Origin of the sequence: Kitasatospora sp. NPDC088351 (genome assembly GCF_040685575.1) — a bacterium.
In the GTDB taxonomy this organism is placed as follows: Bacteria; Actinomycetota; Actinomycetes; order Streptomycetales; family Streptomycetaceae; genus Kitasatospora.
This window is the reverse complement of record NZ_JBFBIL010000015.1, coordinates 59713-117383: the sequence shown is the minus strand read 5'-3', so window position 1 is coordinate 117383 and position 57671 is coordinate 59713. Positions and strand designations below refer to the sequence as shown.

General features: G+C 71.7%; 47 protein-coding genes, 2 tRNA genes and 1 pseudogene (1 of these 50 running past the window's edge). 41 read left to right on the top strand and 9 right to left on the bottom strand.

Going from position 1 to position 57671, the window contains the following annotated elements; translation table 11 throughout:
* Both acnA and AB0P06_RS14430 read left to right on the top strand, forming a co-directional pair.
* On the top strand, positions 1 to 1967 hold the 3' portion of the coding sequence (gene acnA / locus AB0P06_RS14435; protein WP_363607572.1) for an aconitate hydratase AcnA. 691 nt of this gene lie to the left of the window's left edge; 1967 of the gene's 2658 nt are visible here — the last part of the coding sequence; its start codon lies beyond the left edge, outside the window; it ends in the stop codon at positions 1965 to 1967.
* A gap of 176 nt (positions 1968 to 2143) precedes the next feature.
* Positions 2144 to 3445, top strand: coding sequence for a glycoside hydrolase family 18 protein (locus AB0P06_RS14430; RefSeq protein ID WP_363607571.1), 1302 nt, complete (start codon positions 2144 to 2146; stop codon positions 3443 to 3445).
* Between the two features lie 85 nt (positions 3446 to 3530).
* Here the strand turns inward: AB0P06_RS14430 and pepN are convergent, their stop codons facing one another.
* Complete coding sequence (gene pepN, locus AB0P06_RS14425; RefSeq protein WP_363607570.1) at positions 3531 to 6095, bottom strand: aminopeptidase N; 2565 nt, start codon at positions 6093 to 6095, stop codon at positions 3531 to 3533.
* Between the two features lie 221 nt (positions 6096 to 6316).
* Between pepN and AB0P06_RS14420 the strand changes: the two genes are divergently transcribed.
* A complete protein-coding gene (locus tag AB0P06_RS14420; RefSeq protein WP_363607569.1) occupies positions 6317 to 6949 on the top strand; it encodes a DsbA family protein in 633 nt (210 codons plus the stop codon).
* 70 nt (positions 6950 to 7019) lie between these two features.
* Here the strand turns inward: AB0P06_RS14420 and AB0P06_RS14415 are convergent, their stop codons facing one another.
* On the bottom strand, positions 7020 to 8429 hold the full coding sequence (locus AB0P06_RS14415; RefSeq protein WP_363607568.1) for an amino acid permease: 1410 nt from the start codon (positions 8427 to 8429) through the stop codon (positions 7020 to 7022).
* A gap of 289 nt (positions 8430 to 8718) precedes the next feature.
* Between AB0P06_RS14415 and AB0P06_RS14410 the strand changes: the two genes are divergently transcribed.
* From AB0P06_RS14410 to AB0P06_RS14395, 4 genes are all read left to right on the top strand, one after another.
* Complete coding sequence (locus tag AB0P06_RS14410; protein ID WP_363607567.1) at positions 8719 to 9318, top strand: biotin transporter BioY; 600 nt, start codon at positions 8719 to 8721, stop codon at positions 9316 to 9318.
* A 47-nt stretch (positions 9319 to 9365) separates the two neighbouring features.
* Complete coding sequence (locus AB0P06_RS14405) at positions 9366 to 9851, top strand: ribose-5-phosphate isomerase (protein ID WP_363607566.1); 486 nt, start codon at positions 9366 to 9368, stop codon at positions 9849 to 9851.
* Positions 9852 to 10311: 460 nt separating this feature from the next.
* Positions 10312 to 11466: a PP2C family protein-serine/threonine phosphatase gene (locus AB0P06_RS14400; RefSeq protein WP_363607565.1), complete on the top strand. Its 1155-nt coding sequence runs from the start codon at positions 10312 to 10314 to the stop codon at positions 11464 to 11466.
* A 492-nt stretch (positions 11467 to 11958) separates the two neighbouring features.
* A complete protein-coding gene (locus tag AB0P06_RS14395) occupies positions 11959 to 12153 on the top strand; it encodes a hypothetical protein (RefSeq protein WP_363607564.1) in 195 nt (64 codons plus the stop codon).
* A gap of 50 nt (positions 12154 to 12203) precedes the next feature.
* On the opposite strand, the gene AB0P06_RS14390 is transcribed toward AB0P06_RS14395, so the two are convergent.
* Positions 12204 to 13001 (bottom strand): DUF6348 family protein, encoded by a 798-nt coding sequence (locus tag AB0P06_RS14390; RefSeq protein WP_363607563.1) that lies wholly within the window; start codon positions 12999 to 13001, stop codon positions 12204 to 12206.
* A 186-nt stretch (positions 13002 to 13187) separates the two neighbouring features.
* On the opposite strand from AB0P06_RS14390, the gene AB0P06_RS14385 reads away from it, so the two are divergent.
* A complete protein-coding gene (locus AB0P06_RS14385; protein WP_363607562.1) occupies positions 13188 to 13802 on the top strand; it encodes a hypothetical protein in 615 nt (204 codons plus the stop codon).
* A 92-nt stretch (positions 13803 to 13894) separates the two neighbouring features.
* Here the strand turns inward: AB0P06_RS14385 and AB0P06_RS14380 are convergent.
* Positions 13895 to 13968: transfer RNA gene (locus tag AB0P06_RS14380), tRNA-Gly, on the bottom strand.
* Between the two features lie 145 nt (positions 13969 to 14113).
* Between AB0P06_RS14380 and AB0P06_RS14375 the strand changes: the two genes are divergently transcribed.
* From AB0P06_RS14375 to AB0P06_RS14340, 8 genes are all read left to right on the top strand, one after another.
* Positions 14114 to 14187: transfer RNA gene (locus tag AB0P06_RS14375), tRNA-Pro, on the top strand.
* Between the two features lie 109 nt (positions 14188 to 14296).
* On the top strand, positions 14297 to 15751 hold the full coding sequence (locus tag AB0P06_RS14370) for an MDR family MFS transporter (RefSeq protein ID WP_363607561.1): 1455 nt from the start codon (positions 14297 to 14299) through the stop codon (positions 15749 to 15751).
* A gap of 255 nt (positions 15752 to 16006) precedes the next feature.
* The gene (tig, locus tag AB0P06_RS14365) at positions 16007 to 17419 is read left to right on the top strand and encodes a trigger factor (RefSeq protein ID WP_363607560.1); all 1413 of its coding nucleotides are present in this window, start codon (positions 16007 to 16009) and stop codon (positions 17417 to 17419) included.
* Between the two features lie 281 nt (positions 17420 to 17700).
* Positions 17701 to 18306 (top strand): ATP-dependent Clp protease proteolytic subunit, encoded by a 606-nt coding sequence (locus AB0P06_RS14360; protein ID WP_148645913.1) that lies wholly within the window; start codon positions 17701 to 17703, stop codon positions 18304 to 18306.
* A 56-nt stretch (positions 18307 to 18362) separates the two neighbouring features.
* A complete protein-coding gene (locus AB0P06_RS14355) occupies positions 18363 to 19025 on the top strand; it encodes an ATP-dependent Clp protease proteolytic subunit (RefSeq protein WP_363607559.1) in 663 nt (220 codons plus the stop codon).
* Between the two features lie 281 nt (positions 19026 to 19306).
* Positions 19307 to 20596: an ATP-dependent Clp protease ATP-binding subunit ClpX gene (clpX, locus tag AB0P06_RS14350; RefSeq protein WP_063347569.1), complete on the top strand. Its 1290-nt coding sequence runs from the start codon at positions 19307 to 19309 to the stop codon at positions 20594 to 20596.
* 171 nt (positions 20597 to 20767) lie between these two features.
* Positions 20768 to 23407, top strand: coding sequence for a valine--tRNA ligase (locus AB0P06_RS14345; RefSeq protein WP_363607558.1), 2640 nt, complete (start codon positions 20768 to 20770; stop codon positions 23405 to 23407).
* Between the two features lie 266 nt (positions 23408 to 23673).
* Complete coding sequence (locus AB0P06_RS14340; protein ID WP_363607557.1) at positions 23674 to 24195, top strand: hypothetical protein; 522 nt, start codon at positions 23674 to 23676, stop codon at positions 24193 to 24195.
* Between the two features lie 32 nt (positions 24196 to 24227).
* On the opposite strand, the gene AB0P06_RS14335 is transcribed toward AB0P06_RS14340, so the two are convergent.
* The 3 genes from AB0P06_RS14335 to AB0P06_RS14325 all read right to left on the bottom strand — a co-directional run bounded on the left by AB0P06_RS14335 (position 24228) and on the right by AB0P06_RS14325 (position 28524).
* Positions 24228 to 25751, bottom strand: coding sequence for a glycosyl hydrolase family 18 protein (locus AB0P06_RS14335; RefSeq protein ID WP_363607556.1), 1524 nt, complete (start codon positions 25749 to 25751; stop codon positions 24228 to 24230).
* A 168-nt stretch (positions 25752 to 25919) separates the two neighbouring features.
* On the bottom strand, positions 25920 to 27065 hold the full coding sequence (wecB, locus tag AB0P06_RS14330) for a UDP-N-acetylglucosamine 2-epimerase (non-hydrolyzing) (RefSeq protein ID WP_363607555.1): 1146 nt from the start codon (positions 27063 to 27065) through the stop codon (positions 25920 to 25922).
* A gap of 25 nt (positions 27066 to 27090) precedes the next feature.
* Positions 27091 to 28524 (bottom strand): glycosyltransferase, encoded by a 1434-nt coding sequence (locus AB0P06_RS14325; protein WP_363607554.1) that lies wholly within the window; start codon positions 28522 to 28524, stop codon positions 27091 to 27093.
* Between the two features lie 174 nt (positions 28525 to 28698).
* Here AB0P06_RS14325 and AB0P06_RS14320 point away from each other — a divergent pair, with 174 nt between their 5' ends.
* From AB0P06_RS14320 to rodA, 8 genes are all read left to right on the top strand, one after another.
* Positions 28699 to 30090 (top strand): folylpolyglutamate synthase/dihydrofolate synthase family protein, encoded by a 1392-nt coding sequence (locus AB0P06_RS14320; RefSeq protein WP_363607553.1) that lies wholly within the window; start codon positions 28699 to 28701, stop codon positions 30088 to 30090.
* 1 nt (position 30091) lies between these two features.
* Positions 30092 to 30436 carry a DUF4233 domain-containing protein gene (locus AB0P06_RS14315; RefSeq protein ID WP_363607552.1) on the top strand — a complete coding sequence of 115 codons (345 nt, stop codon included), beginning with the start codon at positions 30092 to 30094 and terminating at the stop codon, positions 30434 to 30436.
* Positions 30437 to 30539: 103 nt separating this feature from the next.
* Positions 30540 to 30953, top strand: a complete 414-nt coding sequence (gene ndk / locus AB0P06_RS14310; protein WP_363607551.1) for a nucleoside-diphosphate kinase — start codon at positions 30540 to 30542, stop codon at positions 30951 to 30953.
* A gap of 294 nt (positions 30954 to 31247) precedes the next feature.
* Positions 31248 to 32273, top strand: coding sequence for a rod shape-determining protein (locus tag AB0P06_RS14305; RefSeq protein ID WP_030256393.1), 1026 nt, complete (start codon positions 31248 to 31250; stop codon positions 32271 to 32273).
* Between the two features lie 98 nt (positions 32274 to 32371).
* On the top strand, positions 32372 to 33313 hold the full coding sequence (mreC, locus tag AB0P06_RS14300; RefSeq protein ID WP_363607550.1) for a rod shape-determining protein MreC: 942 nt from the start codon (positions 32372 to 32374) through the stop codon (positions 33311 to 33313).
* Positions 33314 to 33316: 3 nt separating this feature from the next.
* Positions 33317 to 33958: a rod shape-determining protein MreD gene (gene mreD, locus AB0P06_RS14295; protein ID WP_363607549.1), complete on the top strand. Its 642-nt coding sequence runs from the start codon at positions 33317 to 33319 to the stop codon at positions 33956 to 33958.
* A gap of 49 nt (positions 33959 to 34007) precedes the next feature.
* Entirely contained in the window at positions 34008 to 36263 is a 2256-nt protein-coding gene (gene mrdA / locus AB0P06_RS14290) for a penicillin-binding protein 2 (RefSeq protein ID WP_363607548.1), read from the top strand.
* The gene (rodA, locus tag AB0P06_RS14285) at positions 36260 to 37459 is read left to right on the top strand and encodes a rod shape-determining protein RodA (RefSeq protein ID WP_363607547.1); all 1200 of its coding nucleotides are present in this window, start codon (positions 36260 to 36262) and stop codon (positions 37457 to 37459) included. Before mrdA ends, rodA begins: the two co-directional genes overlap by 4 nt.
* A 122-nt stretch (positions 37460 to 37581) precedes the next feature.
* Here rodA and AB0P06_RS14280 read toward each other — a convergent pair whose 3' ends face one another.
* On the bottom strand, positions 37582 to 38892 hold the full coding sequence (locus tag AB0P06_RS14280) for a M14 family zinc carboxypeptidase (protein WP_363607546.1): 1311 nt from the start codon (positions 38890 to 38892) through the stop codon (positions 37582 to 37584).
* 419 nt (positions 38893 to 39311) lie between these two features.
* Between AB0P06_RS14280 and AB0P06_RS14275 the strand changes: the two genes are divergently transcribed.
* The 13 genes from AB0P06_RS14275 to AB0P06_RS14215 all read left to right on the top strand — a co-directional run bounded on the left by AB0P06_RS14275 (position 39312) and on the right by AB0P06_RS14215 (position 54733).
* The gene (locus tag AB0P06_RS14275; protein WP_363607545.1) at positions 39312 to 41237 is read left to right on the top strand and encodes a TIGR03960 family B12-binding radical SAM protein; all 1926 of its coding nucleotides are present in this window, start codon (positions 39312 to 39314) and stop codon (positions 41235 to 41237) included.
* A 151-nt stretch (positions 41238 to 41388) separates the two neighbouring features.
* Positions 41389 to 41607 carry a type II toxin-antitoxin system VapB family antitoxin gene (locus AB0P06_RS14270; RefSeq protein ID WP_363607544.1) on the top strand — a complete coding sequence of 73 codons (219 nt, stop codon included), beginning with the start codon at positions 41389 to 41391 and terminating at the stop codon, positions 41605 to 41607.
* Positions 41608 to 42033, top strand: coding sequence for a PIN domain nuclease (locus tag AB0P06_RS14265; protein ID WP_363607543.1), 426 nt, complete (start codon positions 41608 to 41610; stop codon positions 42031 to 42033).
* 173 nt (positions 42034 to 42206) lie between these two features.
* Complete coding sequence (locus tag AB0P06_RS14260; RefSeq protein ID WP_363607542.1) at positions 42207 to 43007, top strand: TIGR03936 family radical SAM-associated protein; 801 nt, start codon at positions 42207 to 42209, stop codon at positions 43005 to 43007.
* A 397-nt stretch (positions 43008 to 43404) separates the two neighbouring features.
* Positions 43405 to 47007 carry an Rne/Rng family ribonuclease gene (locus tag AB0P06_RS14255; protein ID WP_363607541.1) on the top strand — a complete coding sequence of 1201 codons (3603 nt, stop codon included), beginning with the start codon at positions 43405 to 43407 and terminating at the stop codon, positions 47005 to 47007.
* 223 nt (positions 47008 to 47230) lie between these two features.
* Positions 47231 to 47548 carry a 50S ribosomal protein L21 gene (rplU, locus tag AB0P06_RS14250; RefSeq protein WP_030058249.1) on the top strand — a complete coding sequence of 106 codons (318 nt, stop codon included), beginning with the start codon at positions 47231 to 47233 and terminating at the stop codon, positions 47546 to 47548.
* A gap of 12 nt (positions 47549 to 47560) precedes the next feature.
* Positions 47561 to 47818, top strand: a complete 258-nt coding sequence (gene rpmA / locus AB0P06_RS14245) for a 50S ribosomal protein L27 (protein ID WP_209416555.1) — start codon at positions 47561 to 47563, stop codon at positions 47816 to 47818.
* A 106-nt stretch (positions 47819 to 47924) separates the two neighbouring features.
* Positions 47925 to 49403, top strand: coding sequence for a GTPase ObgE (gene obgE / locus AB0P06_RS14240; RefSeq protein ID WP_363607540.1), 1479 nt, complete (start codon positions 47925 to 47927; stop codon positions 49401 to 49403).
* 263 nt (positions 49404 to 49666) lie between these two features.
* The gene (proB, locus tag AB0P06_RS14235) at positions 49667 to 50803 is read left to right on the top strand and encodes a glutamate 5-kinase (protein ID WP_363607539.1); all 1137 of its coding nucleotides are present in this window, start codon (positions 49667 to 49669) and stop codon (positions 50801 to 50803) included.
* A 132-nt stretch (positions 50804 to 50935) separates the two neighbouring features.
* Positions 50936 to 51463 carry a hypothetical protein gene (locus tag AB0P06_RS14230; RefSeq protein WP_363607538.1) on the top strand — a complete coding sequence of 176 codons (528 nt, stop codon included), beginning with the start codon at positions 50936 to 50938 and terminating at the stop codon, positions 51461 to 51463.
* 77 nt (positions 51464 to 51540) lie between these two features.
* Positions 51541 to 52863 (top strand): glutamate-5-semialdehyde dehydrogenase, encoded by a 1323-nt coding sequence (locus AB0P06_RS14225; protein WP_363607537.1) that lies wholly within the window; start codon positions 51541 to 51543, stop codon positions 52861 to 52863.
* Between the two features lie 89 nt (positions 52864 to 52952).
* Positions 52953 to 53537 carry a hypothetical protein gene (locus tag AB0P06_RS14220; RefSeq protein WP_363607536.1) on the top strand — a complete coding sequence of 195 codons (585 nt, stop codon included), beginning with the start codon at positions 52953 to 52955 and terminating at the stop codon, positions 53535 to 53537.
* Positions 53538 to 53671: 134 nt separating this feature from the next.
* Positions 53672 to 54733, top strand: coding sequence for a hypothetical protein (locus tag AB0P06_RS14215; RefSeq protein ID WP_363607535.1), 1062 nt, complete (start codon positions 53672 to 53674; stop codon positions 54731 to 54733).
* A gap of 71 nt (positions 54734 to 54804) precedes the next feature.
* Here AB0P06_RS14215 and AB0P06_RS14210 read toward each other — a convergent pair whose 3' ends face one another.
* Positions 54805 to 55869 carry a M48 family metallopeptidase gene (locus AB0P06_RS14210; protein ID WP_363607534.1) on the bottom strand — a complete coding sequence of 355 codons (1065 nt, stop codon included), beginning with the start codon at positions 55867 to 55869 and terminating at the stop codon, positions 54805 to 54807.
* A 246-nt stretch (positions 55870 to 56115) separates the two neighbouring features.
* Here AB0P06_RS14210 and AB0P06_RS14205 point away from each other — a divergent pair, with 246 nt between their 5' ends.
* The 4 genes and pseudogenes from AB0P06_RS14205 to AB0P06_RS14190 form a co-directional block, all read left to right on the top strand.
* Complete coding sequence (locus tag AB0P06_RS14205; protein WP_363607533.1) at positions 56116 to 56262, top strand: hypothetical protein; 147 nt, start codon at positions 56116 to 56118, stop codon at positions 56260 to 56262.
* Between the two features lie 150 nt (positions 56263 to 56412).
* Entirely contained in the window at positions 56413 to 56571 is a 159-nt protein-coding gene (locus tag AB0P06_RS14200) for a hypothetical protein (RefSeq protein WP_363607532.1), read from the top strand.
* Between the two features lie 134 nt (positions 56572 to 56705).
* Entirely contained in the window at positions 56706 to 57338 is a 633-nt protein-coding gene (nadD, locus tag AB0P06_RS14195; protein WP_363607531.1) for a nicotinate-nucleotide adenylyltransferase, read from the top strand.
* A gap of 45 nt (positions 57339 to 57383) precedes the next feature.
* Positions 57384 to 57671: pseudogene (locus AB0P06_RS14190) on the top strand (hypothetical protein); the annotation flags it as partial.

Sequence of the window (57671 nt, the reverse complement as noted above, 5' to 3'; positions counted from 1 at the left end):
AGCCGGTCTCCATGCTGATCCCGCGCGTGGTCGGCTTCAAGCTCAACGGCCAGCTGCCGGCCGGCACCACCGCCACCGACCTGGTGCTCACCATCACCGAGATGCTGCGCAAGCACGGTGTGGTCGGCAAGTTCGTCGAGTTCTACGGCGAGGGCGTCTCGGCGATCCCGCTGGCCAACCGCGCCACCATCGGCAACATGTCGCCGGAGTTCGGCTCGACCTGTGCGATCTTCCCGATCGACGCCGAGACCATCAGCTACCTGAAGCTCACCGGCCGCGACGAGCAGCAGCTCGCCCTGGTCGAGGCGTACGCCAAGGAGCAGGGCCTCTGGCACGACCCGTCGGTCGAGCCGGTCTACTCCGAGTACCTCGAGCTGGACGTCTCCACCGTCGTCCCGTCGATCTCCGGCCCGAAGCGCCCGCAGGACCGCGTGATCCTGGCCGAGGCCGCCGAGAAGTTCGCCGAGGCGCTGCCGGCCTACTCCGCCGAGGCCTCGAAGCCGACCACCGTCACCGCCCCCGACGGCTCGACGTACGAGATCGACAACGGCGCGGTCGTGATCGCCTCGATCACCTCCTGCACCAACACCTCCAACCCCTCCGTCATGCTGGGCGCCGCCCTGCTGGCGAAGAAGGCCGTGGAGAAGGGCCTGCGGGTCCAGCCCTGGGTCAAGACCACCCTGGCGCCCGGCTCCAAGGTCGTCATGGACTACTACGAGAAGGCCGGCCTCCTCCCGTACATGGAGAAGCTGGGCTTCAACCTGGTCGGCTACGGCTGCGTCACCTGCATCGGCAACTCGGGCCCGCTGCCCGAGGAGGTCTCGGCCGCCGTCAACGAGGCCGACCTGGCGGTCGTCTCGGTGCTCTCCGGCAACCGCAACTTCGAGGGCCGGATCAACCCGGACGTCAAGATGAACTACCTGGCCTCGCCGCCGCTGGTGGTCGCCTACGCCCTCGCCGGCAACATGAACATCGACATCGCCAAGGACGCCCTGGGTCAGGACGCCGACGGCAACGATGTCTTCCTCGCCGACATCTGGCCGTCCGAGAAGGAGGTCGCCGACGTCGTCGCGGGCTCCATCGACGAGGCCATGTTCGACAAGGGCTACCAGGACGTCTTCGCGGGCGACCACCGCTGGCAGTCGCTGCCCGTCCCGACCGGCAACACCTTCGAGTGGGACGCCGAGTCCACCTACGTCCGCAAGCCCCCGTACTTCGAGGGCATGGCCAAGACCCCGAGCCCGGTGACCGACATCGCCGGCGCCCGCGTCCTGGCCAAGCTGGGCGACTCGGTCACCACCGACCACATCTCCCCGGCCGGCAACATCAAGCCGGGCACCCCGGCGGCGCAGTACCTGACCGCCAACGGTGTGGAGAAGCGCGACTTCAACTCGTACGGCTCGCGCCGTGGCAACCACGAGGTGATGATCCGCGGCACCTTCGCCAACATCCGTCTGCGCAACCAGATCGCGCCGGGCACCGAGGGCGGCTACACCCGCGACTTCACCCAGGCCGACGGCCCGGTGTCGTTCATCTACGACGCCGCGCAGAACTACCAGGCCGCCGGCACCCCGCTGGTCGTCCTGGCCGGCAAGGAGTACGGCTCCGGCTCGTCCCGTGACTGGGCCGCCAAGGGCACCGCGCTGCTGGGCGTCAAGGCCGTCATCGCCGAGTCGTACGAGCGCATCCACCGCTCGAACCTGATCGGCATGGGCGTCCTGCCGCTGCAGTTCCCGGAGGGCGAGAACGCCGACTCCCTCGGCCTGACCGGCGAGGAGACCTTCTCCTTCACCGGTGTGACCGAGCTCAACGAGGGCCGCACCCCGGCGACCGTCAAGGTCAAGGCGGTCGGCGCGGCCGCGACCATCGAGTTCGACGCGGTCGTCCGCATCGACACCCCCGGTGAGGCGGACTACTACCGCAACGGCGGCATCCTGCAGTACGTGCTGCGCAGCCTGATCGGCTGACAGTCGGGGCGGCGGGGCTGATCCCCCGTCGGTAAAGAGACAGTCAAGAGGCCGGATCGCGTCACTGTGGTCCGGCCTCTTGTGCGTCTCGATCAAATGGACTAAACCTCTGTGTCAGCTTGGTCCAGACCATTTGATGCTGAATCAGAGAAAGCCGCAGGTCTTCTCGTATGCGCATGCTCAGTCGTACCGCTGCCCTCATCGCCGCCGCCACGGTGGCCGCCACGATCGCCGCCCCCACGGCCCAGGCCCAGGACCGTGACAACGGCCCGAAGCTCAAGGGGCAGCGGGTCGGCTACTTCACCCAGTGGGGCGCCGACAGCTCCGCCAAGCGGGTGCAGGAGTCCGGCCAGGCCGGGAAGATCACCGTCATCAACTACGCCTTCGGCAACGTCTCCGCCGACGGCACCTGCTTCGAGACCAACGACGCGGGCCAGGGCGACGCCCTGAACGACTACCAGCGCCCGTTCAGCGCCGCGGAGTCGGTGGACGGCGTGGCCGACACCGCCGACCAGCAGCTCAAGGGCCACTTCAACCAGCTGCGCAAGCTCAAGGCCAAGAACCCGCAGCTGAAGACGGTGATCTCGCTCGGCGGCTGGAGCTGGTCCAAGTACTTCTCGGACGCGGCCGCCACGGACGCCTCCCGCAAGAAGTTCGTCTCCTCCTGCGTCGACCTCTACCTCAAGGGCAACCTGCCCCGCCTCGGCACCGCGGAGGGCGGCACGGGTGTGGCCGCGGGCGTCTTCGACGGCATCGACCTCGACTGGGAGTACCCGGGCGGCGGCGGTGACGAGGGCAACATCGTCCGGCCCGAGGACGGCCGCAACTTCACCCTGCTGGTGCAGGAGTTCCGCCGCCAGCTGGACGCGCTCAGCGGCAAGAAGGGCCCGCACTACCTGCTGACCGCCGCCGTGGCCGCCAACGAGACCGTCGCGGACCGGCTGGAGCTGCCGGAGCTGGCCCGGTCGATCGACTGGCTCAACCTGATGACCTACGACCTGCACGGCCCGTGGGAGGGCAAGGGCCCGACCAACCACCAGGCCAACCTCTACTCCGACCCGCACGACCCCGAGCCGCGCCAGCGCAGCGCGGACAAGGCCGTCGACCACTACGCCCAGCTCGGCCTGCCGTCCCAGCAGACCGTGCTCGGCACGCCGCTCTACGGCCACGGCTGGACGAACGTCCCGGCCGGCAACCGCGACGGCCTGCACCAGCCGGCCAGCAGCGCCGCCCCCGACCTGTCCTACAAGGAGATCAACGCGCTGCCCGGCAAGGTCTACGTCGACCGCGACCACGGCGCGTCCTGGAAGTACGACGGCAGCACCTTCTACAGCTACGACAGCGCCGAGGTGCTCACCGAGAAGGCCCGCTACGCCCGTTGGAACGACCTGGCCGGTGTGATGGTCTGGTCGCTGGACGGCGACGACGCCCAGGGCAGCGGGATCGCCGCCCTGGACCGCGGTCTGCGCGGCAACTGAGGCCCGCCGCAGGCTGACAGGCCCCGCAAACCGAGGACCCCGCCGCGAACGTTCGCGGCGGGGTCCTCCCTTCGGACGGCCGGGCTCAGCCGCGGTCGCAGGCCTGCGCGGAGAGCGCCCGGGCCAGGTCGTCACGGCACTCCAGCACCAGCCGGCGCAGCGCGGGCGCGGCGCCCGGGTGGCCGTCGAGCCAGCCGTCCACCTCGGCCAGGGTCTGCTCGCTGGTCTGCGCGCGGGGGAAGAAGCCGCCGACGATCCGCATCGCGATCTCGATCGTGCGCTCGGCCCAGACCCGCTCCAGCAGCTTGAAGTACGGCGCCGCGTACAGCGCGGTGAGGTCGCGGTGGGCGGGCACCGCGAAGCCCGCGATGTTCGCCTCGACCAGGGCGTTGGGCAGTTCGTCCGAGTCGATCACGGCCGACCAGGCGGCGGCCTTGGCCTCGGCGGTCGGCCGGGCGGCCAGGCACTCGGTGTACTGCCGCTTCCCACTGGCGGTGTGGTCGGCCTTCAGCTCCTCGGCCAGCTCCTCGTCGGTGGCCTGGCCGGCCACCGCCAGTGCCAGCCAGAGCGACCAGCGCAGCTCCTGGTCCACGTCCAGGCCGTCGATCCGGGCGGTGCCGGCCAGCAGGCCGCGCACCAGGCCGAGGTGCTCGGAACCACTGGCGGTCTGCGCCAGGAAGCGGGCCCAGGCCAGCTGGTGGTCGCTGCCGGGGGCGGCGGCGCGCAGCTCGCGCAGCGCGCCGTCGGCCAGCAGCCGGCCGCCCTCGCCGCGCCAGGCCGGGTCGGCGTACAGGTCGACGGCGCTCCTGGCCTGCTGGTGCAGCGACTGCAGCACGCCGATGTTGGACTCCTGCCCGGCGAAGCGCAGCACCAGGGCGACGTAGTCGTGGGCCGGCATCAGGCTGTCGCGGGTCAGGTTCCACACCGCGGACCAGGCGAGCGCCCGGGCCAGGTCGCTCCGGATGTCGCCGAGACCGGTGCGCAGCGTCTCCAACGACTCGGCGTCGAAACGGATCTTGCAGTACGTCAGGTCGTCGTCGTTGAGCAGCACCAGCGCGGGCCGGGCGCGGCCGACGGCCTCGGCGACCACGGTGCGGGCGCCGGTGACGTCCAGCTCGATCCGCTCGGTGCGCACCAGCGTGCCGTCGGCGTCCCGGTCGTAGAGGCCGACCGCGATCCGGTGCGGGCGCAGGGTCTCGCCGTCCTGGAGGAGGGCGAGTTCGGTGATCCGGCCCTCGGAGTCCACCGTGACCTGCGGGGTGAGCGAGTTGACACCGGCGGTCTGCAGCCAGGTGGCGGCCCAGGACTTGAGGTCGCGGCCGCTGGTCTCCTCCAGGATGTCCAGCAGGTCGGTGAGTTCGGTGTTGCCGAAGGCGTGCCGCTTGAAGTAGCGGCGGGCGCCCTCGAAGAAGGCCTCCGAACCGGCGTACGCCACCAGTTGCTTGAGCACCGAGGCGCCCTTGGCGTAGGTGATGCCGTCGAAGTTGAGCTTGGCGTCCTCGAGGTCGCGGATGTCCGCGGTGATCGGGTGGGTGGTCGGGAACTGGTCCTGCCGGTAGGCCCAGGCCTTGCGCTGGTTGGCGAAGGTGACCCAGGCGCCGGAGTAGCGGGTGCGGGCGCCGATCAGCGCGTAGGAGCCCATGAAGTCGGCGAACGACTCCTTCAGCCACAGGTCGTCCCACCAGCGCATGGTGACCAGGTCGCCGAACCACATGTGGGCCATCTCGTGCAGGATGACGTTGGCCCGGCTCTCGTAGGCGGCGTCGGTGACCCTCGAACGGAAGATGAACTCCTCGCGGAAGGTCACGCAGCCCGGGTTCTCCATCGCGCCGATGTTGTACTCGGGCACGAAGGCCTGGTCGTACTTGCCGAAGGGGTACGGGTAGTCGAACTCCTCGTGGAAGAAGTCGAGTCCGAGCTTGGTGACGCCGAGGATCTCGTCCGCGTCGAAGTAGGGCGCGAGCGACTTGCGGCACAGCGCGGAGAGCGGGATCTCCAGGGTGGTGCCGTCGGGCAGCACGCGGCTGTAGTGGTCGCGGGCGACGTGGTACGGGCCGGCGACGACGGCGGTCAGATAGGTGGAGATCGGCTGGGTGGGGGCGAACTCCCAGACGCGGGCGGCGCCTTCGTCGGTCACGCGCTCGTGGACGGCGTTGGACCGGACGTCCCAGGCGGCCGGCGCGGCGACGGTGAAGGTGAACGGCGCCTTCAGGTCGGGCTGTTCGAAGTCGGCGAAGACCCGGCGGGCGTCGGCCGGCTCGTAGTGGGTGTAGAGGTAGGTCTCGCCGTCCACCGGGTCGGTGAAGCGGTGCAGGCCCTCGCCGGTGCGGCTGTACGCGCAGTCGGCGTCCACGACGAGGACGTTCTCCGCGGCCAGGCCGTCGACGTGCACCCGGGCGCCGTCGAAGGCGGTGGCCGGGTCGAGCGCGCGGCCGTTGAGGACGACCGAGCGCACGGTGGGGGCGAGCAGGTCGAGGAAGGTCGAGGCGCCCGGCTCGGTGCAGCGGAAGGCGATCGCGGTGGTGGAGCGGAAGGTGGCGGCCGCCGGGTCGGGGGCGGAGGTCACGTCCAGCCGGACCTGGTAGCCGTCCACGGCCAGGATGCTGGCCCGCTGCTGGGCTTCGTCGCGGCTCAGGTTCTTACCCGGCACGGCGGTACTCCTTTGTCCGGCTCGCATGGTGGTGCGTTCATCGGGTGATGCGGTCTGGGTGCGGTGTCGTACGCACCGATGGCATCCTTTCACGGCTCGCCACGCCGGTACCATTGCACAGGCCGACTCCGTCGTCCCGGAATCAGCGGTGCGGGGCGGGCGTTGGGTCCGGGGAAGACCCCGTGCGGGGCCCGCCTCACCACTCACGAAGGACGACAGCCGTGACGACTGCCGCTGAGCGCAAGACCGCCGACTTCTGGTTCGACCCGGCCTGCCCGTGGGCCTGGATGACGTCCCGCTGGCTGATCGAGGTCCAGCAGCTCCGCCCGGTGGACGTGAACTGGCACGTGATGAGCCTGTCCGTGCTGAACGAGCACCGTGATCTTCCGCAGGAGTACCGCGACCTGCTGGACAACGCCTGGGGCGCGGTCCGGGTCTGCGTCGCCGCCGCCCAGAAGCACGGGGAGGAGGTGCTCGGGCGGCTCTACACCGAGCTGGGCACCCGCTTCCACAACCAGGCCCTGCCGCAGAACCGCGAGACCGTCGAGGCCGCCCTGGTCGCGGCCGGCCTGCCGGCCGAGCTGGCCGACGCGGCCGACACCGACGCGTACGACGAGGCCCTGCGCGCCTCGCACCAGGAGGGCATCACCCTGGTCGGCGAGGACGTCGGCACCCCGGTGATCGCGGTCGAGGGCGTGGACGGCGAGCGGGTCGCCTTCTTCGGCCCGGTGGTCACCCCGGCCCCGCGCGGCGAGGCCGCCGCCCGGCTGTGGGACGGCACCCTGCTGGTCGCCTCCACCCCCGGCTTCTACGAGATCAAGCGCACCCGCACGGCGGGCCCGTCCTTCGAGTAGCCCCGGCAGCGCACACCACGAGGGCCCGGTACCGACGCGAGCGGTACCGGGCCCTCGTGCTGTGCCGTTCTCAGTGCGCCCGGACGTCCCGGCGCTGCTTGAGCAGGCCCGCCGCGGACAGCACGGCGACCAGCACACCGGCCGCGTACAGCTGTTGCCGGTTGCCCTCGGTGGTGGTCATCAGCCCGAGGATGCCGACCACGGCGGCCATCGCGATCCAGGTCAGGTACGGGTAGCCCCACATCCTGACGCTGAGCAGCTCGGGTGCCTCGCGCTCCAGCCGGCGGCGCATCCGCAGCTGGACGACGCAGATGAACAGCCAGACCACCAGGATGGCGACGCCGGTGGTGTTCATCAGCCAGGTGAAGACGGTGTCCGGCCAGAACTTGGCGGCCAGGACCGCGGCGAAGCCGAACAGGCAGGAGGCCAGCACGGCCCGCCGGGGCACCCCGCCGCCGACCTTCGCCAGCGCCTTGGGCCCCTGGCCGCGGCCGACCAGCGAGTACGCCATCCGGGAGGCGCCGTAGATGTTGGCGTTCATCGCGGAGAGCAGGGCGATCAGCACCACGGCCTCCATGATCGTCCCGGCACCGGGCACGCCCAGGTGGCGCAGGACCGTCACGTAGGGGCCGTTCTGCACGACCGCCGGGTCCTTCCAGGAGACCAGGGTGACGACCAGGGCCATCGAGCCGATGTAGAAGATCGCGATGCGCCAGACCGCCGTGCGCACCGCGTTGGCGACGTTCTTCTTGGGGTCGTCGGACTCGGCGGCGGCGATGGTGACGGTCTCCAGACCGCCGTAGGCGAACACCGAGGCGAGCAGGCCGACGATCAGCCCGCTGACGCCGGTGGGCAGGAAGCCGCCCTGGCCGGTGAGGTTGTGGGTGCCGGGCGCGCCAGGGCCGAGCACGCCGGCGACGCCGAGCGCGCCGAGCACCAGGAAGGCGATGATCGCGGCGACCTTGATGGCGGCGAACCAGAACTCGAACTCGCCGAAGTTCTTCACCGCGGTGAGGTTGCTGGCGCAGAAGAAGACCATGAACAGGGCGACCCAGACCCAGGACGAGACGCCGGGGACCCAGCCGTTGACGATCCGCCCGGCGGCGGTGGCCTCGGCGGCGACGCCGCAGCAGAGCATCACCCAGTACATCCAGCCGGCGGTGATCCCGGCCCAGGGACCGAGCTCCTTCTCGGCGTGCACGGAGAAGGAGCCGGAGGCCGGGCGCGCGGCCGACATCTCGCCGAGCATCCGCATGATCAGCATGACCAGCAGGCCGGAGAAGGTGAACGCCAGGATGATGGCGGGCCCGGCCGCCGCGATGCCCGCCCCGGAGCCGACGAAGAGGCCGGCGCCGATCACCCCGCCCAGCGCGATCATCGAGAGGTGACGCTGCTTGAGGCCGTGGGAGAGCTGCTGGCCGCCGGCCGGGGAAGCGGTGGAGGTCGTCCCCGGCGTCGACGGCGCGGTGGTACGGGCCATGAGGGTGGATCCAGACTGTTCGGAATGCGGTGCGATTTGCCCAATATCCGGTGACACGGCTGTCCATGCCAAGAATGCCCCATTCCGGACCACGATGCGGACCGGCCGGTGACGGTAAGCGGCGCAGGAGATCACATTGCGTCGTCTCGGCCGGACCCGACAACGTCCGCCCGCGGCGGTTTGTCAGGTTCCCCGACGGTGACGAAGTGGATCAGCGCGTAGGTTCACAGATGTTCACTCACCTGATCATCCGATCGCCGACCCGTCCCCACCGTGCGGAGGAACCCCGATGGCCACTGCCAGCACCCCGATACCGAGCCGCGCCGTTCTGGCCGACCTGCTGCCCGCCGCGAGCACCCGGCTGGGCGCCCAGGTCCGCGACCTGGCCCTGGTGGCCGGCGGCGCCGCCCTGACCGGTGTGGCCGCCCAGCTCTCGGTGAACATCCCCGGCTCGCCGGTGCCCGTCACCGGCCAGACCTTCGCCGCGCTGCTGGTCGGCACCGCGCTGGGGGCCCGCCGGGGCATCGCCTCGCTCGGCCTCTACCTGCTCGCCGGCCTGGCGGGCCTGCCCTGGTTCGCCGAGGGCACCTCCGGCTGGGCGATGCCCTCGCTCGGCTATGTGCTCGGCTTCGTCCTCGCGGCCGGCCTCACCGGCGCGCTGGCCCGCCGCGGCGCCGACCGCACCCCGCTGAACACCGCCGCCACCATGGTCCTCGGCAGCCTCGCCATCTACGCCGTCGGCGTGCCGTACCTGGCCTTCTCGCTGGACGTCCCGCTGGCCCGGGCCGCCGAGCTGGGCCTCTACCCGTACCTGGTCGGCGACGCCCTGAAGGCCGCCTTCGCGGCCGGGGCCCTGCCGCTCGCCTGGAAGCTCCTCGGCCGCCGCTGAGCGCCCCCTGCGCGGCCCGGGCGCGCGCGCATGCCACACTCATGGGCATGCGCGTGTACCTGGGCTCCGACCATGCCGGATACGAACTGAAGAACCACCTCGTGGAGTGGCTGAAGGAGGCCGGCCACGAGCCCGTCGACTGCGGGCCGCACATCTACGACGCCGCCGACGACTACCCGCCGTTCTGCCTGCGGGCCGCCGAGCGCACCGCCGCCGACCCGCAGGCGCTGGGCATCGTGATCGGTGGCTCGGGCAACGGCGAGGCGATCGCCGCCAACAAGGTCAAGGGCGTGCGGGCGGCGCTGGCCTGGAGCGAGCAGACCGCCGCGCTCGGCCGCGAGCACAACAACGCCAACGTGGTCTCCATCGGCGGCCGGATGCACACCCGGGAGGAGGCGACCAAGTTCGTCGAGGTCTTCCTCAACACCCCGTACAGCGGCGACGAGCGGCACACCCGCCGGATCGAGATGCTGAGCGACTACGAGACCACCGGCGAGCTCCCGCCCATCCCGGCCCATCACCCGCAGGGCTGATCACCCCTCCCGACTCCTTGACGGCCGGCCGCGTGTCCCCACCGCGGCCGGCCGTCGTGCGTGCGGTGGAGCGAGCGCCGGCGGCGGAGTCACCGACGCTGTCACCGCCGCCGTCACCGGCCCCGCCGACGGCTGTGTCACAGGCTGTGTCATCGGCCACAGCGCCCACGGCGCCCACTCCGCCTGGCCGGCGCGCAAACAATGGTGCGCGCGGGGCGCAGGCGCCGTCCGTGTGGTTCGTACGCCCAACCGGCGCATGCTTCCTGACGCAGCGGCTGCGACCGCCGCAATCGGCCGAAACCCGCTGACGCGCCCGCGCCACGCCGCTGCCGCCCGTGCGCGAGCCGTCGACGCCGACCCGTACCGCTGGATAGGGTCGGGCCCCATGGCTGGCAGACCGCCGGGCGCACCGCCCCAGACGACTGCGACGAGGCCCGGCGCCGCTGTGGTGTCGGACCCCGTGACGGCCCGGTTGCGCAAGAGGCTCCGCCGGGTCCGCCGAAGGCTGCGCACCGCCGGTGTCGACTACTTCCGCGGCGGCGCCGCCGACTGGCCCGTGCTCTGCGCGCTGTCCCTGCTGGTCCCGCTGCTGATCCTGCTCAACATCTGGATCCCCGCCTGGGCCCCGCCCACCTCCCTGGTGCTGCCCATCCTGGCCGCCGCCCTGCTGCTTCGCCCTGGCTCCCTGGTGGTGCTGTACGCGCTGGCCGCGCTCGGCCTCTCCGCCGAGTCCGTCATCCACACCGGCCAGCGGGTCGCCAGCGAGAACCCGGACGCCTACACCTACGGCGTCACCCCCGGCGCCGCCCTGGTGGTCGGTGCGGCCGGGGTCGGCGGTCTGCTGCTGGCCCAGTTCCGCAGCCGGGTCGGCGTGCCCTGGTGGGGCGGCTCGACCATGCTCTTCGACCTGCGCGAGCGGCTGCGGGTGCAGAGCCGCGTCCCCGAGCTGCCCGCGGGCTGGCACGCCGATATGGCGCTGCGCCCGGCCGGCGGGCAGTCCTTCTCCGGGGACTTCGTGGTCGCCGCCCGGACCGGCCCCGGCCAGCGGGTGCTGGAGGTGGTCCTCGCGGACGTCTCCGGCAAGGGCATGGACGCCGGCTCCCGGGCGCTGCTGCTCTCCGGCGCTTTCGGCGGCCTGGTCGGTTCGCTGCCCGCGCACGACTTCCTCCCCGCCGCCAACGGCTACCTGCTCCGCCAGTCCTGGGAGGAGGGCTTCGCCACCGCCGTCCACCTGGTGCTCGACCTGGACACCGGTGAGTACGAGCTGCTCTCGGCCGGGCACCTGCCGGGCATGCAGCGGCTCGCGGGCGCGGGGTGCTGGGAGATCAAGGAGGCCACCGAGGGCCCGTTGCTCGGCATCTACGACGGCGCCAAGTTCGAGGGCGTCCGCGGCCGGCTGAACCGCGGTGACGTGCTGCTGCTCTGCACCGACGGCATGGTGGAGGCGCCCGGCCGGGACCTCTCCGAGGGGATGGACCGGCTGATGGGCGAGGCCGACCGGCTGGTCCCCGGCAGCGGTCCCGACGCCGGCAGCGGCGCGGCCTCCCGGCTGATCGAGACGGTCGCCCGGGACATCAACGACGACCGCGCGGTGCTGCTGCTCTGGCGTGACTGACGCCTCCTCGGCCGCCCTTGAACGGGGCACATGCCAAGGGCAGCCGCTGTCAAGCCTGGTAGCTGATCTTCAGCCATTTCCGGTCCACCGTCAGCAGAGCGGACCAGCCTGTTCCGCTCCGGCCCGCCGGGCGTTTTCCGGCCGCTCAGCGGCGCCCCGCCGATGTTTCGTCAGAACGACTCGACTATCGTCTCGGTCGGCGGAAAGTCGTCTCGCATCGCAGGATATCGGCGTTCGACTGACAGTCAGACCTTTACGCAATCGGCACGTTCGACCACACTGAGTCCGGGCGGGACTGGTCAGGATTCGGGGGATGGGGGGCGTCACGTGCGGCAGGACAGACACCGTGCGGCCATAGCGGGCTCCCTCTCCGACCGCGACGTGTCGGACGATCCCCAATTCCGCCTCGGGACCGTCGGACAGGCCGGGGTCCGGCTTCGCAGGGGCTGCCAGCCGATGGCGTCCCGCTATGAAACGAGGAAGTGAGTCCGGGTGGCACTCTCCGTCTCCGCGCTGGTCCTGTTCGGCGTCATCTGCCTGATCTTCATCCGCAACAAGCAGCTGAAAGTCGGGCACGCCATCCTGGCCGCCCTCTTCGGCTTCATGCTCAACCAGAGCACGGCCGCCAAGCCGATCCAGGACTTCCTGAGCCAGATCGCCAAGAGCATCTCCAACATCGCCGGCTGACCGGCCGGGCCCCCGGTGGGGCCGGTGGGGGAGGGGGCCGTCCGTGCGCGTCACCGGCCGGCCCGTCTGGCCTGCCGCCAGCGGCTGAACAGTCCCCGGGGGCGCGCCGCCGCCGGGGTCCCGGGGCGGGTCGGGGCGGGCGTCAGGGCGCCCGCCGACGAGGTCTCCGGGCCCGGGTCCGCAGCGCCCGGGGCCGCCAGCAGGACGAACAGCCGGGCCCAGCAGAGCCGTTCACCACGCGGCCAGTCCAGCGCGCGCAGCGCCGCCGACGCCGCCTCCGACACCTCCCCGTTCACCCTGACCTCGGCGACGTCGTCCCCCGACTTGCCGCCGAGGAACAGCTTCACCCCGTGCAGCCTCCGGCCGGCCAGCTCCGGCAGCAGCGCGGGCGCCAGCGCGGGCAGCACCCGGTGCTCCGCCAGCCAGCCCGCCAGCCGCTCGTTGCCGAAGCCGAAGACCGCCGCCGGCCCCTGGACGGCGTGCCAGCCGGGCAGTTCGGGGTGGTCGGCGTGGTCGGCGAGCCCACCGTGCCCGTCCCGCAGCTCCACCAGCACCGAGGCGGTGGTGGTCGCCCACATCCGCACCGCGTTGGCGAGCTTCTCCTCCTCGGTCTTCCCGAGCCCCGCCGCGCAGTCCCAGACCACCGGCGCGTCGGCGCGGCCCAGGTGCAGCACGAAGCCCAGGTCGACATGGCCGGCGCCCTCGTCGCCGGGGTGCTCCCGGACGGCCACCGCGGTCGTCCCCGGGCCCCGGACCACCTCGCCGTCGGCGGTGAACTCCTGCCCGAGGCGCGCCATCTCGCGGACCACACAGCGCTGTATGACGGCCAGTCGGTCCTGGGGACGCACCGGAACTCCTTCACCTCGGGTTCGCAACGCTCTCGAACTACGGTCGAACGCCGCCGAGGCTATCGGCCCGGAGCCCCGCCGGGAAACTGTCGCGGGGTCATGGCGCGGGGCCCTCCGGTCGCGGGAATGCCCTGTATGCACCATTTTGGGTAGCGGTAACCGTAGGCCACCGCCTGGAGAACCCGCATGCCCCGCACCGACCCGAGGCCGTCTCCGCTGCTCCCGCCCGCCCCGGACGGCTCCGCTCCGGACGGCTTCGGCCCGGTCGGAGCCGCTGCGGCCGGACCCGGTCCGCTCGGGCCCGGCCTGCTCGGTTCCGGCCTGGTCGCCGAGATCGAGGCGTACCTGGCCTCACTGCCCGCCCCCGCGCGCACCCCGCCGCCGTACGTCTGTCCGCTCGGCTCCGCCCTGAGCCCCTGGCACGCCGGCTGGCCGCTGCCCAGGGCCACCCTGCTCGACCGGGTGCTCCGCCGCCCGGCCCGCCCGGTGCCGGTGACCGCCGCCGACCACCTGCGGCTCGCCTCCCGCTACATCGGCGCCTTCGGCTGGGTGCAGGGCGCGATGTGGGACACCGCCGGCCGGGTCTGCCTGCTCGGCGCCCAGGCCGCGGTCCTGGCCCACGGCTACGGGACCCCGGTCACCGTCCGCATCGCCAGGGTCCAGCTGATGGAGGTGCTGCACGCCACCGGCCGTCCGGTCGCCTCCCCGGACGAGTTCAACGACCGCCCCGCGACCAGGCAGTCCGACATCCACCGGCTGCTCGACCGCGCCGCCGCCCGCGCGCTGCGACTGGGACTCTGAAGACCCGGGCGGCGTCCGGCCGGCCCTGACGGACCCTCGGGAACGCGAACGGCCCCGGGGAGACGGTGACCGTCTCCCCGGGGCCGGGCAGTTGGAGCGGGCGACGAGAATCGAACTCGCGTGACTAGTTTGGAAGACTAGGGCTCTACCATTGAGCTACGCCCGCATGATCCTCCGGCCGTCGCCGGACGGAAGGTCGGGGAACAGCGTACCTGGTCCGGTCGGCTGCGCGCACACCACATTCGTTCCAAGGGCCTCGGACATGTCGCCGAACGGGGAGGGCCCGGCGTGTACGCTTCCTCTCGGCACCACGGGGTGTGGCGCAGTTTGGTAGCGCGTCCGCTTTGGGAGCGGAAGGCCGTCGGTTCGAATCCGGTCACCCCGACAGTGTGCGGCAGGGTCTCGCCGTCGGCGGGGCCCTGTTGTCGTTTCCCCGCCCGGTCCGGCATCGTGGGTCGTTGATTTTTCACCCAAATGCTGGAGCCCCGATGAGGATGAGTCCCAAGATCGCGGTCGGAGTCGTCTTCGTCGCCTCGCTGTTCATGTCGATCATGGACACCACGATCGTCAACGTCGCGCTGCCCGCGATCGGCCGCCAGTTCGGCACCGACCCGGCCGGGGTCGGGGTGATCAACGTCGGCTACCTGGTCAGCCTGGCGGTCTTCGTCCCGCTCTCCGGCTGGCTGGGGGACCGCTTCGGCACCCGCCGGGTCTTCCTCGTCGCGCTCGCCCTGTTCACCCTCGCCTCGCTGCTCTGCGGCGCGGCCGGCTCGATGACCTCGCTCACCCTCTACCGGATCTTCCAGGGCGCGGCCGGCGGCCTGCTCACCCCGGTCGGGATGACCATGCTCTTCCGCGCCTTCCCGCAGGAGGAGCGGATGCGGGCGACCAGGATCCTGATGCTGCCGACCGCCGTCGCGCCCGCCGCGGGGCCGGTGCTCGGCGGCTGGCTGGTGGACGGCTGGTCCTGGCACTGGGTCTTCATCGTGAACGTCCCGGTCGGCATCGCCGCGCTGGTCTTCGGCCTGCTCTTCCTGCCCGACTACCGCGCCGAGCGGGCCGGCCGGTTCGACGCGGCCGGGTTCCTGCTCTCCGCGGTCGGCTTCGGCGCCGCGATGTACGCGCTCTCCGAGGGCGCGTCCGAGGGCTGGGCCAGCGCGCGGATCCTGGTGTCGGCGCTCGTCGGCCTGCTCGCGCTGGTGGCCCTGGTGGTGGTCGAACTGCGCCTCCCGGAGCCGATGCTCGACCTGCGGCTCTTCCGGGACCGGATCTTCCGCACCACCAACCTGCTCTCGCTGTTCTCCGGCGCCGCCTTCCTCGGCATGCTCTACCTCTTCCCGCTGCTGATGCAGGACGCGCTCGGCATGGACGCCCTGCACAGCGGTCTGATGGTGTTCCCCGAGGCGCTCGGCGTGATGCTCGCCTCCCAGGTGGCGAGCCGGCTCTACCCGAGGATCGGCCCGCGCCGGATCCTGGCCGCCGGTGCCGTCGTGGTGGCCGGCTGCCTCGCCCTGATGGCCGCCATCGGCCCGGACAGCAACCTCTGGGCGGTGCGCGCGCTGATGTTCGTGACCGGCTTCGCGATGGCGCACGTCTTCATGCCCTCGCAGACCGCCGCCTTCGCCACCATCACCCCGCGCTCCACCGGCGCCGCCTCCACCCTCTACAACGCGCAGCGCCAGCTCGGCTCCGCGCTAGGGGTCGCGGTGCTCGGCACCGTGCTGACCGCCGTCGGAGCCGTCACCGTGAACGCTTCGGGTACGCCTGTGGCGAACCTCGCCGCCTATCGCGCCGCCTTCCTGACCGCCGCCGGTCTGGCCCTGGCCGCGGCCGTGATCGCCTTGCTGGTAAGGGATTCCGACGCCGTCGCCACCATGCGGCAGGTACCGGCCGGGGGTACCGGGGGCCAGGTTTCGGAGCCCGCCGCGGAGCCCGCCGCGAAGGCCTGAGCGGCCGCCGGCGGCGGTGACCTGGCGTCCGCCTTTCGTGGTACCGGTAGGATGGGGCGCTGGCGGTAGTCCCTGCGGCGTCCACCCAGGTCAACCGCATGAGGGCGAGGAGTCACGCTCACCGTCCACCCCCCCCACGGGAGATGCAGCTCCAACCGCCCATCGCCCGTCTCGCCCGACCCGCATCAACCGGCCTCGGCCGGCGGCCGGGAAGGGCGGAGGCAACCTGACCGCAAGCCCATAGGAGACCTAACCGTGAAGAGCGCCGTCGAGACTCTGAACCCGACCCGGGTTCGACTCACCGTCGAGGTGCCCTTCGAGGAGCTCAAGCCCAGCCTCGACGCGGCGTACAAGAAGATCAACCAGCAGGTCTCGGTACCGGGCTTCCGCAAGGGCAAGATCCCGAACCGGGTCATCGACCAGCGCTTCGGCCGTGGTGCCGTGCTGGAAGAGGCTGTCAACGACGCCCTGCCGCGCTTCTACACGCAGGCCGTCGACGAGGGCAAGATCGAGGTCCTCGGCCAGCCCGACATCACCAACATCGAGGGTGTCGAGAAGATCGCCGATGGCGGCGACCTGAAGTTCACCGCCGAGGTGGACATCCGTCCGGAGATCACCCTGCCGGACTTCTCGACCATCGAGGTGACGGTCGACCCGATCGTCGTCACCGACGAGGACATCGACAAGTCGCTGGAGCAGCTGCGCGAGCGCTTCTCCTCGGTCAAGGACGTCGAGCGCGCCGCGGCCGCCGGCGACATCGTGGTCGTCGACCTGATCGCCAAGGTCGACGGTGAGGTGCCGGAGGACGGCACCGCCAACGGCGTCAGCTACGAGATCGGCTCGGGCCGCCTGATCGACGGCATCGACGACGCCGTCGTGGGCCTGGAGGCCGGTGGCACCGCCACCTTCGAGACCGAGCTCAAGGGCGGCACCCAGGCGGGCAAGACCTCCGAGGTCACCGTCACCGTCACCGCCGTCCAGGAGAAGGAGCTGCCGGAGCTGGACGACGAGTTCGCCCAGCTGGCCAGCGAGTTCGACACCCTGGACGAGCTGCGCGCCGACTCCCGCAAGCGCCTCGAGCGCATGAAGGAGTACGACCAGGCCACCCAGGCCCAGGAGAAGGTCCTGGACGCGCTGCTGGCGCTGGTCGAGATCGAGTTCCCGGAGAAGCTCCTCAAGGACGAGATCGAGACCCGCAAGCACAACCTCGAGCACCACCAGCTGGAGCCGATGGGCCTCGACCTCGCCTCGTACCTGGAGACCCAGGGCAAGACCGAGGAGGAGTTCCTGGCGGAGACCGAGGAGCAGGCGAAGAAGGGCATCAAGACCCAGTTCGTCCTGGACCAGATCGTCGCCGACGAGGAGCTGGGTGTTAACCAGGAGGAGCTCACCGAGCACCTCATCCGCCGCGCCGCCGGCTCGGGCCTGACCCCGGACCAGTTCGCGCAGCAGGTCGTCCAGGGTGGCCAGGTGCCGCTGCTGGTCGGCGAGGTCGCCCGCGGCAAGGCGCTCGCCACCGTGGTCGAGGCCGCCAAGGTCGTCGACACCGAGGGCAACGTCGTCGACTTCGCGGACGACGAGGAGACCGACGAGTCCGGCGAGACCGTCGAGGCCGCCGCCGAGACCCCGGCCGTCGAGGCCGAGGCCGAGGAGAAGACCGAGGCCTGATCGCCCCGGTCGCCCTGACGTGACAGCGGGCCCGGACGCCGTACGTGGTGTCCGGGCCCGCTGTGCGTTCCCCCGGGGCGCCGCGCGGACCCTGCGCTCACAGCGAACAGTTCTGCGTGAGGGATTCTGCGGCCCGGCCTGCGCGTTAGGGTCCTTGGACAGCAACAATCACGACGTGATACCCGGAAGCTGTGCGACAGCGTGACGGCCGTGGAGCGACCGTCCAAAACGACTGAGCAGGTGGCTAAGTGACGTTCCCGCAGATGCAGATGCCTGGCCCGATGGCGCCGCACGCCGCCTCTGGTGACGTGCTCGGCGGCCTGGGGGACCAGGTCTACAACCGGCTGCTCAACGAGCGGATCATCTTCCTCGGCCAGCAGGTCGACGACGACATCGCCAACAAGATCACCGCCCAGCTGCTGCTGCTGGCCGCGGACCCGGACAAGGACATCTTCCTTTACATCAACTCCCCGGGCGGCTCGATCTCGGCCGGCATGGCGATCTACGACACCATGCAGTACATCAAGAACGACGTCGTCACCATCGCGATGGGCATGGCCGCCTCGATGGGCCAGTTCCTGCTGACCGCCGGCGCCAAGGGCAAGCGCTTCTCGCTGCCGAACGCCAACATCCTGATGCACCAGCCGTCCGCCGGCCTCGGCGGTTCGGCCACCGACATCCGCATCCAGGCCGAGCAGCTGCTCCGCACCAAGAAGCGGATGTCCGAGCTGATCGCCTTCCACAGCGGCCAGTCCTTCGAGCAGATCACCGCGGACTCCGACCGCGACCGCTGGTTCACGCCCGAGGAGGCCCTGGAGTACGGCCTGATCGACGCGATCATGCACAGCGCCGCGGACGTCCCCGGCGGCGGCGGCACCGGCGCCTGAGCCTCGGCCCGGCCGACGAGACCACAGCCACAACGCTCCGGAGGACAAGAACCCCCATGAACATCCCCAGCCTCTCCAGCGCCAAGTCGCGCGTCGAGGACATGCGTGCCGAGGGCCGCTACATCGTTCCGCGCTTCGTCGAGCGCACCTCGCAGGGCGTCCGTGAGTACGACCCCTACGCGAAGCTGTTCGAGGAGCGCATCATCTTCCTCGGCTCGCAGGTGGACGACGTCTCCGCGAACGACATCATGGCGCAGCTGCTGTGCCTGGAGTCGATGGACCCGGACCGCGAGATCCAGATGTACATCAACTCGCCCGGCGGTTCGTTCACGGCCCTGACGGCCATCTACGACACCATGCAGTACGTGAAGCCGGACATCACCACCGTCTGCATGGGCCAGGCGGCCTCCGCGGCGGCCGTGCTGCTCGCGGCCGGCACCCCCGGCAAGCGGATGGCGCTGCCGAACGCCCGGATCCTGATCCACCAGCCGTACACCGAGACCGGCCGCGGCCAGGTCTCCGACCTGGAGATCCAGGCCAAGGAGATCTTCCGGATGCGCGAGCAGCTGGAGGAGATGCTCTCCAAGCACTCCAAGAAGCCGGTGGAGCAGGTGCGCGACGACATCGAGCGCGACAAGATCCTCACCGCCGAGGAAGCCCTCGAGTACGGTCTGATCGACCAGATCATCTCCACCCGCAAGTCCTCGCTGACCTCCTGAGGCCGGCACCTTCCCTCCTGGCCCGCCATCGGGCGGGAGGGGTCCAGGGGCGGGGCGCGCAAGCCGTTGCGCGCCCCGCCTCCGGCACACCGGCGGCATCGGTGTCGGCATCTGTTCGGTATCAATTCGCCCAGGGCGTAGGGCAGACCTGGCGAAGAGGACGGAATCAGGGGCCCGGCAGAGTACCGTCGGATAGCGAGACCGATCGCCGACGGCGTTGACGGTCCACAGCACCAGGCCCCGGAACCCCCGCGGGGCCCCTGGCGAAGGGGAAGCACCTCGTGGCACGCATCGGAGACGGTGGCGACCTGCTCAAGTGCTCGTTCTGCGGCAAGTCGCAGAAGCAGGTGAAGAAGCTGATCGCCGGCCCAGGCGTGTACATCTGCGACGAGTGCATCGACCTGTGCAACGAGATCATCGAGGAGGAGCTCGCCGAGACCTCCGAGGTGCGTTTCGAGGAGCTTCCGAAGCCGCGCGAGATCTACGAGTTCCTGGACCAGTACGTGGTCGGCCAGGACCTCGCCAAGAAGGCGCTGTCGGTGGCCGTCTACAACCACTACAAGCGTGTCCAGGCCGGTGAGGCGGGCCGCAGCGGCGGCAACGGCCGTGAGGACGCCATCGAGCTGGCGAAGTCCAACATCCTGCTGCTCGGGCCGACCGGCTCCGGCAAGACGCTGCTGGCGCAGACGCTGGCCCGGATGCTGAACGTGCCGTTCGCGATCGCCGACGCCACCGCACTGACCGAGGCCGGGTACGTCGGCGAGGACGTCGAGAACATCCTGCTGAAGCTGATCCAGGCGGCCGACTACGACGTCAAGAAGGCCGAGACCGGGATCATCTACATCGACGAGATCGACAAGGTCGCCCGCAAGAGCGAGAACCCGTCGATCACCCGGGACGTCTCCGGCGAGGGCGTGCAGCAGGCGCTGCTGAAGATCCTGGAAGGCACCACCGCCTCGGTGCCGCCGCAGGGCGGGCGCAAGCACCCGCACCAGGAGTTCATCCAGATCGACACCACCAACGTGCTGTTCATCGTGGGCGGTGCGTTCGCCGGCCTGGAGCGGATCATCGAGGGCCGGGCGGGTGCCAAGGGCATCGGCTTCGGCGCCAACATCCGCTCCAAGCGGGAGTCGGACGCCAGCGACCACTTCCGTCAGGTGATGCCGGAGGACCTGGTCAAGTTCGGCATGATCCCGGAGTTCATCGGCCGGCTGCCGGTGATCACCAGCGTGCACAACCTGGACCGCGAGGCGCTGCTGCAGATCCTCACCGAGCCGAAGAACGCGCTGGTCAAGCAGTACCGCAAGCTCTTCGAACTGGACGGCGTGGAGCTGGAGTTCTCCCGGGACGCACTGGAGGCCATCGCCGACCAGGCGATCCTGCGCGGCACCGGCGCGCGCGGGCTGCGGGCCATCATGGAGGAGGTGCTGATGTCCGTGATGTACGAGGTCCCCTCGCGCCAGGACGTCGCCCGCGTGGTGGTCACCGGGGACGTCGTCTCCAAGCACGCCATCCCGACCCTCGTCCCGCGCGACATGATCAAGCGGGAGCGGCGCGAGAAGAGCGCCTGACCCGAGTCTGACGGAAGAGCCCCGCACCGGCCGGTGCGGGGCTCTTGCCGTGCGGGGAGGGCCACTTGGCGACGACCGCGGTGTCCCCGGCGGCGGACCGGCCGGACGCGCGGAGTCCGCCGGGTGAAAGCGGTTCGTAACCCGCCCCCCCGGTTACGTAAACTGTGCGTCGTGACCGACACGACGAACCAGCGCCCCGCGAGCACTCACGCCGGGGACGACGCAGCCACCCTCCCGACGACCTACGCCCCGGCGGAGGTAGAGGGCGAGCTGTACGAGCGCTGGGTGGACCGGGGCTACTTCACCGCCGACGCCAAGAGCGACAAGCCCCCGTACACCATCGTCATCCCGCCGCCGAACGTCACCGGCGCCCTGCACCTGGGCCACGCCTTCCAGCACACGCTGATGGACGCGCTGACCCGCCGCAAGCGGATGCAGGGCTACGAGACGCTCTGGCTGCCGGGCATGGACCACGCCGGCATCGCCACCCAGAACAAGGTCGAGCAGCAGCTCGCCGAGTCCGGCCTCTCCCGCCACGACCTGGGCCGCGAGGCCTTCGTCGAGAAGGTCTGGGAGTGGAAGGCGAACTACGGCGGCCGGATCCTCGGCCAGATGCGCCGCCTCGGCGACGGCGTGGACTGGTCGCGCGAGCGCTTCACCATGGACGAGGGCCTCTCCCAGGCCGTCCAGACCATCTTCAAGCGGCTCTTCGACGACGGCCTGATCTACCGGGCCGAGCGCATCATCAACTGGTGCCCGCGCTGCCTCACCGCGCTCTCCGACATCGAGGTGGAGCACGAGGAGGTCCCCGGCGAGCTGGTCTCGATCCGCTACGGGGAGGGCGAGGACTCGATCGTCGTCGCCACCACCCGGGCCGAGACGATGCTCGGCGACACCGCGGTCGCGGTCCACCCCGAGGACGAGCGGTACCGCCACCTGATCGGCCGGACCATCAAGCTGCCGCTGACCGACCGGGAGATCCCGGTCGTCGCCGACGAGCACGTCGACCCGGAGTTCGGCACCGGCGCCGTCAAGGTGACCCCGGCGCACGACCCGAACGACTTCGCCATCGGCCAGCGCCACGACCTGCCGTCGCTGGCCGTGATGGACGAGCGCGGCCTGATCACCGTGCACGGGCCGTTCCTCGGCCTGGACCGCCTGGAGGCCCGCTCGGCCGTGGTCGGCGCGCTGCGCGAGCAGGGCCGGATCGTCGCCGAGAAGCGTCCGTACATGCACGCCGTCGGCCACTGCTCGCGCTGCCACACGGTGGTCGAGCCGCGGCTGTCGCTGCAGTGGTGGGTCAAGGTCGCCCCGCTGGCGAAGGCCGCCGGCGACGCGGTGCGCGACGGCAAGGTGGAGATCCACCCGAAGGGCCTGGAGGGCCGCTACTTCGACTGGGTCGACAACATGTACGACTGGTGCATCTCGCGCCAGCTCTGGTGGGGCCACCGGATCCCGGTCTGGTACGGCCCCGAGGGCCAGGTCGTCTGCGTCGGCCCGAACGAGGAGCCGCCGAGCGGCGAGGGCTGGCACCAGGACCCGGACGTCCTGGACACCTGGTTCTCCTCCGGCCTCTGGCCGTTCTCCACCCTCGGCTGGCCCGAGCAGACCCCGGACCTGGAGAAGTTCTACTCCACCGACGTCCTGGTCACCGGCCACGACATCATCTTCTTCTGGGTCGCCCGGATGATGATGTTCGGCCTGTACGCGATGGACGGCCAGGCGCCGTTCAAGACCGTCGCGCTGACCGGCCTGGTCCGTGACGAGTTCGGCAAGAAGATGTCCAAGTCCTCCGGCACCGCCGTGGACCCGCTGGACTGGATGGACGCCTACGGCGCCGACGCCGTCCGCTTCACCCTGGCCCGCGGTGCCAACCCGGGCGCCGACGTGCCGATCGGCGAGGACTGGGTCAAGGGCGCGCGCAACTTCTGCAACAAGATCTGGAACGCGACCCGCTTCGCGCTGATGAACGGCGCCACCGTCGAGGGCCCGCTGCCCGCGCCGGAGGAGCTGACCGCGGCCGACCGCTGGATCCTGTCGCGGCTGAACGCCACCGTCGCCGAGGTGGACGCGCTCTACGACGACTACGAGTTCGCCAAGGTCTCCGACGCCCTCTACCACTTCGCCTGGGACGAGGTCTTCGACTGGTACGTCGAGCTCTCCAAGACCACCCTGGCCAAGGGCGGCGCGCAGGCCGATGCCTCGCGCCGGGTGCTGGGCGAGGTCCTGGACCTCACCCTGCGGCTGCTGCACCCGGTCGTCCCGTTCGTCACCGACACCCTGTGGACCACGCTCACCGGCGCCGAGTCCCTGGTGATCGCCGAGTGGCCGAAGGACAGCGGCTACCGGGACACCGCCGCCGAGGCGGAGATCGCCACGCTCCAGCAGGTGGTCACCGAGGTCCGCCGGTTCCGCTCGGACCAGGGCCTGCAGCCCGCGCAGAAGGTCCCGGCCGAGCTTGGCCTGGCCGGCACCGTGCTCGCCGTCCACGAGGACGCGATCCGTTCGCTGCTGCGGCTGACCGTCCCGGGCGAGGGCTTCACGGCCACCGCCTCGCTCCCGGTCGCCGGCGCCACCGTGGCGCTGGACCTCTCCGGCACCATCGACGTCGCGGCGGAGCGCAAGCGTCTCGCCAAGGACCTCGCGGCCGCCGAGAAGGAGAAGACCCAGACCACGGCCAAGCTCGGCAACGAGGCGTTCCTCGCCAAGGCGCCGGACGACGTGGTCGCCAAGATCCGTGCCCGCCAGGAGGCCGCCGAGGCCGACATCGCCCGGATCACCGCCCAGCTCGCGGCGCTGCCGCAGGCCTGACCGGCCGACGGCTCACCAGGGCCGCATCCCGCCTCGGCGGGGTGCGGCCCCTCGCCATTTCCCGCCACCCGTTAATCCGTCGTCCTAATAGCCCAATCACATTGCTCCCTTCCGGCGAATATTCATCCCGGACCGGGTGAGGTCCTATTCCGTCCGAATTCATTCGGGTCTTGCCCGCGCGCGTTCGCGGAAGTTCACAGGTCGGATGTGTACGGTGTGCAGGAGTTCCGCAGAGCCGATGACCGACGGGAGGGTATGGCGTGGTGGTGACCGAGGAGTTGGCCGACGAACTGTCTGCTGAGGCGGTCGAGGAGGCCAAGGCCAGGGCGGCGACGCTGCTGCTCGCGTTTCGACACGGAAACCAGCTCGCGTTCGACTACGCGCTGGACCGGCTCTTCGAGGAGCACGCGGAACGCGAGGTGACCACCCTGCTGGCCTGGATCGCCGCCGAGGCGGTGCGCAAGGCGTACGCGCCCGAGGTCGGGGACCGGGTCCTGCACGCGATGGCCCGGCGGGCCCCGGCCGACACCGGCGGGGTGGCCGTGGACGAGGAGACCGCCGACGCGGCCCGGCTGATCGAGGCCGTCGCGGCCGGTGAGGTGGCCGAGGTCCGCGGCCTGGTGTCCACCACCGCCGACACCACCTTCCTGCTCGGCGGCCTGCTCCAGGGCGTCGCGATGATGCTGCCGCTGCTGCCCGAGGGCGAGCTGGCCGAGATCACCGCCGAGCTGCGCCGCCGGCACTGCGGTCCGTGCCCCGAGATTCCGGAGGCCCGGGCCGGGGTCTGAACCCCGGCCCGGGCCCCGGTCCAGCCCGGCGCCTACGGCATCGCGTGCAGATGTCCGCCGATGCTGCTCGCGATCGATCCGCCCGCCGCGGCGTCCCAGTTGGTCGACCAGGTCATCGCCCCGCCGATCCCCGGCCAGGTGGTGTCGGGCCTGAAGCTCCCGCAGTTGGTGCCGGCGGCCAGGCAGTCCAGCGCGTTGTTGACCACGCTCGGGCTGACGTAACCGCCGCCCGCCGCGCTGGTGGAGGCCGGGACGCCGAGGCCGACCTGGTCGGGCCGGAGCCCGCCCTTGAGCTGGATGCAGGCCAGCCCGGTCAGGAAGTTCTCCGAGCCCTGGGAGTAGACGCCGCCGTCGCAGCCGAGCATGGCGCCGGAGTTGTAGTACTGCATATTGGCGATGGTGAGGATGTCCTTCACGTTCAGCGCCAGCTTGAAGTACTCCATGCCGGTCGACTGCATGTCGATGGTCTGCGGCGCCATGGTGAGGATGAATCCCTTGCCCGCCTTCGCGGCCACCGAGTGCAGCGCCTGGCCCATGTAGGTGGCGTTGATGCCGTTCTCCAGGTCGATGTCGACCCCGTCGAAGCCGTAGGTCTGCATCAGTGACCAGACGCTGTTGGCGAAGGTGGTGGCCGAGGCGGAGCTGTTCACCGAGACGGTGCCGTCCTGGCCGCCGACCGAGATGACCACCTTCTTGCCGGCCGCCCGCTTGGCCGCGATGTCGGCCTTGAACTGGGCCTCGGTGTAGCCGCCGAGCCGGGAGGAGAGCTTGCCGTCCACGGCGAAGCTCAGCCCGCCGGGTGTGCCGGTGGCGTTGGCGAAGGCGACCGCGATGATGTCGTACGCGGCCGGGACATCGCTGATCCGCTGCACGGTGGCGCCGTTGTCGAAGTTCTGCCAGTAACCGGTCAGCAGGTGTTTGGGCAGACCGGGCCGGTCCGTCGGGGTGTCCGTCGGGGTCGGGCTGGGCGAGTCCGTCGGGGTGTCGGTGGGGGTCGGTGTGTCGGTCGGCGTGGGCTTGGGGTCACCGGGACCGATCAGTGAGATGTCGTCGGCCAGATAGGCGGGCTGGCCGTACCAGCCGTGCAGGTAGACGGTGACGCTGGTGGTGGTGGCACCGGTGGTGAAGGTGGTGGCGAGCCTGGACCAGCTCGCCGAGTTGGTCCAGGTGCCCGGGTCCGCGGCGGCGCCGGTGCCGCGGGCACCGAGGTAGACGTAGGAACCCTGCACCCAGGCGCTCAGCGAGTACGTCGACGACGGCTTCACCGTGACGGTCTGGGTGCACTCGCCGGTGTCGCCCGCACCCGGGGTGGCGCGCAGCGCGTACGAGCCGGAGTGGACGGTGGTGGTCTGGGCCGTGCTGCCGGTGGGGCAGGTCCAGCCGCCGAGGTGGCTGGTGGCCTCGAAGCCGCCGTTCTCGATCAGGTCGACGTCCGCGCTCGGTGCACCGGAGGCGCCGGTGGTGAGGACCAGGCCGCTCAGGCCCAGCGCGATCGCGCCGGCTCCGGCGAGCAGGGTGTGGACGGCGCGTGGGCGCCGGTGTCGGGCAGGTGGCATGACTCCATCTCCTGTGGGGGAGGCCGTCGGCTCGCGTGGGGGCGGGCCGTCCGGGTGCCGATGGTGCGCGTGCGGGAGCTACCGACAAATCAAGTCCCTGTCGGGGAAGGGGACTTGCCTCACAAGGTGGAGTAGACCAATCCGGCTGTCAAGAGGACCTTGGCGGGCTCAGGCCGCGAGCGCCCCGGCTGCCCCGGCCGGTTCGGCGGCTCGGGCCAGCCGCGTGGTCAGCCGGGCGATGCGGGCCGAGGCCAGTCCGTCCCCGTACGGGCTGGGGGTGGCCGCCAGCCGGGCGAGCCGCTCGGGGGCGTCCGCGAGCCAGGCCCGGGTCAGTTCGCCGAACTCCTCGCCGGGCCGTACCAGGGCGGCGAAGCCGGCCTCCACGGCCTCCGGCCGCTCGGTCGAGCGGCGCACCACCAGCAGCGGACGGCCCAGGACGGTGCACTCCTCCTGCACCCCGCCGGAGTCCGAGACCAGCAGCGCGGCGTGCCGGGCCAGGCCCAGGAACTCCGCGTACCCGACCGGCTCGGTGACGGCGATCCGCTCCAGCAGCCCGTCGAGCGCGAACCGCTCGACGGCGGCGCGGGTGCGCGGGTGCATCGGGAACAGCACCGGAGTGCCGGCCCGGGCGGTCCGGTCCAGCTCGGCGAGCACCGCGCCGAGGGCCTCGGCGGTGTCGGTGTTCTCCGGCCGGTGGACGGTGGCCAGCACATAGCCGTCCGGGCGCAGCCCGTGCGCGGCGAGCAGCCGGGCCCGCCCGGCCTCGTCGGGCAGCTGCCGCCGGACCACCTCGACGACGGTGTTGCCGGTGACGGCGATCCGCTCCTCGGGCAGCGACTCGGCGCGCAGGTTGGCCGCGTTCTCCCGGGTGGCGGCGCAGAGCAGGTCGGAGACATGGTCGACCATCACCCGGTTGTGCTCCTCGGGCATCGCCCGGTCGAAGCTGCGCAGCCCGGCCTCGACGTGCACCAGCGGGATCTCGCGGGCGTTGGCGGCGAGCGCCCCGGCCAGGGTGGCGTTGGTGTCGCCCTGGACGACCACGGCGGCCGGGCGGTTCTCGGCGAACGCCGCGTCCAGCTGGCCGAGCGACTGGGCGATCTGCCCGGCGCGCGGGCGGCCGCCGACGCCGGTCAGCAGCTCGGGCCGGGGCAGGCCGAGGTCGCGCAGGAAGCGGCCGGACATCGCCTCGTCCCAGTGCTGGCCGGTGTGCACCAGCCGGGTGGCGTCCCCGAGTTCGTGGATCAGCGGGGCGAGCTTGACCAGTTCGGGGCGGGTGCCGAGGACGACGGCGACGCTGGCGGGGGGAAGGCACATGCTCACGGGGTGACTCCGGTGGTTCTCAGGATTCGAGGGCGGTCGGGGCGCCGAGGACGACCTTCTCGGCGTTGCGTCTGGTCTTGGCCCAGCCGTTGCGGCCGAGCAGCAGCCGGACGGCGCCCCGGGTCGCGACCACGAACAGGTGATAGGCGTACAGCCAGAGCAGCGCGCCCCAGAGCAGCCCGGTGAGCCGGCGCCGGCCGGGGTGGACGCGCCTGCGGTAGGCGAAGCCCCAGAACACCATCGGCAGGGTCGCGAGCACGAAGGCGGCGGCCATGAACGGCCCGAACCGGAGGTGGAAGTCGGCGGTTTCCTCGGGGAAGAGCGCCAGGCCGGCCAGCGTGATCCCGATCGACAGCGGGGTCAGGACGACCAGCAGCACGCAGACCACGGGCTGCAGGAAGGTGTACATCACCTCGGCCTTGCCGGCCCAGCGGTAGTGCGGCGAGCGCAGCACCCGCCCGGTGTAGCGCAGGCACTGTATGTTGCCCTGGGCCCACCGGGTGCGCTGGGTGAGGAAGCGCCGGAACGACACCAGGCCCTCCTGGGAGACCTGCGCCTCGGTGATGTGGGTCAACCGCCAGCCGGCCAGCCGCAGTTCGAGGCCGGACTCGTAGTCCTCCAGCAGTGCCCGCTCCGGCCAGGGCCGGTTCTGCCGGCCCTCCTCGGCGGTCAGCGAGTCCAGCGCGGTGAGCCGGACGAACTGCCCGTTGCCGCCGAGGCCGACGCTGCCGGTACGCCGGCGCAGCAGCTGCATGCCGGTGTTGTTGGCCTGGAACTCGATGTCCTGCAGCCGTACCAGGGCGCGGGCCAGGGCGTTGACGAGCCGGCCGCGGCCGGGCAGCGGCCGTTCGTCGTCGGCGTTGCGCATCCGGACGCCGATCTGCACGGCGCCGGTGTCGGGGCGGCCCATCGCCTTGTCGGCGCAGACCTGTTCCAGGGTGCCCGGGTCCAGTTCGCCGTCGGCGTCGACCACGCCGAGCACCACCCGGGAGCGGTCGGTGCCCTCGGGCAGCCAGGCGGAGATCTCGCGGTACGCGGCGTTCAGCGCGGCGCCCTTGCCGATCCGGGCGTGCGGGCGCCGGCGCTGGACCAGGTGGATTCGCGGGTCGTGCCCGGCGGCGGCCAGTACCAGGTCGCGGGTGGCGTCCTCGCTGTCGTCGTCGATCACCCACAGATGGGCTTCGGGGGCGCTGCGCCGCAGACCGGCGAGGGTCTGGGTGACCACCGCCTCCTCGTCGCGGCAGGGGATCACCAGGTGCCACCGGAAGGCCGAGGGGTCGCCGGGCTCGGCGGGCCTGGCGTGTGTGAACGCGTGCCGCGAGCCGGCCCAGTAGAGCAGGAAGCGGCCGAACACGAAGACCATGTAGGCGAGCAGCGCCAGGGAGGCCAGCTCGGCGACCCAGACGATCCCGTTCCGGTTGTCCAGGATGTAGTCGCGCACGGCGTCGGGCATGGCGCTGCTCTCCTCATGATCAAAGGTGATTTGTCTCCTTGGGGTGCGAATCGATGCTTCATCGCGTCTGAGACTCGCCGAATCGATAGTAAAAGGGGTAAATCGGAAAGTCTGGGCAAAGTGGCCGTTCTCACCCCGTGAGGGGTGGCCGCCGTCGCTCCGTAGACTGTGGTCGTGAGCGACAAGGCCGACCCGAACCCGTACACCCTCCGCCCCGCCGACGGCGGCTCCGGCGACGCCCTGCGCGACGTCGAGCTGGAGCTGTCCAAGCGCTGGCCGGAGAACAAGCTGGAGCCCTCGCTCGACCGGATCGAGGCGCTGATGGACATCCTGGGCCAGCCCCAGCGGTCCTTCCCCTCCATCCACATCACCGGCACCAACGGCAAGACCTCCACCGCCCGGATGATCGAGCAGCTGCTGAACACCTTCGAGCTGCGCACCGGCCGCTACACCAGCCCGCACGTGGAGTCCGTCACCGAGCGGATCTCCCTGGACGGCGCCCCGATCAGCCCCGAGCGGTTCGTCGAGGTCTACCGGGACATCGAGCCGTACGTGCGGATGGTCGACGAGCGCGAGCCGGTCGCGATGTCCTTCTTCGAGGTGCTGACCGGCATGGCCTACGCGGCCTTCGCCGACGCCCCGGTGGACGTCGCCGTGGTCGAGGTCGGCATGGGTGGCTCCTGGGACGCCACCAACGTGATCGACGCCGCCGTCGCGGTGATCACCCCGATCTCCCTGGACCACACCGACAAGCTGGGCGGGACCACCGGCGAGATCGCGGTCGAGAAGTCCGGGATCATCAAGTCCGGCGCGGTCGCCGTCGTCGCCCAGCAGCAGCTGGACGCCGCCCAGACCATCCTCAAGCGCGCCGTCGAGGTGGACGCCACGGTGGCCCGCGAGGGCATGGAGTTCGGCGTGATCCGCCGTGAGGTCGCCATCGGCGGGCAGCTGGTGACGCTGCGTGGGCTCGGCGGCGAGGAGTACGAGGACGTCTTCATCCCGCTGCACGGCGCCCACCAGGCGCACAACGCGGCACTCGCGCTCGGCGCGGTCGAGGCCTTCTTCGGCGTGGGCGGCGCCCGCGGCGGGCAGTTGGACGTGGACAAGGTGCGCCACGCGTTCTCCGGCGTCTCCTCCCCGGGCCGCCTGGAGGTCGTCCGCCGCAGCCCCACGATTCTGCTGGACGCCGCGCACAACCCGCACGGTGCCGAGGCGACCGTCGCCGCGATCGGCGAGTCCTTCGGTTTCACCCGGCTGGTCGGCGTGATCGGCACCAGCGGCGACAAGGACGTGGCGGGCCTGCTGGAGGCCTTCGAGCCGGTCCTCGCCGAGGTCGTGGTCACCCAGAACTCCACCCATCGCGCGATGGACGCGGACGCCCTGGCCGCGATCGCCGTCGAGATCTTCGGCGAGGACCGCGTCCAGGTCGAGCCCCGCCTCGACGACGCCATCGCCGCCGCCGTCACCCTGGCCGAGGAGGAGGGCGACCTCGGCGGCGCCGGGGTGCTGGTCACCGGTTCGGTCATCACGGTGGGCGAGGCCCGCCTGCTGCTCGGGAGGAAGTGACATGAGGACGCTCTGCTCCTCGACGCTGATCGGCGAGGCGCTGGTGGTGCTCTTCGCCGCCCTGGTGGCGATGCAGCTCTCCGACGTCCCCACCGTCACGGTGTGGACGGTCACCGGTGTCGCCATGGTGCTGTGCATCCTGCTCTGCGGCATGATCAACCGCCCCGGCGCGGTGGCGATCGGCTGGGCGCTGCAGGTCGGCCTGGTCGCCAGCGGGTTCGTCCTGCCGACGATGTTCGGCCTCGGCGTGGTCTTCGCCGGCCTCTGGTGGTGCTCGGTGCACTACGGCCGCAAGATCGACGAGTTCAAGGCCGCCCGTACGGCGGCCGAGGCCGCCCAGGCCTAGGCCGCGGGGGCAGCCCGGGCGGGCTTCCGGGCTGCTCACGCAAGGTAATCTCTGGGGTAGTCGCGTATATCGCACGCCGAACCGATTACCCAGGAGACGCACCGTGTCCCAGCGCACTCTCGTCCTGCTCAAGCCCGACGCCGTCCAGCGCGGCCTGGCCGGCGAGATCATCAGCCGCATCGAGCGCAAGGCCGGCTGGCGGCTCACCGCGGTCGAACTGCGCACCTTCGACCGGGCGACGCTGGAGCAGCACTACGCGGAGCACATCGGCCGCCCGTTCTACGAGCCGCTGCTGGAGTTCATGACCTCCGGCCCGTCGCTCGCGCTGATCGTCGAGGGCGAGGAGGTCGTCCGCGGCATCCGCATGCTGGCCGGTGCGACCAACCCGCTGGAGGCCGGTGCCGGCACCATCCGCGGCGACTACGCGACCATCACCCGGGAGAACCTGATCCACGCCTCGGATTCCGAGGCCTCCGCCGAGCGCGAGATCAAGATCTTCTTCCCGGCGCACGCCTAGGACCTTGGACTGCCCCGGTCGGGACCATTGGCCCGGCCGGGGCATTCTTATCGTGAAATAGGGAACTAGGGGTGCCGACACGGCGTCCCAATGCCCGGAGAAGCGATCACGCTCCGGACAATGGACGGTACGCCCCACGTCGACGTCCGTACGGGCAGGCGTGACTACGATGGACGCGACTCAAGGGCTTGGTACGGCTGCCGAGCCGGTCTCCGCCCTGGGCACGCGCTTTCGTCCACCCCCCCCGCAATGACTCCGAGCCCGGGAAGGCACCTACACCCCATGGCCAACAACCTGTCGTTCATCGGCCGCGACTTGGCGATCGACCTCGGAACTGCCAACACGCTGGTGTACGTCAGGGGCAAGGGGATCGTCCTCAACGAGCCGTCCGTCGTCGCGGTCAACACCAACACCGGTGGGATCCTGGCGGTCGGGGCCGAGGCGAAGAAGATGATCGGCCGGACGCCGGGCAACATCGTCGCCATCCGCCCGCTGAAGGACGGCGTGATCGCCGACTTCGAGATCACCGAGCGGATGCTCCGCTACTTCATCCTCAAGATCCACCGCCGCCGCTACCTGGCCCGCCCGCGGGTCGTGGTCTGCGTGCCCTCCGGTATCACCGGGGTCGAGCGCCGCGCCGTGATCGAGGCCTCCTCGCAGGCCGGCGCGCGCCAGGTGCACATCATCGAGGAGCCGATGGCCGCCGCGATCGGCGCCGGGCTGCCCGTCCACGAGGCCACCGGCAACATGGTGGTCGACATCGGCGGCGGCACCACCGAGGTCGCCGTGATCTCACTCGGCGGCATCGTCACCGCGCAGTCCATCCGGGTCGCCGGCGACGAGCTGGACAACGCCATCGTCCAGCACATCAAGAAGGAGTACTCGCTGCTCCTGGGCGAGCGCAGCGCCGAGCAGATCAAGATGAGCATCGGCTCCGCCTTCGGGCTGGAGGGCGAGAAGGACGAGCACGCCGAGATCCGCGGCCGCGACCTGGTCAGCGGCCTGCCCAAGACCGTCGTCATCTCGGCCGCCGAGGTCCGTGAGGCCATCGACGAGCCGGTCAACTCCATCATCGACGCGGTCAAGACCACCCTCGACCAGTGCCCGCCCGAGCTGGCCGGCGACGTCATGGACCGGGGCATCGTGCTCACCGGCGGCGGCGCCCTGCTGCGCGGTCTCGACGAGCGGCTGCGCCGCGAGACCGGCATGCCGATCCACATCGCGGAGAACCCGCTGGACTCGGTGGCCCTCGGCTCCGGCAAGTGCGTCGAGGAGTTCGAGGCGCTTCAGCAGGTGCTGGACGCCCAGCCGCGTCGTTAGCAGTACCGAGAAAAACCTGTCAGTCAACTGAACGGCCCCCGCCCGGGCCCCACAGCCAGGGGTGGGGGGCCAAGGTACGAAGGGGCAGTACCAGCACCGTGAGGGATACACGAGAGAGCCGGCTGCTGCTCATCCTGCTGGTGGCCGTCGCCTTCGCGCTGATCACCGTCGACATCAAGGGCGGTGAGAGCTCTCCGCTCGGCGGCGCCCGGCGCACCGCCGCCGCCGTCCTCGGCCCCGTCGAGCGCGCCGCCGCCACCGTGGTCGACCCGGTGGCCGACACCGTCCGCGCGTTCCGCGACACCGCCACCCACAGCGGCCGCGCCGACCAGCTCGCGCGCGAGAACACCGAGCTGCGCCAGAAGCTCGCCTCCTCCGACATGGCGGCAGGCCGCACCAAGCAGCTCGACGACCTGCTGCGCACCGCGGGCTCCGGCGGCTACACGGTCAAGGCCGCCCAGGTGATCGCGATCGGTCCGGCCCAGGGCTTCTCCTGGACCATCACCATCGACGCCGGCAGCGACGACGGGCTCAGCCGGGACATGACGGTGATCAACGGTCAGGGGCTGGTCGGCCGGATCACCACCGTGGCGCCGACCACGTCCACCGTGCTGCTGGCCTCCGATCCCGGCTTCAGCGCCGGTACCCGGCTGGAGGGCACCGGCGAGATCGGGTTCGCCTCGGGGCAGGGCACCGGCCCGATGAAGGTCTCCCTGCTCAACGGCAAGGCCCAGGTCAAGGAGGGGGACCGGCTGGTCTCCTTCGGCTCGCAGAGCGGCCGCCCGTTCGTGCCCGGCGTCCCGGTCGGCAAGGTGGTCGAGGTCGAGGCGAACCCGGGCCAGCTGACCAAGACCATCCTGGTCGAGCCCTTCGTCCAGTTCACCCGGCTCGACCTGGTCGGCGTGGTGGTCGTGGCGCCGCGCACCGACCCTCGCGACGCCGTCCTGCCGCCCGTGCCGGCCGCCGCCCAGGGGCAGGCCCCGGCCCCCGCGGCCCCCGGCGCCGCCGTCCCGCCCGCCAAGACCACTGGGGGGAACTGAGCCATGCGCCTCGCCCGCATCCCCGTCTCCGCCGTCCTGATCCTGCTCGGCCTGATCCTCCAGGTCAGCGTCTTCGGTCGGCTCCAACTCCCCGGCGCCACACCGGACATACTGCTGCTCGTGGTGGTCGGCCTGGCCATGGTGTACGGGCCCACCGGCGGTTGTCTGGTCGGGTTCGCCGCCGGGCTGCTGGCCGACCTCGCGCCGCCGTCCGACCACGCGATCGGCCGCTACGCGCTGGTGCTCTGCCTGATGGGCTACGCCGCCGGACTGCTCCGCCAGGACCACGGCCGCCAGCGCTCGGTCTCCGGCGCGCTGCTGGTGGTGGCCGCCGCGGCGGTCGCCTCCACCCTGCTGTACGCGATGGTCGGCGCCCTGGTCGGCGACACCGCCGCCCGCCATGTCGGCCTGGGCGGACTGGTCTTCAGCGCCCTGCTGTACGACCTGCTGCTGGCGCCGTTCGTGGTACCGGTGGTGATGCTGATCGGGCGCCGCTTCGGGCGCGACCCGGTGGCCGCCGCCAGCGGTGACGACGAGGGCGGTCCGGGGATGGGCTCGCTGGCCCGCTACCGCACCACCCGTGAGACCTCGAAGGGCCCGTCGTACCGGAAGCGGCGCTCGCTCGGCTTCGCCAAGCGCCCGTAGCCCGCCCGACCATGACCCCCGGAACCCCGCACCCTGGAGCGCACGAGACGTGAGCAACATCCCCGAGACCGGCCGTACCCGGCGGGTGACGATCCGTCTGGTGGTGCTGCAGATCCTGGTGCTGTCGCTGCTCGCCACCCTCGGCGGACGGCTCTGGTACCTGCAGATCCGCAACGCCAGCGTCTACACCGCCAAGGCGACCGGCAACCACATCCGCGAGGTGGTCGAGCCGGCCGTGCGCGGCGAGATCCTGGACGCCTCGGGCCGCATCCTGGCCGGCAACGAGACCCGGCTGGTGGTCTCGGTCAGCCGGACGTCGCTGATGCAGCAGAAGGACAGCGGCAAGGCGGTGCTCAGCCGGCTGGCCGAGGTGCTCGGCATGCCGGCGAAGGACGTCCAGGAGAAGGTCCGGCTCTGTGATGCCAAGACGCCGCAGCCCTGCTGGAACGGTTCGCCCTACCAGCCGATCCCGGTCACCAAGGACGCGACCACCCAGCAGGCGATGCAGATAATGGAGCGCCGCGAGGACTTCCCCGGGGTCACCGCGCAGCCCACCGCCCTGCGCCACTACACCGGCGTCGAGGGCGCCAACATGGCCCAGGTACTCGGCTACCTCTCGCCGGTGACGGACGACGAGGTCGGCAAGACCGCCGACAAGACCGGTCTGGACCGCTACCTGCCGGCCGACCAGATCGGCCGGGCCGGGCTGGAGTCGGTGTACGACCGCGACCTGCGCGGCACCGCCGGGATCACCAAGCTGGAGGTGGACAACCTCGGCCGGGTGATCGGCACCGCCGGCACGGAGGCACCGCAGACCGGCAACAACCTGGTCACCAGCATCGACGCCCGGGTGCAGAAGGTCGTCGAGGACAACCTGGTGCAGGCGATGGCCGACGCCCGGAAGACCTTCGACAAGGTGACCAACCGCAACTACGAGGCCGACTCCGGCGCCGCCGTCGTGATGGACGTGCACACCGGGCGGATCGTGGCGATGGCCAGCGCCCCGACGTACGACCCCAACCTCTGGGTCGGCGGCATCAGCGGCAAGGACTACCAGTCGCTGACCAGCAAGGATTCCAACTTCCCGCTGCTGAACCGGGCCATACAGGGTCAGTCGGCCCCCGGTTCGACCTTCAAGGTGATCTCCACCACCGCCGCCGTGCAGGCCGGTTACCCACTGGACGGGACGTACCCGTGCCCGAAGAGCATGGCCATCGGCGGCCGTGAGTTCAAGAACTTCGAGAGCGAGAGCTTCGGCTCGATCTCCCTGGAGAAGGCCCTCGAGGTCTCCTGCGACACGGTCTTCTACGGTCTGGCGTACGACCAGTGGACGAAGGACGGCGGCATCAAGCCGAAGAAGGACCCGGCGGACTGGTTCTACAAGACCGCCCACGAGTTCGGCCTCGGCGCGAAGACCGGCATCGACCTGCCCAGTGAGGTCACCGGCCGGGTGCCCGACCGGCAGTGGAAGCAGTCCTTCTACGACAACAACAAGGACGCCTGGTGCAAGCAGGCGGAGAAGGGCGGCAACAGCTTCTCCGACCAGATCGCCCGGGAGAACTGCGTCGACGGCTACCAGATGCGTGCCGGTGACTCGGTCAACTTCGCGATCGGCCAGGGCGACACCCTCGTCACCCCGATCCAGATGGCCCGGATCTACGCGGCGCTGGCCAACGGCGGCACCTTCTACCGGCCCACCGTCGCCAAGGCGGTGATGAGCCCGAGCGGGGACCTCGTCCGTGAGATCGCCCCGCACGAGGACGGCAAGCTGCCCGGCGACCAGAAGCTGCTGAGCTACATCGACCAGGCCACCGCGGGCGTCGTCAACAACGGCACCGCCGCCTGGAAGTTCACCGGCGCGGGCTGGCCGCAGGGCAAGATCGAGCTGCACGCAAAGACCGGCACCGCCGAGGTCGAGGGCAAGCAGACCACCTCCTGGCTGACCACGTACAGCGACGACTACGCGGTCGTGATGACGATAAGCCAGGGTGGCACCGGCTCCGGCGGTTCCGGTGACGCGATCCGCCGGATCTACCAGTCGCTGTACGGCGTGGACGACAAGGGCAACATCGACAACGGCAAGGCGCTGCTGCCCAAGCCGCAGGCCGAGCTGCCGAAGTTCAACCCGGACGGCACCGCGATCATCAAGCCGGCCGCGTTCACGGCGGACGGCGACCCGGGTGTCACCGGCGGCTCGCCGCGGGTCTTCCTGGACCCGGCGCAGCCGACCGGCCCGCTGACCGTCTTCACCGCGGCGGACGCCGCGCTCGAACCCACCCGGGGCACAGGAAGGAGCCGGGCGTGACCTTCTACGGTTCGTACCGTCAGCTGCGGCTCGCCCCGCAGCGCAGCGGGGTGTCGAAGGCCCTCGCCAAGGACTCGCCGATCTGGCGGCTGGACTGGATACTGCTGCTGGCCGCGCTGACCCTCTCGGCGGGCAGTTCGCTGCTGATCTGGTCGGCCACCCGGGGGCGGGACTCGCTCACCCACGGCGACCCGCAGTACTTCCTGTACCGGCACCTGACCAACCTGCTGGTCGGGCTGGCGCTGTGCGCGGTGGTGATAGGGATAGGGAGCCGGCGCTTCCGGACCTTGGTGCCGTTCCTGTACGTCGGCGTGATCCTGATGCTGCTGGCGACGCTCAGCCCGCTGGGGTCGACCATCAACGGCGCGCACTCCTGGATCCAGTTCGGCGGCGGCTTCTCGATCCAGCCCGCCGAGTTCGCCAAGCTGTCGATCGTGCTGGCGATGGCGGTGGTGCTGTCGGACCAGGTGGACGCGGGGGAGCGGGAGTTCCCCTCGCACCGGGCGGTGTTCCGCGGGCTGGTCTGGGCGACCGTGCCGATGGCGGTCGTGATGCTGATGCCGGACGCCGGCTCGGTGATGGTGATGGCCGCCATCGTGCTGGGCATCCTGCTGGGCTCCGGGGCCGCCAACCGCTGGGTGTTCGGGCTGCTGCTGGCGGGCGCGGGCGGCTGTGTGGCGATCTGGAAGCTCGGGGTGCTGAGCAAGTACCAGATCGACCGCTTCGCCGCCTTCGCGAACCCGGCGCTGGACCCGTCCGGGGTCGGCTACAACACCGCGCAGGCCCGCATCGCGATCGGTTCGGGCGGGCTGACCGGCAAGGGCCTGTTCCACGGGACGCAGACCACCGGCCAGTTCGTGCCGGAGCAGCAGACCGACTTCGTCTTCACGGTGGCCGGTGAGGAACTGGGCTTCCTCGGGGCGCTGGCGATCATCCTGCTGCTCGGCGTGGTGCTCTGGCGGGCCTGCCGGATCGCGCGGCACGCCACCGACCTGTACGGCACCATCGTGGCGGCCGGGGTGGTGGCCTGGTTCTCCTTCCAGGCGTTCGAGAACATAGGGATGTGCCTGGGCATCATGCCGGTGGCGGGCATCCCGCTGCCGTTCGTCTCCTACGGCGGGTCGTCGATGTTCGCGGTCTGGGTGGCGATCGGGCTGTTGCAGGCGGTGCAGAGCCAGCGGCCGATAGCGGCCTGAGCGGTTGCGGGATGTGCCGGCGGGGCCGGTCCGGGATCTCCGGGCCGGCCCCGCCGGTTTTCCGTGCGCGGTGCCGCTGTCTCGTCCGGGGTGACCGTCAACTCGCCTGCTGAGTCTGGTCGTTAGGGGGTGGCCGGGCAGGGGTGCAGGCAGTCGGCGGCGGCCAGGACGGCGCGGGTCTGGTGGGCGGTCTGGGTCTCCACCGGGACCCAGCGGGCACCGAAGCGGTGGCGCAGCTGGTCCAGGCTCTCGGCGACGATCCCGTGTGCGCGTTCGCGGGCCGCGTCCGCGGCCGGGCCGCCGGTGTCCGCCAGCAGCCGCAGCAGCATCGACGCCACCCGCACCGGGATGCGGGCCGCGACGATCCCGGCGGTGGCCACCCGGGAGACCGAGAGGGGCTGCTCGCACCACCGGGCCAGCCACTCGTCGGCCAGCGGCGGGCAGACCTCCAGGTTGAACTCGGTGGTGCGCACCAGTGGACCGTAGGCGGCCCGGGCGTGCGGCGGGACGTGGGCGAGCAGTGCGGTCAGCTCCTCGGCGCGCTCCCGCAGCGTCCGGGCGGCGGCGCCCACGGCCCGGCGGGCGGCCGGGTGCGGGCGGGCGTCGCCGACCGCGTCGACGGCCCACATCGGCACCTCCAGTACGGCCGTCACCCCGCCGTGCCGCCCGGCGTACGACCAGGTGGAGAGCTCGGGTTCGTCGGGCAGTGCCCGGGAGAGGCCGGCGCCGCCGGGCGCGGGCATCAGATACGTCCCGGGGGCGGGACTGGCCCAGCCGACGGCGTCGTAGGCGTCGACGTCCAGCGGGATGCCGCCGTGCGCCACCGAGCGGGTGAACCGTTCGGACAGGCCGGGGACGGGCCGGGTCAGCTGGACGAACGCGCCGCCGAAGTCCACACCGTGCAGGGAGCATTGGAGGAACGGGCGGAGTTCGTCGAGCAGGCCGGTCAGGGCCAGGCTCTCCGGCATCGGCGCCCGGTCGGTGTCGGCGGGCGGCAGCAGCTCGGGCTGCTCCTCGAACGCGGGCCGGAAGAAGTGCTCGTAGTGGCGGCGCATGGTGAGCGGCCCGTCCAGCCAGCCGGAGTTGAGGGCGGCGCCGTCCGGGTCCAGGCAGAGCAGGATGTGCCAGGAGACGCCCGGTTTGGCCGGCCGGTCCAGCAGTTGCCCGGCCAGCCGCAGTGCGCTGGCGACGCCCACCGGCTCGTTGGGGTGCGGGCCGCCGACCACCAGGACGGCCCGTGGGCCGTCGTCCACGGAGAGCAGCGTCAGCGGCCGCCCGGCCCGGGACCGGCCGGCCTCGCGCAGCCGGCAGCGGTCGGGGTGCCGCCGGGCCAGCCGGTGGGCCGCCGCGTCCACCTCCGCCACCCCGGGGTACCGGTCCACGGGCCCGTGCGGGTGGCCGGTGTGGCGTACCCGCCGGCCGGTGTCGGTCATGGCTCTCCTTGCGTCGGGCGCCCGGCGGGTGGCGCGTCACCGCTGTGCGCGGCCGGTGACCGTCCGGCGTGGCGGTGGCGCGGCCGGTCGCCGCAACTCCCTTGTCGGGACGGGACGCAGAGCTTCCGGATTGGAGCCTTGCCAGTACCGCACGCGGCTTCCGGGCATGTCAACAGCCGATGGCCCGGGGACATCGGGCGGTGGTCGGGCCCCGGGGCGGGGCCGGGGCGCCGGGAGTGCGGCCCCGCCGGACCGCTCCCCGGCCGTGCCCGGACCGCTCCCGGGTGGCCGGACGCGGACGTCGGAAGGCTCCGGGATTCGGCTACCCTTGAGGGTCACCCCTCCCAAAACAGTCGCCCACCACCCGACCGGGATCAGATGCGCGCGACACCTTTCAACGTCGTAAGGGTTCCTAGTACATGACTGTCGAATCGGTCTTCCCACGCCTGGAGGCCCTCCTCCCGCACGTCCAGAAGCCGATCCAGTACGTCGGCGGCGAGCTCAACTCGACCGTCAAGGACTGGGACGCCTGCGACGTCCGTTGGGCGCTGATGTACCCCGACGCCTACGAGGTGGGCCTGCCCAACCAGGGCGTCATGATCCTCTACGAGGTGCTCAACGAGCGCGAGGGCGTGCTGGCCGAGCGGACGTACAGCGTCTGGCCGGACCTGGAGGCGCTGATGCGCGAGCACGACGTCCCGCAGTTCACGGTGGACGCCCACCGGCCGGTGCGGGCCTTCGACGTGTTCGGGCTCTCCTTCTCCACCGAGCTCGGCTACACCAACATGCTGGCCGCGCTCGACCTCGCGGGCATCCCGCTGAACGCCGCGGACCGCACCGACGAGGACCCGATCGTGCTGGCCGGCGGCCACGCCGCGTTCAACCCCGAGCCGATCGCGGACTTCATCGACTGCGCGGTGGTCGGCGACGGCGAGCAGGCCGTCCTCGACATCACCGGGATCATCCGCGGCTGGAAGGCCGAGGGCCGCCCGGGCGGGCGCGACGAGCTGCTGCTGCGCCTGGCGCGCACCGGCGGGGTGTACGTGCCCAGGTTCTACGACGTGGAGTACCTGGCCGACGGCCGGATCGGCCGCGTGGTGCCGAACGCCCCGGGCGTGCCGTGGCGGGTCTCCAAGCACACCGTGATGGACCTCGACGAGTGGCCCTACCCCAAGCAGCCGCTCGTCCCGCTCGCCGAGACCGTGCACGAGCGGATGTCCGTCGAGATCTTCCGCGGCTGCACCCGCGGCTGCCGTTTCTGCCAGGCCGGCATGATCACGCGCCCCGTGCGGGAGCGAAGCATCACCGGCATCGGGGAGATGGTCGAGCGCGGGCTGAAGGCCACCGGCTTCGAGGAGGTCGGTCTGCTGTCGCTGTCCAGCGCCGACCACACCGAGATCGGTGACCTGGCCAAGGGCCTGGCGGACCGCTACACCGAGGACAAGATCGGCCTCTCGCTGCCGTCCACCCGGGTGGACGCCTTCAACATCGACCTCGCCAACGAGCTGACCCGCAACGGCCGCCGCTCGGGTCTCACCTTCGCCCCGGAGGGCGGCAGTGAGCGCATCCGCAAGGTGATCAACAAGATGGTGTCGGAGGAGGACCTGATCCGCACCGTCGCCACCGCGTACGGCAACGGCTGGCGTCAGGTGAAGCTGTACTTCATGTGCGGCCTGCCCACCGAGACCGACGAGGACGTGCTCCAGATCGGCGAGATGGCGAAGAACGTCATCCAGAAGGGCCGCGAGGTCACCGGGCAGAACGACATCCGCTGCACCGTCTCCATCGGCGGGTTCGTGCCCAAGCCGCACACCCCGTTCCAGTGGGCCCCGCAGCTGTCCGCCGAGGCCACCGACGCCCGCCTGGCCAAGCTGCGCGACTCCATCCGCGGCGACCGCAAGTACGGCAAGAACATCGGCTACCGCTACCACGACGGCAAGCCCGGCATCGTCGAGGGCCTGCTCTCCCGCGGCGACCGCCGCATCGGCGCCGTGATCCGGGCCGTCTACGACGACGGCGGCCGCTTCGACGGGTGGCGTGAGCACTTCTCGTACGACCGCTGGATGGCCTCCGCCGAGAAGGGCCTGGCCGGTACCGGTGTCGACGTGGACTGGTACACCACCCGCGAGCGCACCTACGAGGAGGTGCTGCCCTGGGACCACCTGGACAGCGGCCTCGACAAGGACTGGCTCTGGGAGGACTGGCAGGACGCCCTCGAAGAGGTCGAGGTCGACGACTGCCGCTGGACCCCGTGCTTCGACTGCGGCGTCTGCCCGCAGATGCAGACGGAGATCCAGATCGGCCCCACCGGCAAGAAGCTGCTGCCGCTGACCGTGGTCAAGTAGAGCCTGACTTTCCTCGATCCCCGGCCGGACACCTCCGGCCGGGGATCGGTCGTTTCCGGACATCACTCGATTTGATGTTGGTATATATGAATCGCGGCCACGAGTATAGAATCTACGCAAATCAATGGGTGGATGAAGGGTGGTGTACCGTATGGCCAAAACCATGATCGACGTCGATGAAGAGGCGCTGGCCCTGGCGGCCCAGGCGCTGGGAACCAAGACGAAGAAGGACACGGTCAACGCCGCACTGGCGGAGGTGGGCCTCCGGGCGCGGCGCCGACGGGCCCGGGAACGCATGCGCGAGCTGGCGGCCGACGGTGTGTTCGACGCGGTGCTGGAACCGGGGTTCAAGGAAGAGGTATGGCGCTGAATGAGCGGTGCGGAGCAGTTCCTGATCGACACATCGGCCCACGTCCGGATCGTCAGGCCGGACCTGGACGAGGTGTGGGGCGAGGTGATCGACCAGGGGCGGGTCGGGCTCTGTGAGCCGACCGAAGCGGAACTGTGCTACTCGGCGAGATCCAAGGGACATTTCGCCGACCTCAAGGCGGCGTTGGCCGACATGTACGTCTGGCGTCCGGTGCCGGACGGCGCCTGGCGGACGCTGCTCGCGATCCAGGAACGGCTCGTCGAGGCCGGTCAGCACCCCTCGGCCGGGATCGCCGACCTGCTGGTCGCCGTCACCGCGATGCACCACGGCCTGACCGTGCTGCACTACGACCGGGACTTCGAGACCATCGCCAGGCACACCGACCTCCGGGCTCAGTGGCTGGCCGAGCCCGGTTCGCTCGACTGACAGCCACCGGCTCTGAGCAGGGGCGGAGCGAGGGGGGTGCGGGGGCGCGTACCCTTTGAGGTGACAGAGTCCGGACAGTGGCGGGAAAGCGCCACGTCGGACGGGGACAACTGACTAAGGACTGAGCGACCCTGGCACGCCGTACGCCCGACGGTCCTCCGCCCGCGCCGACGGTGCAGCGGATCCGTCTCCGCTACACCAAGCGCGGCCGGCTCCGCTTCACCAGCCACCGCGACTTCCAGCGCGCCTTCGAGCGCGCACTGCGCCGGTCGGCCGTGCCGATGGCCTATTCGGCCGGCTTCACTCCGCACCCCAAGGTCTCCTACGCCAACGCCGCCCCGACCGGGGTGGCGAGTGAGGCGGAGTACCTGGAGATCGGCCTCGCCGCCGTCCGCGACCCGGAGGAGCTGCGTGCGCAGCTCGACGAGTCGCTGCCGAACGGCCTGGACATCACCGACGCGGTCGAGGTCAGGACACCGAACTTCGTGGAGCGCCTGGAGGCCTCCGAGTGGCAGGTCCGGCTGGACGGTGTCACCCCGGAGGAGGCGGCCCGCGCGGCCGCCGTTTTCCTGGCCGAGGAGCGGGTCGAGGTCGAACGTCTCACCAAGAACGGCGTGCGGGTCTTTGACGCGCGCGGTGCGGTGGCGGCGCTCGAGGTCGCCTCGCCGCAGGTGGACGACGGTGCGGACACGGAGGGCGAAAGGGTCCACGATGTTCGGACCGGCCGTCCCTGTGCGATACTGCGCCTGGTAGTACGACACGCCACACCCGCCGTACGACCCGACGACGTATTGTCCGGTCTCCGTGCGACGGCCGACCTGGCGCCGCCGGTCCCCGCAGAGGTGACCAGGCTGGCGCAGGGGCCGTTCGACGAGGAGACCGGCACGGTGACCGACCCGCTGGCGCTCGACCGCGCCGCGGCCCCGGCCGGCCCTGTGATGGCCGGCGAGCCGCGCGCAACCGCGTCCGCCTAGCGGGCGGAGGCCGGGTCCAGTGCCTCACTGGACCCGTTGGCCCTCCAGGCCCCCGCGGCTCCCCAGGGGAGCGAGCGTCGTCGAAGCACAGGCCGGCCTCTTGTGGCCCGCCGACCCCGATGGTCGGTGGGCCCGAGGACCCCGTCCGGGAGCCACCCGGGGTTGGGGAACGGCACAGCTTGGGAAAACCTCAGAAGACTGGTCAGACCAGAAGACTTTCGACACCCCGCCGAGTGCGGGGCGCCGAGCGAGACTACGAGCCCCTGTGCGGCCTCGCGTCCGCACGGCGGCACCGAGAAAAGGTCCGGCCCGAGCATCCGTCGCGATGCCGGCCGGCCACCGGTGCCCTGCCGTGCCTGGATACGGAGCCCGGGGGCCTGACGGGAGATCCACCCGCATGCTCGACAACACCGATTCGCAGCAGAACGCTGCACCGGACCAGAACGAATCCGCCGTCGCCGCAGGCGAGGGCGCGACCGCCGCGCCGCCGCGCCGCCGTCGCCGTGCGGTGTCCCGCCCGGCGGGCACCCCGCAGGGGGCTGCCACCGAGGCCGCCGAGACGGTGATCCCGGCCGAGGCCGAGATGCCGGCCGCCGCCGCGCCGGTGGAGGAGCCGGTGGCGGAGAAGCCGGTCCGGGCCCGCCGGGCGCGCAAGCGTGCCGAGGCTCCGGCCGGGGCGCCGGAGGCCACCCCGATCGTCGTCACCGAGCCGGAGGCCGTCGCGGCCGAGGCTCCCGCTGCCGCCGCACCGGTGGCGGAGGAGCCGGTGGCGGAGAAGCCGGTCCGGGCCCGCCGGACCCGCAAGCGTGCCGAGGCCCCCGCCGGGGAGCCCGCCGCCGCCGAGAAGCCGAGCGAGGCGCCGGTCGCCGAGGTGCCCGTCGAGGCTCCCGCCACCGAGACGCCCGCCGAGGAGACCCCGGCCGCCCCGGCCCGCCGACCCCGCCGCCGCCGTGTGGTGGAGGCCGCGCCGGTGGTCGAGGCCCCGGTCGAGGAGCCCGCCGCCGAGGAGGAGGCCCGGGAGCCGCAGGCCGAGCCGGTGGCCGCCGAGGCCCCCGTCCAGGCCGCCCCCGCCGAGCAGCCCGCCCCCGCCCCGGTGGCCGAGGCCGAGCCGGTCCACCGGGTGCGCCGCCGGGCGGTCCGTCCGTCCACCGCGATCTTCCAGGCCCCGGTCTTCCAGGAGCCGGCCCCCTACGAGGCCCCGCAGACGGCTGCTCCGGCGGCTGTCGAGGCCGAGGCCAAGGCCGAGCCCAGGATCGAGGCCAAGGCCGAGCCCAAGTCCAGGGCCAGGGCCAAGGCGCAGGCCCCGGTGCAGGCTCCGGCGGCGGTGTCCGAGGAGGACGAGTACGAGTACAGCGGCGTCGGCCGCCGCCGTCGCACCCGCACCCAGGTCCGGGTGCAGGCCCCGGTCCGCCAGAAGCCCGCCGCCGCCCAGAAGCAGGCCGCGGCTCAGAAGCCGGCCGTCGTCGAGGAGGCCCCGGCCCCGGTCGAGGTGCCCGTCGTCGAGACGCCCGTGGTCGAGGCCCCCGTGGCCGGCCCGGAGGTCGAGGACGAGTGGGAGGACGGCCGTCCGTCCCGCCGTCGCCGCCGGGGCGGCCGTCGTCGCCGCCGCGGTGAGGCCGAGGAGTTCGAGGCCGAGGAGACCGAGCAGCCCGCGGAGGAGCCGGCCGTCGAGGACGAGGAGGGTGAGGACGAGGACGATCTGGCCTCCGGCCTGGCCTCGTCCCGTCGCCGTCGCCGCCGTCGCCGCCGCAGCGGTGAGGCCGGTGCCACCGAGAGCGCCGAGACCACCGAGGACGGCGTCCGCACGGTGGTGAAGGTGCGCGAGCCGCGCCGCCGCTCCACCGAGCCGTCGTTCGACCCGGACGAGGTGCAGTCCATCAAGGGCTCCACCCGCCTGGAGGCCAAGAAGCAGCGCCGCCGCGAGGGCCGCGAGCTGGGCCGTCGCCGGGTGCCGATCATCACCGAGGCCGAGTTCCTGGCCCGCCGCGAGTCGGTCGAGCGCGTCATGGTGGTGCGCCAGAACGGCCAGCGCACCCAGATCGGCGTTCTTGAGGACGGCGTGCTGGTCGAGCACTACGTCAACAAGGAGCAGGCCACCTCGTACGTCGGCAACGTCTACCTGGGCAAGGTCCAGAACGTGCTGCCGTCGATGGAGGCCGCCTTCGTCGACATCGGCAAGGGCCGCAACGCGGTGCTGTACGCCGGTGAGGTCAACTTCGGTTCGCTGGGCGGCCACGGCGGCCCGCGCCGGATCGAGTCGGTGCTGAAGTCCGGCCAGTCCGTCCTGGTGCAGGTCTCCAAGGACCCGATCGGTCACAAGGGCGCCCGTCTGACCAGCCAGATCTCGCTGCCCGGCCGCTACCTGGTGTACGTGCCCGAGGGCTCGATGACCGGCATCTCGCGCAAGCTGCCCGAGAACGAGCGCGCCCGTCTGAAGCAGATCCTCAAGAAGATCGTCCCGGACGACGCGGGCGTGATCGTGCGCACCGCCGCCGAGGGTGCCTCCGAGGACGAGCTGACCCGTGACGTCCAGCGCCTCCAGCAGCAGTGGGAGGAGATCCAGAAGAAGGCCGCGACCGGCAACGCCCCGGCGCTGCTGTACGGCGAGCCGGACATGACCGTCCGGGTCGTGCGCGACATCTTCAACGAGGACTTCACCAAGGTCATCGTCTCCGGCAACGAGGCGTGGAACACGATCCACGACTACGTCTCCAACGTGGCGCCGGACCTCGCCGAGCGGCTCCAGCGGTGGACCTCCGAGGTGGACGTGTTCGCCACCTACCGGATCGACGAGCAGCTGATGAAGGCGCTGGACCGCAAGGTCTGGCTGCCCAGCGGCGGTTCGCTGGTGATCGACCGCACCGAGGCGATGGTCGTCATCGACGTCAACACGGGCAAGTTCGTCGGCCAGGGCGGCAACCTGGAGGAGACGGTCACCCGGAACAACATCGAGGCGGCCGAGGAGATCGTGCGCCAGCTGCGGCTGCGCGACCTCGGCGGCATCATCGTGATCGACTTCATCGACATGGTGCTGGAGTCCAACCGCGACCTGGTGCTGCGCCGTCTGCTGGAGTGCCTGGGCCGGGACCGGACCAAGCACCAGGTGGCCGAGGTCACGTCGCTGGGCCTGGTGCAGATGACCCGCAAGCGGGTCGGCCAGGGCCTGCTGGAGTCGTTCTCCGAGCCGTGCGTGCACTGCAACGGGCGCGGCGTGATCGTGCACATGGAGCAGCCGAGCGTCCACATGGGCGGTGGCGGCCAGGCCGTCGCGGCCGGTGAGGCGGGCTCGGGCGCGGGCAAGCGCCGGCGCCGGGGCAAGGGCGGAGCGGCCCAGGAGGAGCCGCAGGCCGTCGAGGTGGCCCAGCCGGACGAGCACGTCCACGAGGAGGTCGAGGGGCAGCTCGCGATCGAGGAGCTGGAGGTCGTCGAGACCTCCGCTCCGGCCGGGCCGGTCGTGGTCGAGGAGGCCGTGGTCGTGGAGACCGCCGCCGAGCCGGCCCAGCCGAGCCTGGTCGAGATCCCGGCCGCCGCCGCGGCTCCCGCCGGCCGTACCCGTCGCCGTGCGGTGCGCAAGGCGACGGCGCCGGCCGGTGCGCCCGCCGAGGCCGAGATCGTGGTGCTGCAGGCCCGGGCCGACGCGGCGCTGGAGGCGGCCCTCAAGGCCGCCGCCCCGGCCGCCGAGGAGCCGGCCCCGGTCGAGCCGGTCGCGGCCGAGGAGGCCGTGGTCGTGGAGACCGTGGCCGAGCCCGCTGCGCCTGTCGAGACCCCGGAGGCGGCCGAGGCCGTCGCCGAGGAGCCGGCCGTGACCGAGGAGCCCGCCGAGGAGGCGCCGGCCCCGAAGAAGCGGGCCGCGCGCAAGACCGCCGCGAAGAAGACCGCTGCCAAGAAGACCACGGCAGCGGCGGCCAAGAAGACCACCGCCCGCAAGACCGCGACCAAGCGGACCAGCGCGGCGGCCAAGAAGGCCGCGGCCGCCGAGGGTGATTCGGCAGCCGAGTAGTGCCCGGTGCCCGGGGGCGGACGACCGTCCGCCCCCGGGCCCTGTACGGTCCGGTTTGCCCCTGCGGCGCCCGGTCCGTATTCTTGACCACTGGCGTGTCTACGCCATGCTCCCGAGCACATCACCTCCTGAGACCTTCGTGAGAAGGCCCGGGGAGGCCCCTGTGTCCGTACCCAGGTGGCTGGCATCGAGAGTTCCGACCGAGTAGGAAAGTAGGTACCGCATGTACGCGATCGTTCGCGCAGGCGGCCGCCAGCACAAGGTCGCCGTCGGCGACGTGCTGGAGATCGACCGTATTGAGGCCAAGCCGGGTGACTCGGTCGAGCTCTCGACCATCCTGATCGTCGACGGTGACGCTGTCACCTCCGACCCCTGGGTCCTCGCTGGCGTGAAGGCTCACGCCGAGGTGGTCGACCAGACCAAGGGCGACAAGATCGTCATCCTGCGCTACAAGAACAAGACCGGTTACCGTCGCCGCCAGGGTCACCGCCAGCAGCACACCGCTGTGCGGATCACGAGCATCGACTCCGTCAGCAAGTAAGGGGATAGCGAGATGGCACACAAGAAGGGCGCAAGCTCTACCCGTAACGGCCGTGACTCGAACGCCCAGCGCCTCGGCGTGAAGCGCTTCGGCGGCCAGGTTGTCTCCGCCGGCGAGATCCTCGTCCGCCAGCGCGGCACCCACTTCCACCCGGGTGCGGGCGTCGGTCGCGGTGGCGACGACACCCTGTTCGCGCTGACCGCCGGTGCCGTGCAGTTCGGCACCCGCCGCGGCCGCAAGGTCGTCAACATCGTGGCCACCGAGGCCTGAGTCTCACCAGACTCACAGTGAAGGGTGGGCCGGAATGTTCCGGTCCACCCTTCATGCTTTAGAGCAGGTAAAGACCGTTTGTCGTACACGTACTGGAGGCACACCCATGACCACCTTCGTGGACCGCGTCGAGCTTCACGTCGCCGCGGGTAACGGGGGCCACGGCTGCGCCTCCGTGCACCGAGAGAAGTTCAAGCCGCTCGGCGGGCCGGACGGTGGCAACGGCGGTGAGGGCGGCAGCATCATCCTCATCGTGGACGCGCAGGTCACCACCCTGCTCGAGTACCACCACTCGCCCAAGCGCAAGGCCACCAACGGCAAGCCCGGCGCGGGCGGCAACCGCACCGGAGCCGACGGCCACGACCTGGTGCTGCCGGTGCCGGACGGCACCGTGGTGCTGGACCGGGAGGGCAACGTCCTCGCCGACCTGGTCGGCCACGGCACCAGCTTCGTCGCCGCCGCGGGCGGCCGCGGCGGCCTGGGCAACGCGGCGCTGGCCTCGGCCCGCCGCAAGGCGCCCGGCTTCGCGCTGCTCGGCGAGCCCGGCGAGGCCCGTGACATCGTCATGGAGCTCAAGTCCGTCGCCGACGTCGCCCTGGTGGGGTACCCGAGCGCGGGCAAGTCCTCGCTGATCTCGGTGCTTTCGGCCGCCAAGCCGAAGATCGCGGACTACCCGTTCACGACCCTGATCCCCAACCTGGGCGTGGTCACCGCAGGCGAGACCGTCTACACCGTCGCCGACGTGCCCGGTCTGATCCCCGGCGCCAGCCAGGGCCGCGGCCTCGGCCTGGAGTTCCTGCGGCACGTCGAGCGCTGTTCGGTGCTGGTGCACGTGCTGGACTGCGCCACGCTGGAGCCCGGCCGTGACCCGCTGACCGACCTGGAGACCATCGAGTCCGAGCTGGCCCAGTACGGCGGTCTGGACGACCGGCCGCGCCTGGTCGCGCTCAACAAGATCGACGTGCCGGACGGCCAGGACATCGCCGACCTCACCCGCGAGTCTTTGGAGGCGCGCGGCTACCGCGTCTTCGAGGTGTCCGCCGCCTCCCGCAAGGGCCTGCGCGAACTGAGCTTCGCGATGGCGCAGATCGTCGCCGAGGCCCGGGCCGCCAAGCCGGTGGAGGAGTCCACCCGGATCGTGCTGCGGCCCGCCGCCGTGGACGACGCGGGCTTCACCATCACCGAGGAGGACGGCGCCTACCGCATCCGCGGCGGCAAGCCGGAGCGCTGGGTCCGCCAGACCGACTTCTCCAACGACGAGGCCGTCGGCTACCTCGCCGACCGGCTCGCCCGCCTCGGTGTCGAGGAGAAGCTGTGGAAGGTCGGCGCCCAGGAGGGCGACACCGTCATCATCGGCCCGGACGAGAACGCCGTCGTCTTCGACTGGGAGCCGACCATGGCCGCCGGTGCCGAGATGCTCGGCCGCCGCGGTGAGGACCACCGCTTCGAGAGCCCGCGTCCGGCCGTCGACCGCCGCCGTGACAAGCAGAAGGGCAAGGACGCGGCCGAGGCCGAGTTCCTCGCCTTCGAGGCGCTCTCCAGCGGCCGCCAGGCCGCCATCGAGGGCGACGACGAGGACAGCTGAGCCGGCGGTTCGACGCGGCCCCCGCCACCCGCAAGGGAGGCGGGGGCCGCGCCGCGTTCGGTCTGGTGAAACGTCACTTCGCCGGGACGGCACGGAACTTGGCCGGGCAGGCCGGTCCGCCGCGGGCCGGGCGGTCGCCGGGCGGCCCGTCCAGCGGGTGACATGACCTGCGGGCGGGGTGCGCCGGTCGCGTAGATTGCGGGGGTAACGGCCGGGCCCGGGGCCCGTCGTACCCGCACCACACCGGAAGGGCGTACAGCGAGATGAGCGAGGACTCACTGCGGGACGAGGTGCTGACCGCGCGGCGGATCGTCGTGAAGGTCGGTTCCTCCTCACTCACCACCGCCGCCGGCGGCCTGGACGCCGACCGGGTCGACGCCCTGGTGGACGCGCTGGCCAAGGTGCGCACCCGGGCGGAGGCGCCCGAGGTGGTCCTGGTCTCCTCCGGCGCCATCGCGGCGGGCCTCGCCCCGCTCGGCCTGGACGGGCGGCCCAAGGACCTCGCCCGCCAGCAGGCCGCCGCCAGCGTCGGGCAGGGCCTGCTGGTCGCCCGCTACACCGCCTCCTTCGCGCGGTACGGCATCCGGGTCGGCCAGGTGCTGCTGACCGCCGAGGACGCCAGCCGCCGGGCCCACTACCGCAACGCCTACCGGACGCTCGACCAGCTGCTGGCGATGGGCGCGATGCCGATCGTCAACGAGAACGACACCGTCGCCACCGCCGAAATCAAGTTCGGTGACAACGACCGGCTGGCCGCGCTGGTCGCCCATCTGGTCCGGGCCGACCTGCTGGTGCTGCTCTCCGACGTGGACGGCCTCTACGACGGCGACCCGAGCCGCCCCGGCACCAGCCGGATCGCCCAGGTGGCCGGACCGCACGACCTGGACGGCATCCAGATCGGCAGCGCGGGCAAGGCCGGTGTCGGCACCGGCGGCATGGTCACCAAGGTCGAGGCGGCCCGGATCGCCACCGGCGCGGGCATCCCGGTGGTGCTCACCGCCGCCAGCCACGCCGCCGACGCGCTGGCCGGCCGGCCCACCGGCACGCTGTTCCTGCGCACCGGCAGCCGCTCCTCCGACCGGCTGCTCTGGCTGGCCCACGCGAGCAGCCCGCGCGGCGCCCTGCACCTGGACGAGGGCGCGGTCGCGGCGGTGGTCTCCGGTGGCGCCTCGCTGCTGCCGGCCGGGGTCACCAAGGTCGACGGGGAGTTCGCCGCGGGTGATCCGGTGGACCTTCTTGGTGAAAACGGCCACATCGTGGCGCGCGGACTGGTCAACTTTGATGCGAGGGAGTTGCCCCGCCTGCTCGGCCGGTCCACCCGAGACCTGGCCCAGGAGTTCGGCGCCGCGTACGAGCGTGAGGTCGTTCACCGCGACGACCTGGTCGTCCTGCGCGGCTGACCGGCCAGCGCGGGCGGCGGGCCACTCCGCACGGGGTTCACGCCCGGCCGCGGGCGGGGAGGCGCGCAGCCTTACGCGTCGGGCCGGGCCGGCGGGTACGACGACACGACATCGCCGAACAGGAGGCCGCCGGTGGAACGCAGGCGCGAGGCAGCGCTGACCGGAGGGACGGCGGGCCGGCGGCTGACCAGCATCGACGGCGGACGCGGTGGCGACGGCCCAGCCGGGCCGTCAGGTCCGCCGCCGCAGGGGCCCGGCGGGGTGCGCAGGCTGCGGCCGGACCGGCGGGACGCGGGCGACCCGCCCACGGTGCCCGAGCAGGCCCGGCTCTGGCACGTGGTGCTGAGCGTCGCCGGGCAGGTCACCCCGCTGTCGGAGCTGCGGGCCGGGCTGGAGCGGCTGGCGCACGACCACTCGTTCTTCCTGACCGCCCGCTACGCCGCCGACCACGCCGAGATCCGCTACTGGGAGCAGGCGCGGGACCTGCACGACGCGGCAGCGATCGCGCTGCGGCTGTGGGGCGAGCACAAGGTGACGGCGAGCCTGCCGGCGTGGGAGATCGTCGGCCTGGAGGTGGTCGACCGCGCGACGTACCACAAGCGGGTGGCCGAGGGCTTCGGCGATCCGCCCCCGCACCTGGGCGGGGTCCACCCGTACTGAGCCGCCCTGCCGCGGGCGCCGTCTCACCGGGCGAAATGCCCGCCGGACGCCGCCCGCGCAGTCGCTACCCTTGGCACATGACCAGCGACCTCGCCACTGCCGACAGCCCCGTCCTCGCCGTAGCGCGCCGAGCCCGGGAGGCCGCCGCCGCGCTCGCCCCGCTGCCGCGCCGGGCGAAGGACACCGCGCTGCTGGCGATCGCGGACGCCCTGGTGGCCCGCAGCGCCGAGATCACCGCCGCCAACGCCGAGGACGTCGCGCGGGCCCGCGCGGCCGGCACCGCCGAGTCGGTGGTCGACCGGCTGACCCTCGACCACGAGCGGATCGCCGCGATCGCCTCCGACGTCCGCGACGTGGCCGGGCTGCCCGATCCGGTCGGCGAGGTGGTGCGCGGCTACACCCTGCCCAACGGTCTGGACGTGCGCCAGGTCCGGGTGCCGCTCGGCGTCGTCGGCATCATCTACGAGGCCCGTCCCAACGTCACGGTGGACGCCGCCGCGCTCTGCCTGAAGTCCGGCAACGCCGTGCTGCTGCGCGGCTCGGCCTCCGCCTACCGCTCCAACACCGCGCTGATCACGGTGTTGCGCGACGCGGTCGAGGCGGCCGGGCTGCCCGCCGACGCGATCCAGCTCGTCCCCGGTGAGAGCCGGGACTCGGTGCGGGAGCTGATGCGCGCCCGCGGTCTGGTGGACGTGCTGATCCCGCGCGGCGGCGCCTCGTTGATCCGGACCGTGGTCGAGGGCTCGACCGTCCCGGTGATCGAGACCGGCACCGGCAACTGCCATGTCTACGTGGACGCCCGGACCGACCTCGCGATGGCCGTCGGCATCCTGCTGAACTCCAAGGCCCAGCGGGTCAGCGTCTGCAACTCGGCCGAGACGCTGCTGGTCCACCAGGACGTCGCGGACGCCTTCCTGCCGTTGGCGCTGGCCGCGCTCGCCGAGGCCGGGGTGACCGTGCACGGCGACGACGCGGTGCTCAAGGCCGCCGAGGGCACGGCGGTGACGGTGGTGCCGGCCACCGAGGAGGACTGGGGGACGGAATACCTCTCCTACGACCTGGCGGCCGCCGTGGTGCCCTCGCTGGACGCCGCCGTCGAGCACATCCGCCGCTGGTCCTCCGGCCACACCGAGGCGATCGTCACCACCTCGCAGGCGGCCGCCCGCCGCTTCACGCAACTGGTCGACGCGACCACGGTGGCCGTCAACGCGTCCACCCGGTTCACCGACGGCGGTGAGTTCGGCTTCGGTGCCGAGATCGGCATCTCCACCCAGAAGCTGCACGCCCGCGGCCCGATGGGCCTGCCCGAGCTGACCAGCACCAAGTACATCGTCACCGGTGACGGGCATGTCCGGGGCGAGGCGACGCAGACCGTGGGCGGGGCCGCCGACGCCGGCTGAGCGCGCCCGGGACGGCTCGCTTCACACGGGTGACGAACCAACTGGGAGGAGCCACAGACAAAACGGCCGCCCGGTAATACGCTGAATCCGTGGCTGACGATGTGGGGGGCTCGCCGTACCCCGACGGCGCCGACCACGGTGGTGCGGACGACGAGTTCGCCACCGTGGTCTTCGATGAGGCCTTCGTGCGGTCCGCCGCCGTGCACGAGCCGACGGCCAAGGAGCGGCAGCTCGCCGCCGCCGAGGCCCGGTTCGAGCCGGACACGGTGGGACCGGGCTGGGGCTATGACATTCCGGCCGGTGACGGGTTGCCGCTGGAGCTGCGCCCGCACCCGAGCGGGCTGGACGACGACCGCCTCTATCCCGACCCGTGGTCGGCGCCCGGCCGGGCGACCGGGCGCCGGTGGGGCCGGAGCGGCGTCTACGACCCGGTCCGGGCCGGGCGCGGGCGCTATGTCGCCCAGCAGCGCTGGCACCGGCCGGTGGCCTGGGTGCTCGCCGTGATCATGGGCGTGAGCCTGGTCGCGGTGGCCGTCGCGGCGGTCTACCAGGGCGTGGGCGGGGCCGACGGAGGACCGGCGCCCCGGCCCGAGTCCGGCAACAGCAGTGTGGGGGCCGATCCGGTGCCCTCGCCGGCCGAACCGTCGCTCGTGGTCACCGCTCCGGCGGGCTGAGCCGCTGATCCGGCGGAGCCGGGGGCCGGTGTGCCCGGGGCCGTACGGGGGCGCTCCGGGCGGTCACGGAGCGGCCCCGGGAATCTGTGGCAGGACTCTCGTGGCGGGGCCGGGGTGCGGCTTACCCTGGTGTTATGGGTGACCCGCGAGAGCCTCCGGAGGGTGCGCCCGACGGTGGTTCCGGAAATGAGGACGAGTACCGGTCCGTCGTCTTCGACGAATCCTTCGTCCGGGCTGCCCGGATCCAGGAGCTCTCCGCCCGGGAGCGGCTGGCCGGCTCCTTCGGCCGGGCCACCCGCCCGCGCGTACGGCTCGGCCCGCTGGGCACCGTGCCCCGGCAGGCGCTCGCCCTGCTGCTGCTCATCCTGGTGGCCTTCGCGGCCGCGGTGTACTTCGGCATCAGCTCGCCCGAACGGCAGTCGGCCCAGCCCTCGGGCAGTCAACTGACCACCAGTCTGGTGGCGTTGAGCCCGGCTTCGGCGGTCAGGCCGGTCGCCGACCCGGCCGGCCCCTTCGCCTCGTTGCCGCCCGGCTACAGCGACGGCGCGATCGGTCTCGGGACGCCCGCCGGAGCGGCCACCGAGCACTTCAGCAAGGCCGAGGTGACCAAGGCGCTCGACACCGTCCAGCGCTATCTGGTCGCCTCCTCGCTGGCGCCCGCGGCCCTGATCCAGGGGGCGACCGGCGATGTGCGGGCCTTCGTCACCCCGGGTGAGCAGGCCCAGTTCGATACGAGCGTGGCCCAGCCGGCCGACGACCGGCACCACGCGCTGACCGGCTGGCTGGTCCGCTTCGACCCCGGCCAGGTCGCGCTGGCCTCGGGCACCGTCAAGGTCGCGGGCGCGATGCGGATCGACGAGGCGGACAGCGGCACGCTGCAGATCGCCACCGACCACACCTTCGTCTACGCGCTGAAGCCGGCCGGCGCGTCGAGCGGCGCACCGGTCACCCTGGAGACCGTCCGGCGGCAGCTGACGTTCGACTTCGACCGGGTCGACCTGGCCGCCACCCAGCTGCGGCTGGTGGACTCGGTGCTCCAGGCCGGTCCGGCCCCGTGCACCGGCTCGATGGCCGGGTTCCTCCAGCCGGTGCTCGCCACGGCGGGCGGCACCTCGGTGCCCGCCCCGCCCGGGATCGACCCGGGCAACCACGCCCAGCCCGCCTGGCAGGTCTGCGGGGTGCTGGCGGGAGGCTGACCGCTCCCCGGGCCCGCCGACGGCCCCCGGCGGGGAGCCGGGAGCCGTCCGCCGGGGCGGTACCGGTGGGGTCAGTCGTCGTCGCGGGTCGGGCCGCCGGTGGATCCGTTGCCGCGCGAGGCGCCGGTGAAGGTGTCGCGGAGCTTGCCGCCGACGGTCGCGGCGCCGCCGGCGACATCGCGGATCAGGCCCATCAGCGGGTCCTTGCTCTCCTTCACCGAGGTGGTGTAGTGGTCGGCGGCGGCCCTCCACTGGTCGCCGACCGAGGTCTCCGGGTCCTCGCCGCGGCGCGGGTAGGCGCCCGCCAGGATCGAGCGGTACTCGTCGCTCTCCGACCACTTCTTCAGCTGGGCGACCCGTACCACCGCGAAGGGGTGGCTCTGCGGCAGCACCTGGAGCAGCTTCAGCACGCCGTCGCGCAGGTCGCCGGCCTTGTCGTACTCCGCGGCCTGCTCCAGGAAGGCGTCGACGTTCATCTCGGCGAGGTTGTGGCCACCGGCCAGCTTCATCAGGGCCCGCATGGACGCCTGGAGGTCCTGCCCGGCGAGCAGGCCGGCCCGGTCGCTGGAGAGCTCGGCCTTGCGGAACCACTCCTTGAGCGCGGTGACGATCGCCATGATCGCCAGGTTGCCGAGCGGCACCCAGGCGATCCGGGTGGCGATGTTGGTGAGGATCAGCAGCATCGTCCGGTAGACCGCGTGGCCGGACATCGCGTGACCGACCTCATGGCCGATGACCGAGCGCAGCTCCTCCTCGTCCAGCAGCTCGACCAGGCCGCTGGTGACCACGATGATCGGGGTGTCGATGCCGATGCAGTACGCGTTGACCGTCGGGTCCTGGGTGACGTAGAGGTCCGGGATCCGCTCCAGGTCGAGCACGTAGCCGGCGTCGCGCACCATGTTGTAGAGCTCGGGGAACTGGCGCTCGGACGTCTTCACGGCGGTGGCCAGGAACATCAGCCGGATCGAACGCTCGGAGACCAGACCGGCGAGCTTCCTGAGCACGTCGTCGAAGCCGGTCAGCTTGCGCAGCGCGACCAGGGCGGAGCGGTCCGCGGGGTGCTCCCAGGCCCGGGTGGAGATCTCCGGGAAGCGCTGGCGGCGCCGGCTCGGGGTCTTCTCGGTCGTATCGGTCATGGTGTGAGTACCTCCTGCTCGACGGCGGCCCCGGCCGCTGGCCGGCCCCCGCTGCTCTTCGTCTGCAACGACTGTCTGTGCAACGTCCGTGGTTGCGTACTCGTCCCCGCGGCCACCCTACGCGCGGTGCGGGCCGCGCCGCAGGGGGCGGTGGGCGGCGCGGATGTGAAGCCGGTCTACCCTGAATGTCCTGGATAGCCGAGACCAGACCTGGCCGCGGTACCGAGCAGTTCGAGGAGCCCGCAGATGTCCACCGACGCCCTTGTCAGCCTGGCCGGCCCGATCTCCACGGAGGACGGCCCGGGGCTGTTCCTGCGCATCATCGTGGTGGCCTCCTTCGTGGGCGTCGGACTGCTCGCCTGGATCCTGCTGCGGGCCGGCCGCAACAACTGAGCACACCCCCGCCGGGCACCCGGCTCACGCCTGATCAGACGCGGTGGGCCGCCGAGCGGTTGCCGTGTAACCACCCGTACGATGGCGGGTGGGGCCCTCACCGGCCCGACACCCTGGTCCGTCACCCGAGCCGAGAAGGTCCCGCCGACCATGAACACTGCCGCCGCACTTCCCGTTCTGAACCTGCTCGCCTCCGAGGGCGAGGGGGGCAACCGCGAGAGCCTCAACCCGTACCTGACGGGCGGCGCCGCGCTGTTCATCCTGCTGCTGCTGCTCTACGTCACCACCCGCTTCAACCGGGACCGCTGAGTCCCGCCGAGCCGTCCCGGTGGTGGCCAGGGGAGCGTCCGGTGTGAGTGCCGGCCGCTCCCTCGCGCGTGTCCGGGGCGGCCCCCACCCGGGCGTTCCCGCACCGTAACGCGTGTCGCGTAAGGTGTGGCGCCATGGGAGAGCAGGCCGGGAATCCCGGCGGACCGGTACCGGTGAAGAAGCGCCTCGGCGTCATGGGTGGCACCTTCGACCCGATCCACCACGGGCACCTGGTCGCCGCCAGTGAGGTGGCGAGCGCGTTCCACCTCGATGAGGTGATCTTCGTGCCGACCGGGCAGCCGTGGCAGAAGAGCGACCGCCATGTCACCCCGGCCGAGGACCGCTACCTGATGACGGTCATCGCCACCGCGGAGAACCCGCAGTTCTCGGTCAGCCGGATCGACATCGACCGCGAGGGTCCGACGTACACCGTCGACACCCTGCGCGACCTGCACGCACTGCACCCGGACGCCGACCTCTTCTTCATCACCGGTGCCGACGCGCTTGCCCAGATCCTCTCCTGGCGGGACTCCGACGAGCTTTTCTCGCTCGCGCACTTCATCGGCTGTACCCGCCCGGGGCACACTCTTTCGGACGCCGGGCTTCCGGTGGGCGGGGTCTCCCTGGTGGAGGTCCCGGCCCTGGCCATCTCCTCCACGGACTGCCGCAACCGGGTCGCCAAGGGCGAGCCGGTCTGGTACCTCGTCCCGGACGGCGTGGTCCGCTACATCGACAAGCGTGCGCTCTACGCGCCGCACCGGATCTGAATCCCGGAGGGGCGGGCGCATGAGCGAGCGGAGCGAGGTGGGCGCATGAGCGAGCGCACGGGCGGCCAGGACGACTGGTCCACCGGTCAGTACCAGCAGTACCAGCCCTACCAGGAGCAGGCCCCGCAGCAGCAACAGCCGCAGCAGTACGACCAGTACGGGCAGCCGGTGCCGTCGGCGTACCCGCAGCAGGGCGGGTACGGCTACCAGGAGCAGCAGCAGTACCAGCCGTACGAGCAGCAGGCCCCGCAGCAGCAACAGCCGCAGCAGTACGACCAGTACGGGCAGCCGGTGCCGTCGGCGTACCCGCAGCAGGGCGGGTACGGCTACCAG

What these genes read in the sequence shown, in the direction of transcription:
- mreD (WP_363607549.1), top strand. Translation starts at nt 33,317, where the DNA reads ATGCGCCTCGCCCGCATCCCCGTCTCCGCCGTCCTGATCCTGCTCGGC.
- wecB (WP_363607555.1), bottom strand. Translation starts at nt 27,065, where the DNA reads ATGTGCCTTCCCCCCGCCAGCGTCGCCGTCGTCCTCGGCACCCGCCCC.
- AB0P06_RS14325 (WP_363607554.1), bottom strand. Translation starts at nt 28,524, where the DNA reads ATGCCCGACGCCGTGCGCGACTACATCCTGGACAACCGGAACGGGATC.
- AB0P06_RS14275 (WP_363607545.1), top strand. Translation starts at nt 39,312, where the DNA reads ATGACTGTCGAATCGGTCTTCCCACGCCTGGAGGCCCTCCTCCCGCAC.
- nadD (WP_363607531.1), top strand. Translation starts at nt 56,706, where the DNA reads ATGGGAGAGCAGGCCGGGAATCCCGGCGGACCGGTACCGGTGAAGAAG.
- AB0P06_RS14255 (WP_363607541.1), top strand. Translation starts at nt 43,405, where the DNA reads ATGCTCGACAACACCGATTCGCAGCAGAACGCTGCACCGGACCAGAAC.
- AB0P06_RS14360 (WP_148645913.1), top strand. Translation starts at nt 17,701, where the DNA reads ATGGCGCCGCACGCCGCCTCTGGTGACGTGCTCGGCGGCCTGGGGGAC.
- obgE (WP_363607540.1), top strand. Translation starts at nt 47,925, where the DNA reads ATGACCACCTTCGTGGACCGCGTCGAGCTTCACGTCGCCGCGGGTAAC.
- AB0P06_RS14205 (WP_363607533.1), top strand. Translation starts at nt 56,116, where the DNA reads ATGTCCACCGACGCCCTTGTCAGCCTGGCCGGCCCGATCTCCACGGAG.
- AB0P06_RS14385 (WP_363607562.1), top strand. Translation starts at nt 13,188, where the DNA reads ATGCCCCGCACCGACCCGAGGCCGTCTCCGCTGCTCCCGCCCGCCCCG.
- AB0P06_RS14430 (WP_363607571.1), top strand. Translation starts at nt 2,144, where the DNA reads ATGCTCAGTCGTACCGCTGCCCTCATCGCCGCCGCCACGGTGGCCGCC.
- AB0P06_RS14410 (WP_363607567.1), top strand. Translation starts at nt 8,719, where the DNA reads ATGGCCACTGCCAGCACCCCGATACCGAGCCGCGCCGTTCTGGCCGAC.
- AB0P06_RS14280 (WP_363607546.1), bottom strand. Translation starts at nt 38,892, where the DNA reads ATGACCGACACCGGCCGGCGGGTACGCCACACCGGCCACCCGCACGGG.
- AB0P06_RS14415 (WP_363607568.1), bottom strand. Translation starts at nt 8,429, where the DNA reads ATGGCCCGTACCACCGCGCCGTCGACGCCGGGGACGACCTCCACCGCT.
- proB (WP_363607539.1), top strand. Translation starts at nt 49,667, where the DNA reads ATGAGCGAGGACTCACTGCGGGACGAGGTGCTGACCGCGCGGCGGATC.
- AB0P06_RS14215 (WP_363607535.1), top strand. Translation starts at nt 53,672, where the DNA reads ATGGGTGACCCGCGAGAGCCTCCGGAGGGTGCGCCCGACGGTGGTTCC.
- rplU (WP_030058249.1), top strand. Translation starts at nt 47,231, where the DNA reads ATGTACGCGATCGTTCGCGCAGGCGGCCGCCAGCACAAGGTCGCCGTC.
- rpmA (WP_209416555.1), top strand. Translation starts at nt 47,561, where the DNA reads ATGGCACACAAGAAGGGCGCAAGCTCTACCCGTAACGGCCGTGACTCG.
- AB0P06_RS14270 (WP_363607544.1), top strand. Translation starts at nt 41,389, where the DNA reads ATGGCCAAAACCATGATCGACGTCGATGAAGAGGCGCTGGCCCTGGCG.
- AB0P06_RS14315 (WP_363607552.1), top strand. Translation starts at nt 30,092, where the DNA reads ATGAGGACGCTCTGCTCCTCGACGCTGATCGGCGAGGCGCTGGTGGTG.
- AB0P06_RS14355 (WP_363607559.1), top strand. Translation starts at nt 18,363, where the DNA reads ATGAACATCCCCAGCCTCTCCAGCGCCAAGTCGCGCGTCGAGGACATG.
- AB0P06_RS14335 (WP_363607556.1), bottom strand. Translation starts at nt 25,751, where the DNA reads ATGCCACCTGCCCGACACCGGCGCCCACGCGCCGTCCACACCCTGCTC.
- AB0P06_RS14405 (WP_363607566.1), top strand. Translation starts at nt 9,366, where the DNA reads ATGCGCGTGTACCTGGGCTCCGACCATGCCGGATACGAACTGAAGAAC.
- AB0P06_RS14370 (WP_363607561.1), top strand. Translation starts at nt 14,297, where the DNA reads ATGAGTCCCAAGATCGCGGTCGGAGTCGTCTTCGTCGCCTCGCTGTTC.
- AB0P06_RS14200 (WP_363607532.1), top strand. Translation starts at nt 56,413, where the DNA reads ATGAACACTGCCGCCGCACTTCCCGTTCTGAACCTGCTCGCCTCCGAG.
- AB0P06_RS14225 (WP_363607537.1), top strand. Translation starts at nt 51,541, where the DNA reads ATGACCAGCGACCTCGCCACTGCCGACAGCCCCGTCCTCGCCGTAGCG.
- AB0P06_RS14265 (WP_363607543.1), top strand. Translation starts at nt 41,608, where the DNA reads ATGAGCGGTGCGGAGCAGTTCCTGATCGACACATCGGCCCACGTCCGG.
- AB0P06_RS14210 (WP_363607534.1), bottom strand. Translation starts at nt 55,869, where the DNA reads ATGACCGATACGACCGAGAAGACCCCGAGCCGGCGCCGCCAGCGCTTC.